Annotated in this window: 53 protein-coding genes and 1 pseudogene (1 of these 54 running past the window's edge); 18 read left to right on the plus strand and 36 right to left on the minus strand. The window is 71.2% G+C overall.

The window, feature by feature from the left end; genetic code table 11:
• The 3 genes and pseudogenes from AC1DV7_RS11290 to AC1DV7_RS11300 all read right to left on the minus strand — a co-directional run.
• Positions 1-183 (minus strand): annotated as a pseudogene (locus tag AC1DV7_RS11290) (TadA family conjugal transfer-associated ATPase); the annotation flags it as partial.
• Positions 180-884: a CpaE-like family protein gene (locus AC1DV7_RS11295; RefSeq protein WP_477597218.1), complete on the minus strand. Its 705-nt coding sequence runs from the start codon at positions 882-884 to the stop codon at positions 180-182. The pseudogene AC1DV7_RS11290 and the gene AC1DV7_RS11295, both read right to left, overlap by 4 nt.
• A gap of 749 nt (positions 885-1,633) precedes the next feature.
• Positions 1,634-2,488, minus strand: coding sequence for a Fic family protein (locus AC1DV7_RS11300; RefSeq protein WP_477597219.1), 855 nt, complete (start codon positions 2,486-2,488; stop codon positions 1,634-1,636).
• A gap of 86 nt (positions 2,489-2,574) precedes the next feature.
• Between AC1DV7_RS11300 and AC1DV7_RS11305 the strand changes: the two genes are divergently transcribed.
• From AC1DV7_RS11305 to AC1DV7_RS11335, 7 genes are all read left to right on the plus strand, one after another.
• A complete protein-coding gene (locus AC1DV7_RS11305) occupies positions 2,575-3,777 on the plus strand; it encodes a sensor histidine kinase (protein ID WP_477597220.1) in 1,203 nt (400 codons plus the stop codon).
• Between the two features lie 9 nt (positions 3,778-3,786).
• The gene (locus AC1DV7_RS11310) at positions 3,787-4,590 is read left to right on the plus strand and encodes a LytR/AlgR family response regulator transcription factor (RefSeq protein ID WP_477597221.1); all 804 of its coding nucleotides are present in this window, start codon (positions 3,787-3,789) and stop codon (positions 4,588-4,590) included.
• Between the two features lie 16 nt (positions 4,591-4,606).
• Positions 4,607-4,993, plus strand: a complete 387-nt coding sequence (locus AC1DV7_RS11315) for a hypothetical protein (RefSeq protein WP_477597222.1) — start codon at positions 4,607-4,609, stop codon at positions 4,991-4,993.
• Positions 4,994-5,000: 7 nt separating this feature from the next.
• A complete protein-coding gene (locus tag AC1DV7_RS11320; RefSeq protein ID WP_477597223.1) occupies positions 5,001-6,551 on the plus strand; it encodes a sodium/solute symporter in 1,551 nt (516 codons plus the stop codon).
• A gap of 202 nt (positions 6,552-6,753) precedes the next feature.
• Complete coding sequence (locus AC1DV7_RS11325) at positions 6,754-7,086, plus strand: DUF485 domain-containing protein (RefSeq protein WP_477597224.1); 333 nt, start codon at positions 6,754-6,756, stop codon at positions 7,084-7,086.
• Positions 7,083-8,717: a solute symporter family protein gene (locus tag AC1DV7_RS11330; RefSeq protein ID WP_477597225.1), complete on the plus strand. Its 1,635-nt coding sequence runs from the start codon at positions 7,083-7,085 to the stop codon at positions 8,715-8,717. Before AC1DV7_RS11325 ends, AC1DV7_RS11330 begins: the two co-directional genes overlap by 4 nt.
• A 126-nt stretch (positions 8,718-8,843) precedes the next feature.
• Positions 8,844-9,413, plus strand: coding sequence for an AMIN-like domain-containing (lipo)protein (locus AC1DV7_RS11335; protein ID WP_477597226.1), 570 nt, complete (start codon positions 8,844-8,846; stop codon positions 9,411-9,413).
• On the opposite strand, the gene AC1DV7_RS11340 is transcribed toward AC1DV7_RS11335, so the two are convergent.
• Positions 9,355-10,257, minus strand: a complete 903-nt coding sequence (locus tag AC1DV7_RS11340) for a hypothetical protein (RefSeq protein WP_477597227.1) — start codon at positions 10,255-10,257, stop codon at positions 9,355-9,357. The two genes, AC1DV7_RS11335 and AC1DV7_RS11340, sit on opposite strands and share 59 nt — an antisense overlap.
• A gap of 99 nt (positions 10,258-10,356) precedes the next feature.
• Here AC1DV7_RS11340 and acs point away from each other — a divergent pair, with 99 nt between their 5' ends.
• Entirely contained in the window at positions 10,357-12,405 is a 2,049-nt protein-coding gene (gene acs / locus AC1DV7_RS11345; RefSeq protein ID WP_477597228.1) for an acetate--CoA ligase, read from the plus strand.
• Between the two features lie 73 nt (positions 12,406-12,478).
• Here acs and AC1DV7_RS11350 read toward each other — a convergent pair whose 3' ends face one another.
• The 3 genes from AC1DV7_RS11350 to AC1DV7_RS11360 all read right to left on the minus strand — a co-directional run bounded on the left by AC1DV7_RS11350 (position 12,479) and on the right by AC1DV7_RS11360 (position 14,585).
• Entirely contained in the window at positions 12,479-12,835 is a 357-nt protein-coding gene (locus AC1DV7_RS11350; RefSeq protein WP_477597229.1) for a VOC family protein, read from the minus strand.
• A 37-nt stretch (positions 12,836-12,872) separates the two neighbouring features.
• The gene (locus AC1DV7_RS11355; RefSeq protein WP_477597230.1) at positions 12,873-13,661 is read right to left on the minus strand and encodes a glycerophosphodiester phosphodiesterase family protein; all 789 of its coding nucleotides are present in this window, start codon (positions 13,659-13,661) and stop codon (positions 12,873-12,875) included.
• Between the two features lie 123 nt (positions 13,662-13,784).
• Positions 13,785-14,585, minus strand: a complete 801-nt coding sequence (locus AC1DV7_RS11360; RefSeq protein ID WP_477597231.1) for an IclR family transcriptional regulator — start codon at positions 14,583-14,585, stop codon at positions 13,785-13,787.
• A 138-nt stretch (positions 14,586-14,723) separates the two neighbouring features.
• On the opposite strand from AC1DV7_RS11360, the gene aceB reads away from it, so the two are divergent.
• Complete coding sequence (gene aceB / locus AC1DV7_RS11365) at positions 14,724-16,343, plus strand: malate synthase A (RefSeq protein WP_477597274.1); 1,620 nt, start codon at positions 14,724-14,726, stop codon at positions 16,341-16,343.
• A gap of 7 nt (positions 16,344-16,350) precedes the next feature.
• Here the strand turns inward: aceB and AC1DV7_RS11370 are convergent, their stop codons facing one another.
• From AC1DV7_RS11370 to AC1DV7_RS11470, 21 genes are all read right to left on the minus strand, one after another.
• Positions 16,351-17,661 (minus strand): guanine deaminase, encoded by a 1,311-nt coding sequence (locus AC1DV7_RS11370; protein WP_477597232.1) that lies wholly within the window; start codon positions 17,659-17,661, stop codon positions 16,351-16,353.
• Positions 17,658-18,473, minus strand: a complete 816-nt coding sequence (gene xdhC, locus AC1DV7_RS11375) for a xanthine dehydrogenase accessory protein XdhC (protein ID WP_477597275.1) — start codon at positions 18,471-18,473, stop codon at positions 17,658-17,660. The genes AC1DV7_RS11370 and xdhC overlap by 4 nt, the downstream gene beginning before the upstream one ends.
• Positions 18,474-18,475: 2 nt before the next feature.
• Positions 18,476-20,932, minus strand: coding sequence for a xanthine dehydrogenase molybdopterin binding subunit (gene xdhB / locus AC1DV7_RS11380; protein WP_477597233.1), 2,457 nt, complete (start codon positions 20,930-20,932; stop codon positions 18,476-18,478).
• Positions 20,929-22,467: a xanthine dehydrogenase small subunit gene (locus AC1DV7_RS11385; RefSeq protein ID WP_477597234.1), complete on the minus strand. Its 1,539-nt coding sequence runs from the start codon at positions 22,465-22,467 to the stop codon at positions 20,929-20,931. The genes xdhB and AC1DV7_RS11385 overlap by 4 nt, the downstream gene beginning before the upstream one ends.
• A gap of 296 nt (positions 22,468-22,763) precedes the next feature.
• Positions 22,764-23,507, minus strand: coding sequence for an aspartate/glutamate racemase family protein (locus AC1DV7_RS11390; protein ID WP_477597235.1), 744 nt, complete (start codon positions 23,505-23,507; stop codon positions 22,764-22,766).
• Positions 23,495-25,045: an NCS1 family nucleobase:cation symporter-1 gene (locus AC1DV7_RS11395; protein WP_477597236.1), complete on the minus strand. Its 1,551-nt coding sequence runs from the start codon at positions 25,043-25,045 to the stop codon at positions 23,495-23,497. Before AC1DV7_RS11395 ends, AC1DV7_RS11390 begins: the two co-directional genes overlap by 13 nt.
• A gap of 162 nt (positions 25,046-25,207) precedes the next feature.
• Positions 25,208-25,894, minus strand: coding sequence for a GntR family transcriptional regulator (locus AC1DV7_RS11400; RefSeq protein ID WP_477597237.1), 687 nt, complete (start codon positions 25,892-25,894; stop codon positions 25,208-25,210).
• 52 nt (positions 25,895-25,946) lie between these two features.
• Positions 25,947-26,795 (minus strand): bifunctional allantoicase/(S)-ureidoglycine aminohydrolase, encoded by an 849-nt coding sequence (locus AC1DV7_RS11405; protein WP_477597238.1) that lies wholly within the window; start codon positions 26,793-26,795, stop codon positions 25,947-25,949.
• The gene (gene allB, locus AC1DV7_RS11410; protein WP_477597239.1) at positions 26,792-28,168 is read right to left on the minus strand and encodes an allantoinase AllB; all 1,377 of its coding nucleotides are present in this window, start codon (positions 28,166-28,168) and stop codon (positions 26,792-26,794) included. The genes AC1DV7_RS11405 and allB overlap by 4 nt, the downstream gene beginning before the upstream one ends.
• 16 nt (positions 28,169-28,184) lie before the next feature.
• Positions 28,185-29,054, minus strand: a complete 870-nt coding sequence (locus AC1DV7_RS11415) for a fumarylacetoacetate hydrolase family protein (protein WP_477597240.1) — start codon at positions 29,052-29,054, stop codon at positions 28,185-28,187.
• Positions 29,051-30,181 carry a glycerate kinase gene (locus AC1DV7_RS11420; protein ID WP_477597241.1) on the minus strand — a complete coding sequence of 377 codons (1,131 nt, stop codon included), beginning with the start codon at positions 30,179-30,181 and terminating at the stop codon, positions 29,051-29,053. Before AC1DV7_RS11420 ends, AC1DV7_RS11415 begins: the two co-directional genes overlap by 4 nt.
• 8 nt (positions 30,182-30,189) lie before the next feature.
• Positions 30,190-31,968, minus strand: coding sequence for a glyoxylate carboligase (gcl, locus tag AC1DV7_RS11425; RefSeq protein WP_477597242.1), 1,779 nt, complete (start codon positions 31,966-31,968; stop codon positions 30,190-30,192).
• Positions 31,969-32,014: 46 nt separating this feature from the next.
• Entirely contained in the window at positions 32,015-32,938 is a 924-nt protein-coding gene (locus AC1DV7_RS11430; RefSeq protein ID WP_477597276.1) for a 2-hydroxy-3-oxopropionate reductase, read from the minus strand.
• 30 nt (positions 32,939-32,968) lie between these two features.
• The gene (locus AC1DV7_RS11435; RefSeq protein WP_477597277.1) at positions 32,969-33,778 is read right to left on the minus strand and encodes a hydroxypyruvate isomerase family protein; all 810 of its coding nucleotides are present in this window, start codon (positions 33,776-33,778) and stop codon (positions 32,969-32,971) included.
• Between the two features lie 283 nt (positions 33,779-34,061).
• Positions 34,062-34,388, minus strand: a complete 327-nt coding sequence (uraH, locus tag AC1DV7_RS11440; protein ID WP_477597243.1) for a hydroxyisourate hydrolase — start codon at positions 34,386-34,388, stop codon at positions 34,062-34,064.
• Complete coding sequence (gene uraD / locus AC1DV7_RS11445) at positions 34,388-34,882, minus strand: 2-oxo-4-hydroxy-4-carboxy-5-ureidoimidazoline decarboxylase (protein WP_477597244.1); 495 nt, start codon at positions 34,880-34,882, stop codon at positions 34,388-34,390. The genes uraH and uraD (AC1DV7_RS11445) overlap by 1 nt, the downstream gene beginning before the upstream one ends.
• Positions 34,879-36,810, minus strand: a complete 1,932-nt coding sequence (gene uraD, locus AC1DV7_RS11450) for a 2-oxo-4-hydroxy-4-carboxy-5-ureidoimidazoline decarboxylase (protein WP_477597245.1) — start codon at positions 36,808-36,810, stop codon at positions 34,879-34,881. The genes uraD (AC1DV7_RS11445) and uraD (AC1DV7_RS11450) overlap by 4 nt, the downstream gene beginning before the upstream one ends.
• Before the next feature lie 164 nt (positions 36,811-36,974).
• Positions 36,975-37,883 carry a factor-independent urate hydroxylase gene (gene pucL / locus AC1DV7_RS11455; RefSeq protein WP_477597246.1) on the minus strand — a complete coding sequence of 303 codons (909 nt, stop codon included), beginning with the start codon at positions 37,881-37,883 and terminating at the stop codon, positions 36,975-36,977.
• A 214-nt stretch (positions 37,884-38,097) separates the two neighbouring features.
• Positions 38,098-38,631, minus strand: coding sequence for a helix-turn-helix domain-containing protein (locus tag AC1DV7_RS11460; protein WP_477597247.1), 534 nt, complete (start codon positions 38,629-38,631; stop codon positions 38,098-38,100).
• A gap of 50 nt (positions 38,632-38,681) precedes the next feature.
• Entirely contained in the window at positions 38,682-39,938 is a 1,257-nt protein-coding gene (locus AC1DV7_RS11465; RefSeq protein WP_477597248.1) for a DUF6986 family protein, read from the minus strand.
• Positions 39,935-41,500, minus strand: a complete 1,566-nt coding sequence (locus tag AC1DV7_RS11470; protein WP_477597249.1) for an NAD-dependent malic enzyme — start codon at positions 41,498-41,500, stop codon at positions 39,935-39,937. Before AC1DV7_RS11470 ends, AC1DV7_RS11465 begins: the two co-directional genes overlap by 4 nt.
• 160 nt (positions 41,501-41,660) lie before the next feature.
• Here AC1DV7_RS11470 and AC1DV7_RS11475 point away from each other — a divergent pair, with 160 nt between their 5' ends.
• The 4 genes from AC1DV7_RS11475 to AC1DV7_RS11490 all read left to right on the plus strand — a co-directional run bounded on the left by AC1DV7_RS11475 (position 41,661) and on the right by AC1DV7_RS11490 (position 45,000).
• Entirely contained in the window at positions 41,661-42,197 is a 537-nt protein-coding gene (locus AC1DV7_RS11475; RefSeq protein ID WP_477597250.1) for an NADPH-dependent FMN reductase, read from the plus strand.
• 82 nt (positions 42,198-42,279) lie between these two features.
• On the plus strand, positions 42,280-43,593 hold the full coding sequence (nhaA, locus tag AC1DV7_RS11480; RefSeq protein WP_477597251.1) for a Na+/H+ antiporter NhaA: 1,314 nt from the start codon (positions 42,280-42,282) through the stop codon (positions 43,591-43,593).
• Positions 43,594-43,638: 45 nt separating this feature from the next.
• Entirely contained in the window at positions 43,639-44,043 is a 405-nt protein-coding gene (locus tag AC1DV7_RS11485; RefSeq protein ID WP_477597252.1) for a phage holin family protein, read from the plus strand.
• Positions 44,044-44,088: 45 nt separating this feature from the next.
• On the plus strand, positions 44,089-45,000 hold the full coding sequence (locus AC1DV7_RS11490; protein WP_477597253.1) for an alpha/beta fold hydrolase: 912 nt from the start codon (positions 44,089-44,091) through the stop codon (positions 44,998-45,000).
• A gap of 12 nt (positions 45,001-45,012) precedes the next feature.
• Here AC1DV7_RS11490 and AC1DV7_RS11495 read toward each other — a convergent pair whose 3' ends face one another.
• The 3 genes from AC1DV7_RS11495 to nth are packed head-to-tail and all read right to left on the minus strand — an operon-like array spanning position 45,013 to position 47,620.
• Positions 45,013-46,224 carry a MarP family serine protease gene (locus AC1DV7_RS11495; protein ID WP_477597254.1) on the minus strand — a complete coding sequence of 404 codons (1,212 nt, stop codon included), beginning with the start codon at positions 46,222-46,224 and terminating at the stop codon, positions 45,013-45,015.
• Positions 46,224-46,907: an NUDIX hydrolase gene (locus AC1DV7_RS11500; protein ID WP_477597255.1), complete on the minus strand. Its 684-nt coding sequence runs from the start codon at positions 46,905-46,907 to the stop codon at positions 46,224-46,226. The genes AC1DV7_RS11495 and AC1DV7_RS11500 overlap by 1 nt, the downstream gene beginning before the upstream one ends.
• Positions 46,908-46,915: 8 nt before the next feature.
• The gene (nth, locus tag AC1DV7_RS11505; RefSeq protein ID WP_477597278.1) at positions 46,916-47,620 is read right to left on the minus strand and encodes an endonuclease III; all 705 of its coding nucleotides are present in this window, start codon (positions 47,618-47,620) and stop codon (positions 46,916-46,918) included.
• Positions 47,621-47,728: 108 nt separating this feature from the next.
• Between nth and AC1DV7_RS11510 the strand changes: the two genes are divergently transcribed.
• Positions 47,729-48,406 (plus strand): Crp/Fnr family transcriptional regulator, encoded by a 678-nt coding sequence (locus AC1DV7_RS11510; RefSeq protein ID WP_477597256.1) that lies wholly within the window; start codon positions 47,729-47,731, stop codon positions 48,404-48,406.
• Here the strand turns inward: AC1DV7_RS11510 and AC1DV7_RS11515 are convergent.
• The 4 genes from AC1DV7_RS11515 to AC1DV7_RS11530 are packed head-to-tail and all read right to left on the minus strand — an operon-like array spanning position 48,387 to position 50,744.
• Positions 48,387-49,217 carry an MBL fold metallo-hydrolase gene (locus AC1DV7_RS11515; RefSeq protein ID WP_477597257.1) on the minus strand — a complete coding sequence of 277 codons (831 nt, stop codon included), beginning with the start codon at positions 49,215-49,217 and terminating at the stop codon, positions 48,387-48,389. The two genes, AC1DV7_RS11510 and AC1DV7_RS11515, sit on opposite strands and share 20 nt — an antisense overlap.
• A 12-nt stretch (positions 49,218-49,229) precedes the next feature.
• Positions 49,230-50,066, minus strand: a complete 837-nt coding sequence (locus AC1DV7_RS11520) for an NUDIX hydrolase (protein WP_477597258.1) — start codon at positions 50,064-50,066, stop codon at positions 49,230-49,232.
• A 46-nt stretch (positions 50,067-50,112) separates the two neighbouring features.
• On the minus strand, positions 50,113-50,589 hold the full coding sequence (locus tag AC1DV7_RS11525; RefSeq protein ID WP_477597259.1) for a RidA family protein: 477 nt from the start codon (positions 50,587-50,589) through the stop codon (positions 50,113-50,115).
• Positions 50,589-50,744, minus strand: coding sequence for a DUF4177 domain-containing protein (locus AC1DV7_RS11530; RefSeq protein WP_477597260.1), 156 nt, complete (start codon positions 50,742-50,744; stop codon positions 50,589-50,591). Before AC1DV7_RS11530 ends, AC1DV7_RS11525 begins: the two co-directional genes overlap by 1 nt.
• A 35-nt stretch (positions 50,745-50,779) precedes the next feature.
• On the opposite strand from AC1DV7_RS11530, the gene AC1DV7_RS11535 reads away from it, so the two are divergent.
• The 3 genes from AC1DV7_RS11535 to bagB are packed head-to-tail and all read left to right on the plus strand — an operon-like array spanning position 50,780 to position 53,724.
• Positions 50,780-51,541 carry an alpha/beta hydrolase family protein gene (locus tag AC1DV7_RS11535; protein ID WP_477597261.1) on the plus strand — a complete coding sequence of 254 codons (762 nt, stop codon included), beginning with the start codon at positions 50,780-50,782 and terminating at the stop codon, positions 51,539-51,541.
• Between the two features lie 9 nt (positions 51,542-51,550).
• Positions 51,551-52,552 (plus strand): ATPase BagA, encoded by a 1,002-nt coding sequence (gene bagA / locus AC1DV7_RS11540; protein ID WP_477597262.1) that lies wholly within the window; start codon positions 51,551-51,553, stop codon positions 52,550-52,552.
• Positions 52,552-53,724, plus strand: a complete 1,173-nt coding sequence (gene bagB, locus AC1DV7_RS11545) for an ATPase BagB (protein WP_477597263.1) — start codon at positions 52,552-52,554, stop codon at positions 53,722-53,724. Before bagA ends, bagB begins: the two co-directional genes overlap by 1 nt.
• Positions 53,725-53,830: 106 nt before the next feature.
• Here the strand turns inward: bagB and AC1DV7_RS11550 are convergent, their stop codons facing one another.
• Entirely contained in the window at positions 53,831-54,160 is a 330-nt protein-coding gene (locus AC1DV7_RS11550) for a WhiB family transcriptional regulator (RefSeq protein ID WP_477597264.1), read from the minus strand.
• Between the two features lie 249 nt (positions 54,161-54,409).
• Here AC1DV7_RS11550 and AC1DV7_RS11555 point away from each other — a divergent pair, with 249 nt between their 5' ends.
• Positions 54,410-56,228 carry the 5' portion of a transglycosylase domain-containing protein gene (locus AC1DV7_RS11555; protein ID WP_477597265.1) on the plus strand. The gene runs 620 nt beyond the window's last position, so 1,819 of the gene's 2,439 nt are visible here — the first part of the coding sequence; its start codon is at positions 54,410-54,412; its stop codon lies off the right edge, out of view.

Raw genomic sequence — 56,228 nt, forward strand, 5'->3', positions numbered from 1 at the left:
CTCCTGCAGCGGGCCGAGCCCCAGCACCTCGCTGGTCAGCGCGGTGCGTGCTGACTCGACGCCGACGCTGCCCAGCCGCGCGGCGTCAGAGGCCACCACCTCGGCCACGAGCCCGGGATCTGGGGCCCGCCCTCGGTGGATGCTCTCGTCGATCCGCTGCTCAGCGGACCCCGGCCCCCTCACCCGGCCACCCGGATCGGCTCACCCTCGAAGGCGTCCAGGACCAGCGCCGCGACGGAGGCGAGGGCCGACCCCCGGCGGGCACCTGGCATACCGCCCCGATCGGCGTCCGAGCTGGCGCGAGGGTCGTCGCGCAGCAGTCCCAGCAGCGGCAGCTCGAGGTGACCGGCGACCTCCTCGGCCATCTCGGCATCCCGACGCCCACCCCGCAGCACCAGCTGGACTCCCCCCTCGACGGCATCGAGCACCGTGGGAACCACGACCGCCGCATCCGCGAGCTGACGAGCGGACATGCCGCTCACCACCACCACGCCGCTGCGCCGCGGAAGGCAGTCCAGCCGAGGACCCACGTCGACCACGGTGACCGGGCACACCCCTGACAGCCCGGCGACCGTCGCCATGACCACCTCGTCGGGCACCACGACCCCACGGGCTGCGAGGACCCGCAGCGCCCCCTGCGCCGGCAGCGACCTGACGAGCGCGGCCCCGTCGACGGCGCCCTGCACGGCGGCGAGGTCAGGCCACCTGAGCCCGGGCAGGTGCTCGAGGCCTGCGGTGACGTCGAGGCCTCCGCCACGCAGTTCACCGTCGGCAGCCACACACACCCCCAGGCGCCGCGAGGCCATCAGCGCGAGCGCCACCGCCAGGCTGGAGGCACCCACGCCGCCCGAGCACCCGACAACGCCGATCACACGATGGTCCATGCACCTAGCCGACCGCAGCCGGCACCCCTGGCCAACCCCCGGCAGACGACCTGTGGACAGCGCCGTCACCGCCGCGGCCACTGTGGACACGGTGGGGTTCACGAAGCCCTGCTAGCAGGGGTCGGTGAAATCCGGACAGCGTGCAACCTGTCCGGATTCACGGAAGGTCTGCTAGCAGGGCTTGGCGGACCATGGGAGAGGCCACGGGGCAGCCCACCAAACTGGTCCGAGAAAGGGGACGGCCCCGGTCGGGGGGACAACCGGGGCCGTCGACGCACCAAGCTCCGGGGGGGAGGAGCCGGTGCGCCGATCCGCTCTACCCCGAAGGGGAGCGGACCTGCTCATCGTGGACCATTTATCGTTCAATCGCAACTCTGCATGACGGAAAGTCGGCGCGCCGTCGAACATTGGGTCGTCCGCCGGGCACGAACGCGGCAATTGTGCGGTTCCGCCGGGACCGGTGAGGTCGGCCGTCCCCCGTGACCCCGCCCCGCAGGGGGATGGCACCCCGCAGGCGGGGTGCCATCAACCGTGATCCACCTCGAGTTACCAGGCGTGCATTCTGTAGTTGTCGCACCGGGACAAGCCCGTCACGATCGGTCCACCAGTGGACTGCCCGCGCGTGGGTGCCCGATGGGGTCACGGTGGTCGTCGGACTTCACAGTCGTCGACTTACCCCCATGTGTACCCCCGCCCGCCCCCAAACGGAACCCTTGACTTTTGGCCTCGCCGGGGGGTTGCGCGTGTCCTCAGGTCAGCCTGCCCGCGCGGACCGCGTCGCAGATCTGCTCGCCCTGCACGGCGCCGGCGACGACGGCGTTGGCACAGTGCTCGAGCCACAGTCCCAGCCCCTCGGGGGTGCCCGTGGCGTATGCCGCGAGCGCCCCGAGGTAGGCCGGGCCGCCTTGCGCCGCGTGGCCGGCCTCGGTCACGACGACGCCCGTGGGGTCGAGCCCCGTGGCCTGGACGAGCGCCCGCTCGACGGCCCGGGCGACGACCCCGTTGCCCCGGACGAAGGGTCGGGCAGTGGCGATCTCGGCGTGGGCGACCGACGTCACGACGAGGGCCGGCACCCCGGCCCCGACCGACATGACCGAGACCAGCGTGTCGAGCCGGGTCGTCAGCGCACGGGGATCGGGCGCCGGTCCCAGGTCGCCGAGCTCGGTGCACGCCTCGTCACCGACTCGCGGACGGCCGAGCTGCTCGTCGTCCACGAGCCCCGCCGCCGCGGCGACGTGCAGCCGGGCGAGGGCCTGCAAGGGCGCGGTCATGACGAGGGAGCGCACCCGCTCGCTCTCGGCCGTGGCCTGGACGACGCCACGTGCCACCCGCTCGACCGGGTCGGGTTCCAGCGGCCACTGGGCAGCACCGCGCATGACGTCCCGCACGAGGTCGAGCGGCACGGTTGCCCCCTCCAGGGCAGCCCCCGCCTGCGCACCGCGCACCCGGCTCTCGGCGCTCGCCTCGGGGATCCGGCGCCTCAGGGCCTCGTGCCAGCGCAGTCGCTCGCAGGCCTCGCGGGCCCGCGCGATGTGGTCGCCCACCCCGGGCAGGCCGGCGACGGCGTTGAGGGACGCGGCGATGCCGTCGGGGGATGCGGGCACGGGCGCCACTCTAGGGCGAGCCGGTCAGGTGCCTGAGAAGTGCCCATGGGCCGGTGCCCGGCACACGACCGGCCTAGAGTGCGCATGTGTCGGACAGCCTGGACCTCCCCACGGCCATCCTCGTGGCCGGTGCGATGCTGCTCCTGTTCGCACTGGTCGGGTTGCTGCGGCACGGTCGCCGGGCCTCGCGGGGCTTCGTCTCCGACGTCGACCAGGCGACCCACGCGACGCTCCACAAGGCTTCGCTGGCGTCACGCCACCTCCAGGACGGACTGACCCCGGACGGGACCGCCCGTGCTGCCAAGCACCTGCGGGGGCTGCTGGGCTCCCCCGCGGTCTCCGTCGTCGACCCGCGGGCCCTGCTGACGTGGGAGGGCACCGCCGAGCACCATGCCGGCCAGGCCCGCGACCACGCGGCCGAGGTGCTGAGGACAGGCCGCACGATCGTCCTCGGACCGCGCGACATCACCTGCAGCGACCCGGACTGCCCGATCCGCAGCGCGGTCATCGCCCCCGTCGTGACCGGCGAGCGCGTCGTGGCCGCGATCGGCGCCTATGGTCCGCATGCCTCGGCGGGTCTGGCCCGGGCCACCGAGGAGGTCGCTCGCTGGATGGCGACGCAGGCTGAGCTCGCCGACCTCGGGCACCAGCGGACCCGCACGATGGAGGCCGAGCTGCGGGCACTGCGCGCCCAGATCAGCCCGCACTTCATCTACAACGCCCTGGCGGCGATCGCCTCGTTCGTGCGCACCGACCCCGACCGGGCGCGCGAGCTGCTGCTCGAGTTCGCCGACTTCACGCGGTACGCCCTGCGCCGTGGCGGTGCCTTCACGACGCTCGCCGAGGAGCTGCGCAACGTCGAGCGCTACCTGGTCCTCGAGCAGGCTCGGTTCGGTGAGCGCCTCCAGATCTCGCTCCTGATCGCCCCCGAGGTGCTCCCGGTCGCGGTGCCCTACCTCGCGGTCCAGCCGTTGGTCGAGAACGCCGTGCGACACGGGCTGGCCGGCAAGGAGGGCGGCGGCCACGTCACGATCATCGCCACCGACGAGGGGTCCCAGGCAGCCATCACCATCGAGGACGACGGGGTGGGCTCCGACCCCGAGGAGATCCGCCGGGTGCTCGACGGCATCGCCGACAGCGACAGCGTGGGCCTGGGCAACGTCGACGCCCGCCTGCGCCAGGTCTACGGGGACGACTTCGGGCTCGTGGTCGAGACCGCCGTCGGCGCCGGGACGAAGGTGACCTTTCGGGTTCCCAAGTACGCGCCCGGGGTCCACCCCACGTCGTAGGCTCTGCCCATGGCTGGCGCCTCCTCCGGCGAGCCGGACCCCCGCCACCCGCCTCAGGTCACCGATGACGACGCGGGTCGACGCCTGCGCGCCCTCGTGGTCGACGACGAGGCCCCAGCCCGCGAGGAGCTCGGCTGGCTGCTGCGTCAGGACCCGAGGATCGGCGTCGTCCGCACCGCCGAGTCCGGCCCCGACGCCCTGCGTGCGCTGGAGGCCGGCGACATCGACGTCGTCTTCTCCGACATCTCGATGCCCGGTCTCGACGGGATGGACCTCGCCCGGGTGATCGCCAGGTTCACCCAGCGGCCCCAGGTCGTCTTCGTGACCGCGCACGACCAGCACGCGGTCGACGCGTTCGCCATCGACGCGGCCGACTACGTCATGAAGCCCGTGCGCGCCGACCGGCTGGCTGAGGCGGTCCGGCGCGTGGTCGCGGCGGTCGACCCGGGCTCCACCCCCACGCGCACCGAGCCCGAGGACGAGACCATCCCCGTGGAGCTCGGTGGGGTCACGCGGTTCATCACCCGCAGCCAGATCCGGTACGCCCAGGCGCAAGGCGACTACGCCCGGCTGCACACCGACACCGGCTCCCACCTCGTCCGGATCCCCCTGTCGACGCTCGAGGAGCGCTGGGAGGCGGCGGGGTTCATCCGGATCCACCGCAGCACCCTGGTGTCGCTGCCGCACGTCAAGGAGGTGCGCATGGAGCACGGTCGCTGCAGCGTCGTCCTCGAAGACGTCGAGCTCCAGGTGAGTCGTCGGCACACCCGTGAGCTCCGCGACCGACTGCTGCGCGCCCAGCCACGGCCGTGACAGCCCAGCCACGGCCGTGACCGAGCCGACGAGCGCACCGCCGCCCCGGGTGCGGGTCACCAGCACCCGTCGCGACGCACCCACGCGCCGTGACCTGCGGCCGCTCACCCGCGACATCGACGAGCAGAGCAACCTCGGCGAGGTCTACATGTCCGGGTTGATGTCGGCCCAGCTGCGGCTGGGCCTCAGGGTCCTCGCCTTCGGAGCGGTCGGGCTCGGCGGCCTGCCACTGCTCTTCCTGCTCGTCCCTGCCACGCGGACGATGGATGTCGCACGGATCCCGGTGCCGTGGCTGGTCCTGGCCGTCGTCGTCTACCCCGTTGCCTTCGTGGTGTCCCGGTACTACGTGCGCCAGTCCGAGCGCATCGAAGCCGACTTCTCGCACGTGGTGCACCGGACGTGAGGGACCGGTGAACACGGCATACGGCGTCGTCGCGATCGTCCTCGTCTGCGTGGTGACGTTGGGGATCGGCGCCTTCGGGCTGCGCCTGTCGCGGACGACGAGCGACTTCTACGTCGCGGGCCGCACGGTCACGCCCTATCGCAACGCGAGCGCCATCGGCGGCGAATACCTCTCTGCCGCAAGCTTTCTCGGCATCGCTGGCCTGGTCTACACCAACGGGCTGGACATGCTGTGGTTCCCGGTGGGCTACACGGTCGGCTACGTCGTCCTGCTGGTCCTGGTCGCCGCGCCGCTGCGCAGGTCCGGTGCCTACACGCTGCCCGACTTCGCCGAGGCACGTCTCGAGAGCACGGCGATCCGGCGGCTGTGCTCGGTGCTCGTCGTCGCCATCGGCTGGCTCTACCTGCTCCCCCAGCTGCAGGGCGCGGGACTCGCCCTGACCGCGGTGACCGGAGCGCCGCCCTGGCTCGGCGGGGTGATAGTGGCGGTGGTCGTCGTCGCCAACGTGGCTGCCGGTGGCATGCGGTCGATCACGCTGGTGCAGGCCGTGCAGTACTGGATCAAGCTGACCGCGATCGCCGTCCCCGCCTTCGTCCTCATGTGGGTGTGGCTCGGGGACGGCGCTCGGGGGCCTGCTGTCGCGCGCGACTCGGGCTGGGCCCAGCCGCTCAGCGGCCTTGCCGGACAAGGACATCCGGTCTACGCGACCTACAGCCTGCTCCTCGCCCTCGCCCTCGGGACGATGGGTCTGCCGCACGTGCTCGTCCGCTTCTACACCAACCCCGACGGCCGGGCCGCCCGCCGCACCACCCTCACGGTGGTGGCCCTGCTGGGTGGCTTCTACCTGTTCCCGCCGCTCTACGGGGTGCTCGGTCAGGTCTACCTCCCGGTGCTGCCCGAGGGCTCGGCAGCCGACACCCTCGTGCTGCGTCTGCCGGGCGCCGTCATGCCCGGTGGCGGGGGCGAGCTGCTGTCGGCGGTGCTGGCCGGTGGGGCCTTCGCGGCGTTCCTGTCGACCGCCTCCGGGCTCACGATGTCGGTCGCAGGGGTGATCGACCAGGACCTCCTGCGACACCGTCTGGGCCGTATGACGAGTGAGGACTTCACCGTCGTGCAGGGGTTCCGGCTCGCGACGCTGCTCGCGGTGCTGGTCCCGTATGCGGCGTCGAGACTGATCGAGCCCGTGGGCCTCGCGACCATGGTGAGCCTCGCCTTCGCGCTGGCCGCGTCGACGTTCTGCCCGTTGCTGGTCCTCGGGGCCTGGTGGCGTGGCCTGAGCACCGTGGGCGCCGCCGCGGGTCTCCTGGTCGGGGGCGGGCTGGCCGCGGTCGCGGTCTCCGTCACGGTGCTGGCCGGGCCCATCGACGGGTGGACCGGCGCCCTGTTGGCGCAGCCGGCCGCGTGGACGATCCCGCTCGCCTTCGCCGCCGCGGTCCTGGTGTCGCTGTCCACCCCATCGCGGATCCCCCGGCACACCGCCCGGACGATGGTGCGGCTGCACAGCCCCGAGGACCTCGCCCTCGACCGCAGCACGCAGGGCGACGCCGCGCGAGGCTGAGACCGGCGCCCCAACCCGCACGAACCACCCACACCGCTCGGCGCGCGAGACGCGCCGCTCGGCGCAGGGGACCCGCCCACCCACCGAACGAGCGACCCGCGCGGCGCTGGCGCACCCGGCATACCTCCCGGGAGGGCGCGGGCGCGAGCACAGTGGGCGCCGTGCGGGAGGCTCCCGCGCAGTGCCACCACTGGAGGTGTCCGTGAGCAACGACGCTCGCACCGAGAGCGACCCATTCCTCGACCTGCAGCGGTCCGAGGACTTCGCTGATCTGCGGAGCCGGTTCCGCCGGTTCGTCTTCCCGATGACCGCGCTCTTCCTGGCGTGGTACTTCCTCTACGTCCTGCTCTCGACCTACGCCCCGGCGTTCATGAGCACCAAGGTGTTCGGCAACATCAACGTCGGCCTGATCCTCGGTCTCGGGCAGTTCGTGTCGACCTTCGTCATCACGATCATCTACGTGCGCTGGGCCGACCGGGAGTTCGACCCGCGCGCCGCCGCCCTCGCCACGACCATCGGGGAGGACGACCGATGAGCGCCCCCGTCCTCGCCCCCACGGCCACGAACGTCGGCAGCCCGACGCTGAACATCACGATCTTCGGGATCTTCGTCCTCATCACGCTCGCGATCGTCATCCGCGCGTCGAAGAACAACCGCAGCGCAGCCGACTTCTACGCCGGCGGCCGCGCGTTCACCGGTCGCCAGAACGGCATCGCGATCGCGGGTGACTACCTGTCGGCGGCCAGCTTCCTCGGCATCGCCGGCGCCATCGCGATCAACGGCTACGACGGGTTCCTGTACTCGATCGGCTTCCTCGTCGCGTGGCTCGTGGCGCTGCTGCTCGTCGCCGAGCTCCTGCGCAACGCGGGCAAGTACACGATGGCCGACGTCCTGTCGTTCCGCCTCAAGCAGCGGCCGGTCCGGATGGCGGCGGCGATCTCGACCCTCGCGGTCTGCTTCTTCTACCTGCTGGCCCAGATGGCCGGCGCGGGCGGGCTGGTCGCGCTCCTGCTCGGCATCGACGACAAGGCGGGGCAGTCCCTGGTCATCGCCGTCGTCGGCGTCATCATGATCGCCTACGTCCTGATCGGCGGGATGAAGGGGACCACCTGGGTGCAGATCATCAAGGCGGTGCTGCTGATCCTCGGCGCCGGCGTGATGTTCGTCTGGGTGCTGAGCAAGTTCGGACTCAACCTCAGCTCGCTGCTCGGTGACGCCGTCGAGGCCTCCGGTGGGAAGAAGGTGCTCGACCCCGGGCTGCAGTACGGCAAGAGCGGCCTGACCAAGATCGACTTCATCTCGCTGTCGCTGGCCCTGGTGCTCGGCACCGCCGGCCTGCCACACGTGCTGATGCGGTTCTACACGGTGCCGTCGTCCAAGGAGGCCCGGAAGTCGGTCGAGTGGGCGATCTGGCTGATCGGGATCTTCTACCTGTTCACCCTGGTCCTCGGCTACGGCGCCGCCGCCCTCGTCGGTCCCAAGGTGATCGCGGCCGCCCCCGGCAAGGCCAACTCGGCCGCGCCACTGCTCGCCTTCGAGCTGGGTGGCGAGCTGCTGCTCGGGATCATCTCGGCGGTGGCGTTCGCGACGATCCTCGCGGTCGTCGCCGGCCTCACCATCACGGCGAGCGCCAGCCTGTCTCACGACATCTACAACTCCGTCATCAAGGAGGGCACGGCCACCCCCGAGCAGGAGGTCAAGGTGGCCCGGATGACCGCGGTCGTCATCGGCATCCTGGCGATCCTCGGCGGCATCCTCGCCAACGGGCAGAACATCGCGTTCCTCGTCGCCCTCGCCTTCGCCATCGCGGCGTCGGCGAACCTGCCGACGATCCTGTACTCGCTGTTCTGGCGCCGGTTCAACACCCGTGGCGCGCTCTGGTCGATCTACGGCGGGCTCGTCACCGCGATCACGCTCATCGTGTTCAGCCCGGTCGTGTCCGGCAAGCCGGTCGACCCGGTGACGGGCAAGTCGCTGTCGATGTTGCAGGGCACCGACTTCCACTGGTTCCCGCTCGACAACCCCGGGATCATCTCGATCCCGGTGGCCTTCGTGCTGGGTTGGCTGGGAACGGTCACCAGCAAGGAGCACAACGCCGCCAAGTACGCCGAGATGGAGGTGCGTTCGCTGACCGGCCACGGGGCCGAGAAGGCGGTGTCGCACTGACCCGCTCCACCCGACCACGGTGCCGCGTCCCCGCAGCAGGGGGCGCGGCACCGTGCTGTCCCCGTATGCCGGTGTCAACCGGCGGGTGGTCACGCGCGTCAGTGGGGTGTCCGGAAGGAGGACGCCATGAACATCACTCGTACCGCGGTCACCCGATCGCTCCTCGTCGCCGCACTCGCCGGGGCCGTCCCGGCCGCCACGGCCGCCACGGCCACCACCTCGGCACAGGCCGCTCCGTACTGCGGCATCACCTGGGGTTCGCTCGCCAAGTCGAAGGCCACGGCTCCCACAGGGCTCGTCACCGGCGTCCGCTCCGGCCGCCACACCTGCTTCGACCGTCTGGTCGTCGACCTCAAGGGCAAGGCGCCCGGCTACACCGTCAAGTACGTGAACACCTTCACCGGACAGGCCTCGGGGCTCCCGATCGCCCTCCGCGGCGGCGCCAAGCTGCAGGTGACCGTCAACGCTTCCGCCTACAACCCGGCCACCGGAGCTCCCACCTACACCCCGCGGAACGAGGCCGAGGTCGTCAACGTCACCGGTTACACCACCTTCCGCCAGGTCAAGTGGGACAGCAGCTTCGAGGGCTACACCTCGATGGGTCTGGGCGTCCGCGCACGGCTGCCGTTCCGGGTCTTCACGATCCAGGACGCGACGACGAGTCGCCTCGTGATCGACGTCGCACACCGCTGGTGACGGCACGGGTCGCGGCGACCAGCAGGGCCAGGATCGCCGCGACCAGCAACCAGCCCGCCGTGTGGGCCACCAGCTGGGAGGGGTAGTCCCACCAGTGGCGGCGGACGTAGTCCCACGACGCCTCGGCGACGAGCCGGAGCTCCGCCCGCTTGGACCCTGCCTGCAGGCGCGGGTGGAGGACGTTCCAGCCCTCGCTCAGGGCCCGGGCCCCGAGGGCGAACACCAGCCAGGTCAGCAGGATCCGCACCACCGACAGCACGGTGGGTGCCACCCGCTGCCATGAGGCCACCACGAACGGCAGGGCCAGGGCGACGGCCAGGGGTAGACCGTGCGGCCATGTCGCCGGCGACAGACCAGCCACGACCGCCAGCACGGTGGCGGCGCCGAGCACCCCCTTCGAGCCGCGCGCGCCCAGGACGATGCCGGCGAGCGCGGCACCCACGAGCAGGATCACCAGCGCCTCGCGCTCGTCCGGGAACGCATCGGCCTCGGGCGCCGAGAGCACCCAGCCGATCAGGCTGAACACGACGACGACGGCGAACCGCGGCCACGGCGAGCGCACGAGCAGGGACACCGAGGCAGCCGCAGCGGTCGCGCCGAGCAGGACGAGGTCGCCGTCCAGTGCCCGGAGCGGGAGGTGCAGCCAGGAGTCGAGGCCCCAGAAGCCGACCGGCCACCACAGAGCCGCCGCCAGCAGCACCGAGAGCGGCAGCCACGCCCGGCGCAGAACGGCTGTCGGAGACGCCTGCGCCCGGCGTGCAGCAGCGTCGGCCCGCGAGGTGGGCTCCCCTGCGGGGTCACCGGCTCCGGCACCGTCCCTCGTCCCGCTGCTGGTCGACGTCACACCGCGAAGGCTAGCCGTTGACCGTGCGCAGCGGCCGTCGATCGATCACGGCGACCGCTCCCCGGTCTGCCACGGGCTGGGCCTTGATGCGCAGCCCGGATGCGGGTTGGCTTAGGACCTGTCCCCCGCTCAGCGCTGACTGAGTCGACTGCCAACGCCGCCAGGAGGCACCCCGTGTCCGAAGCCACGTCCCCGAGCCAGGGCCACACCTCGACCGAGGACCGGGACTTCTCCCCCACACCCGATTTCGCCGCGCGAGCCAACGGCACGGCGGACCTCTACGACGCTGCCGCCGCGGACTTCGAGGGGTTCTGGGCCGACCAGGCGCGCCAGCGGGTCACCTGGTCCAAGGACTTCGACCAGACGCTCGACTGGAGTGGGGCACCGTTCGCGAAGTGGTTCGTCGGCGGTGAGCTCAACGCGTCCTGGAACTGCGTGGACCGGCACGTGGAGGGCGGCAACGGCGACCGCGTGGCGATCCACTTCGAGGGTGAGGGTGGCGACACCCGCACCATCACCTACGCCGAGCTCCAGAAGGACGTGGCCAAGGCCGCCAACGCCCTGGAGTCGCTCGGCGTGGCCAAGGGTGACCGCGTGGCGATCTACCTGCCGATGATCCCCGAGGCCGTCGCAGCGATGCTCGCCTGCGCGCGGATCGGCGCCCCTCACTCGGTGGTGTTCGGCGGGTTCTCGGCCGACGCCCTGCGCACCCGCATCGCCGACGCCGAGGCCAAGCTCGTCATCACGGCCGACGGGCAGTTCCGCCGCGGCAAGACCGCGCCACTCAAGGCCGCGGTCGACGCCGCAGTCACCGGCGAGAGCACCGTCGAGAAGGTCCTCGTCGTCCAGCGCACCAAGGACGAGGTCGACTGGGACGCCAACCGCGACGTCTGGTGGCACGACGTCGTCGACTCCGCCAGCGACGAGCACGAGGCGGTCGCCCACGACAGCGAGCACCCGCTCTTCATCCTCTACACGTCGGGCACCACCGGGAAGCCCAAGGGCATCTTCCACACGACGGGCGGCTACCTCACGCAGGCGGCATACACGAACTCGGTCGTCCACGACGTCCACCCGGAGAGCGACGTCTACTGGTGCACCGCCGACATCGGCTGGGTGACCGGCCACTCCTACATCGTCTACGGCCCGCTGGCCAACGGCGCGACCCAGGTGATCTACGAGGGCACTCCCGACACCCCGCACCAGGGTCGCTGGTGGGAGATCGTCCAGAAGTACGGCGTGACGATCCTCTACACCGCGCCCACCGCGATCCGGACGTTCATGAAGTGGGGCGACGACATCCCGGCGAAGTTCGACCTGTCGTCGCTGCGGCTGCTCGGCTCCGTCGGCGAGCCGATCAACCCTGAGGCGTGGCTCTGGTACCGCAAGAACATCGGTGGCGGCAGCGCCCCCATCGTCGACACGTGGTGGCAGACCGAGACCGGCGGCATCATGATCAGCCCCCTGCCGGGCGTGACCACCCTCGAGCCAGGTTCGGCGCAGCGCCCGATCCCCGGGATCAGCGCGGAGATCCTCGACGACGAGGGCCAGCCGCTGCACGACCCCGAGGCCGTCGGCTACCTCGTCCTCACCAAGCCGTGGCCGGGGATGCTCCGCGGCATCTGGGGTGACCCGGAGCGCTACAAGGAGACCTACTGGTCGCGGTTCGGCCCCAAGTACTACTTCGCCGGTGACGGCGCGAAGTACGACGCCGACAACAACATCTGGCTGCTCGGGCGCGTCGACGACGTCATGAACGTCTCGGGCCACCGGCTCTCGACGGCCGAGATCGAGTCGGCGCTGGTGTCGCACCCCACCGTGGCCGAGGCGGCCGTCGTCGGCGCGACCGACGAGACGACCGGCCAGGCCGTGGTCGCGTTCGTCATCCTGCGCGGCGGCGCGGAGGACCACGGCGACGAGACCGTCCAGGAGCTGCGCAACCACGTGGCCAAGGAGATCGGGCCGATCGCCAAGCCGCGTTCCATCATGGTCGTCTCGGAGCTGCCCAAGACCCGCTCCGGCAAGATCATGCGCCGCCTGCTGCGCGACGTGGCCGAGAACCGTGAGGTCGGCGACGTCACCACGCTCGCCGACTCCTCGGTCATGAACCTCATCAAGGAGGGCATGAGCTCCGGCAAGGAGGACTGACCACCGCCGACCAGGTATGCCGCGGACACACCTTGCGCCCGCGGCACACCTGTGTCTGGTGGTCGCCGACCGCTCAGCTGGTGCAGAGGCAGAAGGGGTGGCCGGCCGGGTCGAGGAACACCCTGAACGTCGTCCCCGGCTGGTGCTCGTGCTTCGTGGCGCCGAGCGCGACCACCTCGGCTTCGGCGGTGTCGAGGTCGTCGACGACCACATCGAGGTGCATCTGCTGGGGCACGTCCTGGCTCGGCCAGGCGGGGGCCCGGTAGCCGTCGACGTGCTGGAAGGCGATGCACTGCCCGGACTCGGCGCGGATCTCGACCCAGCCGTCCTCGGGGGTGACCTCCCAGTCGAGCATCGTGCCGTAGAAGCGCGCGAGGGCATCGGGGTCGGGGCAGTCGAGGACGACGGTGGGGAAGCGTGCGATTGCCATGTCGGCACGCTACGCGGCATCGCGCCCGCCCCACGACCTACGTCAGGTTCAGCGCTCCTGCGCGGGCTCCCGGCATGGGGAGCCACTGGTTCCGTGCCACGAGCACTTCCCTGAGCAGGTCCGGGCGGTCGGTGATGATCCCGTCGACCCCGGCGTCGAGCAGCCAGGCCATCTCGCGCGGGTCGTCGACGGTCCACACGACCACCCGCACCCCGATCCGGCGGGCCCCCTCGACGAGGCGCTCGACGAAGATCGGCACCCGTCCCAGGCGCAGTGGGACGTGCGCGAACCCTGCCGTGGCGAACCGGCGGGCGCAGGGCTGCCCGGTCCGCGACGCGACAACCAGGGCCGCCAGCGAACGCCACCCCAGGGCCGTGTGCGCCCCAGGCGCCTGCGCCCGGAGCTGGTCGAGCCAGCCGTCCCACGCGCCGGCGACGCACACGCGGTCACGGAAGTCCTTGTGCTGCAGCACCTTCGCCAAGGGAGCGATGGCCGCACGGTCCTTGAGGTCAACGGTGAACTTCGCCTGCGGCAGTGCCTCGAGTGCCTCCACGAGGGTCGGGATCGGCTCTCCCCCGACGCGCACCCCCCGCAGGGCGGAGAGGGTGTGCCGTCGCACCGGCCCGCGCGCGTCGGTCACGCGATCGAGGGTCGCGTCGTGGAAGCAGACGAGCTGGCCGTCGGCGGTCAGGCGGACGTCGGTCTCGAGGTAGCGGACGCCCAGGTCCGTGGCGACCGTGAAAGCCGCCAGGGTGTTCTCGGGCGCGAGGGCAGCGCCTCCGCGATGGGCGAGGGCGAGCGGCTGGGACTCGGCACCGTAGGCCATGCCCCAGAGCCTGCCTCCCCCGGACGGCTGCGGGGACCGGAAACGGCCGGCCAGCCCACTGTTCACCCCATGGGGTGCAACCGTTCGCCCGATGCTGGCGTCCGGTCACCAGACCAGCGCACGTCAGGCGGAGGCGCCGCGCATCTCGGCCGAGATCGCCTCGGCAACAGCGCGCATCGGCGTCGTCGCGCCCTCGATGAACGCGTCGGTCATGCGCGGCAACGGACCCGACACCGACAGCGCGAGCGGCTGAGGGGATCCCGGAATCGCGACCGCGACGCAGCGCACCCCGACCTCCTGCTCCCCCTCGTCGAGGGCATAGCCGCGTGCGCGCGTCCGACCCAGCTCGGCGGCGAACGCCTCGGGGTCGGTGATGGTGTGCTCGGTGCGGGCCGGCATGCCGGTGCGGGCGAGGATGGCCTTGACCTGCTCAGGGTCCATGTCGGCCATGATCGCCTTGCCGACACCGGTGGAGTGGGGCAGCACCCGACGGCCCACCTCGGTGAACATCCGCATCGAGTTGCGGCTGGCCATGACCTGGCCGATGTAGACCACCTGGTCGCCGTCGAGCATGGCGAGGTTGACCGACTCCCCCAGATCGTGGGCCAGTCGCTCCATGTGGGGTCGGGCCCACCGGCTGACCATGCGGGACGTCGTCTCACCGAGCCGGATGAGGCGCGGGCCGAGCGAGTACTGGCGGGAGGCCTCCTGGCGCACGTAGCCGAGGTCGACCAGCGTCCGCACGAGCCGGTGGATCGTCGGCAGGGGCAGCTGGGCGTCGGTCGCGAGCTGCGACAGGCTGATCACCCCGCCGGCGTCGGCCATCGTCTCGAGGATCGCGAAGGCTCGCTCGAGGGACTGGACGCCACCACCGGTCTTGGGGGTCGGCGTCGACGCGTCCTCGACGGTCGGTTCGGTGCTCATATATCTCTCCCCAGTCCTTCCCGAATGAGAAGAAGATTTCGTATCATGGAACAATCCTAGTCCGAGAGCCGCCACCGCGGCACGTGACACCACCGACTTCTCCCGAGGATGCGCATGTCCCAGCCCACCACGCCCACCATGCAGCCCGCGCCCACCGTCGTCGTCAACGCCCCCCATGACGTCGACCGGAGCACGGAGATCCTGAGCCCCGAGGCCCTGGCCTTCCTCGCGGAGCTGCAGACGAGGTTCGGTGGTCGGCGCGACGAGCTGCTCGAGGCTCGTCGGTCCCGCCGTGCAGAGGTCTCCCGGACCGGCAGGCTGGACTTCCTCGACGAGACCCGTGACGTGCGTGAGGGCGACTGGACTGTCGCTCCGGCGCCCGCCGACTTCGCGGACCGGCGCGTCGAGATCACCGGACCCACCGAGCGCAAGATGGCCATCAACGCCCTCAACTCGGGCGCCAAGGTCTGGCTCGCCGACCTCGAGGACGCCAACACGCCCCACTGGGACAACGTCATCGGCGGGCAGGTCAGCCTGTTCGACGCGGTCCGCCGCACCATCGAGCTCACGACCCCGCAAGGCAAGCACTACGAGCTCAAGGACCCGAACGGTATACCCGTGATCGTGCCGCGGCCCCGCGGGTGGCACTTCGACGAGGAGCACCTCACGCTCGACGGACGACCGCTCGTCGGCGCCCTCGTCGACTTCGGCCTGTACTTCTTCCACAACGCCGCCGAGCTCCTCTCGCGCGGCAGCGGCCCCTACTTCTACCTCCCGAAGACGGAGTCCCACCTCGAGGCGAGGCTGTGGAACGACGTCTTCACGTTCGCGCAGGAGTCCCTCGGCATCCCGCACGGCACGATCCGCGCGACGGTGCTCATCGAGACGATCCCGGCCGCCTTCGAGATGGACGAGATCCTCTACGAGCTGCGCGACCACGCCGCCGGGCTCAACGCGGGCCGGTGGGACTACCTCTTCTCGATCATCAAGTACTTCAGGGACTCCGGACCGTCGTTCACCCTCCCTGACCGCAACGCCGTGACGATGAACGCGCCGATGATGAGGGCCTACAGCGACCTGCTCGTCCAGACCTGCCACAAGCGCGGCGCCTTCGCCATCGGAGGCATGGCGGCGTTCATCCCCAGCAAGGACCCGTCGGTCAACGAGGCCGCCTTCGCCAAGGTGCGCGCCGACAAGGAGCGCGAGGTGGGCGCCGGCTTCGACGGGTCGTGGGTGGCGCACCCCGGCATGGTGGAGCTGTGCAAGGAGATCTTCACCGGCGTCCTGGGCGACTCCCCGAACCAGCTCGGCAAGCGGCGCGACGAGGTCTCGGTCACCGGCGAGGACCTGCTCGACGCCGCGTCGACTCCAGGTGACCGCACGCTGGATGGCTTGCGGGGCAACGTCTCCGTCGGCATCCAGTACCTCCAGGCGTGGCTGCTCGGCAACGGCGCCGTCGCCATCCACAACCTCATGGAGGACGCCGCCACGGCCGAGATCTCGCGCAGCCAGATCTGGCAGTGGCTCAACTCCGGCGCCACCCTCGCCTCGGGCGAGACCGTCACCCGCGAGCTCGTCGACGAGGTGGTGGAGAGCGAGTATGCCGCGCTGGTCGAGTCCGTCGGCGACGACGAGACCGCGCGGGGAGCGTTGGAGACGGCGCGCAGGCTGTTCGTCGAGTGCGCGCTCGACCCGGACTTCCCGGACTTCCTGACCCTGCCGGCCTACGCCGAGGTCCTGAAGGCCGAGCGCGCCTGAGTCAGCGTCAGGTGCGGCGGGGCATGCGCCAGCGACCGGCTGCGATCTGGTCCCCGCCGACCCAGACCCCGCCGATGTCGGAGGTCGTGCCGAGCGCGAACACCTTGGAGAGCGCGTCGTCTGCCGACTTGGCGTTACCCAGCCCCACGGCCAGCGGGTCGCCGGCCTCGGGCAGCAGCCAGATCGCGTCGAACTGCTTGCCCACCGAGAGGTCGCCCACCTCGTGGTCGAGCCCGAGGGCGCGGGCCCCGGCCGAGGTGCACAGCCAGAGCAGGTGGGCCGATGTCAGGGGCAGTCCCTGGTCACCCAGCAGGCGCTGCATGAAGTAGGCCTGCAGACCCTCCTTGAGCATCGAGAAGCCCGTGCCTGCTCCGACGTCCGAGCCCATCGCGACCTGAACCCCCGCCTTGACGTGGCGCCGCAGGGGGAACAGTCCGCTGCCGAGCGCAGAGTTGCTGGTCGGGCAGTGCGCGACGGACGCACCCCGCGCGGCGAGGGTCGCCAGCTCGGGGTCGGTGGGGTGGACGTTGTGCGCCAGCACCGAGCGCGGAGACAGGAGCCCGTGCCGGTCATAGGTGTCGACGTAGGCCGCCCCGCCGAACAGCCCGGCGACCTCCTTGACCTCGGCGGTGTTCTCGTTGACGTGCGACGTGAACCAGGAGCCGTCGACCTCGCCGAACGTCGCGGCGCACGACTCGAGGATCGCGTCGCTGGCCGAGAGCGAGAAGCGAGGTGTCACGGCATACCGGAGGCGGCCCTTGCCGTGCCAGCGCGAGGCGAGGTCGCGCGACTCCTGGTAGGCCCGCTCGGGGGTGGTGAGCAGTGGCTCGGGCAGGATCCGGTCGGAGGTGACGAGGCCGGTGGTGACGCGCAGGCCCCACAGATCGGCGGCCTCGAACATCACGTCGACGGCCGAGGCGAAGTGCGACCCGAACACCAGGGCCGTGGTGGTGCCGGCGTCGACGAGTCCGGTGACGAAGTCGCGCGCCACTCCCCGAGCCATGTCGACATCGGCCAGGCGCATCTCCTCGGGGAGGGCGCACTGGTCGAGCCAGTCGAGCAGCGGCATGCCGAGGCCGCCGATCACCCGCACCTGGGGGAAGTGCACGTGGGTGTCGACGAGCCCGGGCAGGACCATGCCCTCGCGGAGGTCGAGGACGTCCTCGTCGGGGTGCTCGGCACGCAGCGTCGCGTAGTCACCACGCGCGACGACCACCCCACCCTCGACCAGCAGCCCGCAGTCGTCCTGGGCACGCAGAACGCCACCTGCAAAAGGGTCGTCGGGGGTGTCGAGCACGGTGGCCCGGAAGATCGTCATCCCGCGACCTGCGACGTCTCGCGCTCGAACACGCGCACGAGGTCGGCGGCCACGCTCAGGGCGATGGTCGCAGGATCCTTGCCGACGAGGTCGGGCATGCCGATCGGGGTCTGGATGCGGGCCAGGTCGGTGTCCGAGTGTCCTTCTGCCGCAAGGCGTTGCCGGAACCTCGACCACTTGGCCGACGAGCCGATGAGCCCGATCGAGCCGAGGTGCTCACAGCGCAGTGCACCGTCGCACAAAGCGGCGTCCTCGGCGTGGTCGTGGGTCATGACGAGTACGTGAGTGCCGTGCGGGACCTGGCCGAGCACCAGCTCGGGGACGGGCGCGTGGTGGACGTGCAGCCTGGCCGTCGCGTCGTCGAGGATCCCCAGGCGGTCGTGGCCGAGCTGGTCGGCCCGCGAGTCGACCAGGTGGAGCTCCACGTCGTGCCGGGCGAGGATGCGGGCGAGCTCGAGACCGACGTGGCCCATCCCGAAGATCGCGACCGCGGGCACCACCGCGAGCGGCTCGAGGAGCACCTGCACCTCGCCACCGCAGCACTGCTGGCCGTGCTGGGCCGGCGCCTTGTCGTTGAGGGACAAGGAGATCTGCTCGGGGATCGCCACGGACTCGTCGATCATCGCGCGGGCCCGGGTGACAGCCGTCGCCTCCAGGTTTCCGCCGCCTATGGTGCCCCACGTCGCACCCATGGCCACGACCATCTTGGCCCCGGCCTCGCGCGGCGAGTGGCCCCGCACGGCCGTCAGCGTGACCAGGACGCCGGGACGGCGCTCACGGCGCAACCGCTCGACGGCTGACAGCCACTCCACTGTCACGTCCCCGCCCTGGCCGGCTGGGCGGCCTGCTCGGAGCGCGGCCGCAGGGGTGCGGCGTCGGCGTCGGGCTGGTCGGGCACGACACCCGGTGCACCCTCGACCATCGCGGTCATGTGCGGCGGCTCGGCACCGCCCTTGGCCTCCTGCACCGCCCAGAAGACGGCCTCGGGAGTCGCCGGGGAGGCCAGGTCGACCGACGTCCCCGCCGGGCCGAAGGCCGCGGCGGCCTCGCGCAGGGCCTCCCGCACCGAGAACGCGAGCATCAGGGGCGGCTCACCGACGGCCTTGGAGCCGTAGACCGCCCCGTCCTCGTGGGCGCGCTCGAGCAGCGCGACGTTGAAGACCTCGGGCATCTCGGAGAAGCTCGGCAGCTTGTAGGTGCTCGCCGCCTGGGTGGCCAGCCGTCCCCGGGTCGGCCGGTCGGACTCGTCCCAGCGCAGGTCCTCGAGCGTCAGCCAGCCGGCGCCCTGGACGAAGGCCCCCTCGACCTGGCCGATGTCGACCAGCGGCGAGAGCGAGTCGCCCACGTCGTGCACGATGTCGACGCGCCGCAGCCGGTAGGCACCGGTGAACTCGTCGACCTCGACCTCGCTGGCTGCCACGCCGTAGGAGAAGTACTTGAACGGCGAGCCGTGCATTGCCGAGGAGTCCCAGTGCAGTCCCTCGGTGCGGTAGAAGCCGGCCGCCCAGAGCTGGATGCGTTGGAAGTAGGCCTGGTTGACCAGGTCGGCCCACGGCACGGTGGCGCCACCGCCAACCTTGCCCACGTGGCCGTCGCTGAACCGCACGTCGGCCGGGTGCACCCCGAGCCGTCCGGCGGCCACCGCCCGCAGTCGCTCGATGATCTGCTCGCAGGCGTCCTTGACCGCGCCACCGTTGAGGTCGGCCCCCGAGCTCGCAGCCGTGGCCGAGGTGTTCGGCACCTTGTCGGTGCGCGTCGGTGCGAGCCGCACGGTCGACAGCGGCACCCCGAGGGTGGTGGCCGCGACCTGGAGCATCTTGGTGTGCAGGCCCTGGCCCATCTCGGTGCCACCGTGGGTGATCAGCACCGACCCGTCCTTGTAGACGTGGACGAGCGCGCCGGCCTGGTTGAAGGACGTGAAGTTGAAGGAGATCCCGAACTTCACGGGCGTCATCGCCAGGGCGCGCTTGGAGTGCTCGTGGGAGGCGTTGTATGCCGCGATTTCGGCCTTGCGCGACGCGACGTCACCCGTCGTGAGCACCTGGTCCCAGCAGGTCGCGACCCGCTCGGGGTGGCGGACCGGCTGGCCGTAGGGGGTGGACTGCCCGTCGACGTAGAAGTTGCGCGACCGCAGCTCGATCGGGTCGATGCCCAGCTGGGGCGCGCACCGGCCGAGGATGTCCTCGATGACGAGCATGCCCTGCGGGCCGCCGAACCCGCGGAACGCCGTCTGGCTGGTCTTGTGGGTCTTGGCGATCCGGCCGTTGACCCGCACGTTGGGAATCCAGTAGGCGTTGTCGATGTGGCACAGCGCCCGAGCCAGCACCGGCTCGGAGAGGTCGAGGCTCCACCCACCGTCAGAGGTCAGAGTCGCGTCGAGCGCCTGCAGCAGACCGTTGGAGTCGAAGGCGACCCGCCACTGCGCGTGGAACCCGTGCCGCTTCCCCGACATGGTCATGTCCTGGGTGCGGTTGAGCCGCAGGCGCACCGGACGACCGGTGAGCGTCGCACCGAGGGCTGCGATCGCGGCATACCCGTGGGGTTGCATCTCCTTGCCCCCGAAACCGCCGCCCATCCGCAGGCACTGGACCGTGACGGCGTGGCTCGGCAGGCCGAGGACGTGCGCGACGATGTCCTGCGTCTCGGTCGGGTGCTGCGTCGAGCTCTGGACGAAGATCTGCCCGTTCTCGTCGACCAGCGCGATCGAGCAGTGCGTCTCGAGGTAGAAGTGCTCCTGCCCGGCGAACTCGAACTCGCCGCTGTAGACATGGGCAGCTCCGGCGAACCCGGCCTCGATGTCACCTCGCTCCATGTGCGGCTGGCCACCCTGGAAGCTGCCCGCCTCGATCGCCTCGTGCACCGTCACCAGGGACGGCAGTGGCTCGTAGTCGACCTCGACCGCGAGCGACCCCAGCCGGGCAGCCTCCAGCGTCTCGCCGAGCACCCAGCACACGGCATGACCGAAGAACATGACCTCGGACGGAAAGAGCGGCTCGTCGTGCTTGACCCCTGCGTCGTTGACCCCCGGCACGTCCTCGGCGGTGAGGACCCGCACGACGCCGGGCACCTCGAGCGCGGGAGCCGTGTCGAGCCTGGTGATGCGGGCATGGGCGTGCGGCGCCTGCACCGGGTGGGCGTGGAGGATGCCGTGCGTGCGGACCGCGAGGTCGTCGGTGTAGAGCGCCTCACCGGTCACGTGCAGCGACGCCGCCTCGTGTGGGATCTCTTGCCCGACAACGGGATTGGCTGGGCGTTCGGACAGGGCGCTCATGCTCCGACCTCCTGCTGCGTCGCGGTCTCGGCATGCAGCTTGAGCAGCGCGGTGCCGAGCGTCGCCGTGCGGTATGCCGCGCTGGCGCGGTGGTCATCCATCGGCGTGCCTTCGGCGCGCATCACCGCAGCAGCCTCGCGGACGACGTCGGCGCTCCAGGCCCGGCCCTCGAGTGCCGCCTCCGTGGCCAGCGCGCGGATAGGGGTGGCGGCCACACCACCGAGGCCGATGCGTGCCTTGGTGACGACTCCGTCGCGCAGGTCGAGCGCGAAGCCGACTGCCACGCTGGAGATGTCGTCGAACCGGCGCTTGGCGATCTTGTGGAACGCCGTGACCTCGCTGAGCGGCAACGGGATCCGCACCGCGCGGATGAGCTCACCCTCGCGCTTGACGGTCTGGCGGTAGCCGGTGAAGTAGTCGGCCAGGGGCACCTCACGTTCCCCATCGGCCGAGGCGAGGACCACGACCGCCTCGAGGGCGAGCAGCGCGGGAGGAGTGTCGCCGATGGGCGACCCCGTGCCGAGGTTGCCGCCGATCGTCGCGCCGTTGCGGATCAGGCGGGAGGCGAACTGGGGGAACATCTGGTCGAGCAGAGGAACTCGTCCGGCGAGACCTCGCTCGACCTCGCTGAGGCTGAGCGCGGCGCCGACCTCGACCGTGTCCTCACCGACCTCGAGGGTCCTGAGCTCGGGCAGTCGGTCGATGCCGATCGCGAACGGCGTCCGCGACCCACGGAGGTTGACCTCGACCCCCCAGTCGGTGGAGCCGGCCACCAGGACGGCGTCGGGGTGCTCGGCCAGCAGGGCCAGGGCCTCGGCCAGGTCGCCGGGGCGCGCGTAGGTGCCCGTGGGGCCGTCGAGCCGCGTGGCGCGGGCGGCGGGGGGCGCGGCAGCCAGCCGCACGGCATACGGGTCGTCATCGGCAGGCTCGCCAAGGGCGTAGGCCGCGTCGCGGATGGGCCGATAGCCGGTGCAGCGGCAGAGGTTTCCCGACAGGGCGTGCAGGTCGAAACCGTTGGGCCCGTGCTCGTGGTCGGGCGCGACTCCCGGGTCGTTCGCGGTGGTCGCCGGCTCGGTCCGCTCGTGGCCGTTCTGCGAGGGGTCCGGGGTGGCGGCCCGGGTGGCACACCGGCCCTCGCGGTAGTACTCGGCGGCCATGCTGCAGACGAACCCCGGCGTGCAGTAGCCGCACTGGGACCCACCGCGGACCGCCATCTCGCGCTGGACGGGGTGCAGGGCGTCGGGGCGGCCGAGGCCCTCGGAGGTGACGACCTCCTGCCCGTCGAGCGCCGCCACCGGCACGAGGCACGCGTTGATGGCGGTCCACTGGGTGCCGGACCCCTCGGTGGGACGAGCGACCATGATCGAGCAGGCGCCGCACTCCCCCTCGGCGCAGCCCTCCTTGGCGCCCGTCAGGCCCTGGGCCCTGAGCCAGTCGAGGGCCGTGGTGCTCGGGTCGGTGCCGTCGAGCGCACGGGGCGCGCCGTTGACCGTGACCCTGTGCTCGTCGACAGCGTGAGTGGTGGTTGACGCCATGGTGACTCCCGTCGCCCCGTCGTTGGGGACCATCATCCCCCAAGCGTCACCGCCAAGGGGCATGGTTGCTGACAGGAGTGGGTCCGCCGGTTATCCATGCCGAACGACGGCCCTGTCGTGGGTTCCCGAGCACGATACTTCTCAACAAACTGTTGAATCAAGGGTTTCGGCCGACCATTCCGCGCGCTGGACGGCCCCTCCCAACGGCGACTTCGTCTACGGGATGCCGACTAGAGGCCAGTTGACGAGGGGATGATCCGGCGATCCGTAGACGAAGTCGCAGGCAGGGACGAGGCTCAGGTGCGGCCGAAGCTGCTGAGCACGCCGGTGTAGGTCTTCGGGGGCGGCGGGGCGAGCTCGCCGTGGGTCGACGGCCGCAACCCCAGCCGCACCACGCTCTCGGCGAGCAGAGTCCCCGCCGCCACGCCGTCGACGACCGGCACCCCGAGCTGCTGGGTGAGCAGCTCGGGAAGTCCCGCCATCCCGGCGCACCCGAGCACGATCGCGTCGGAGCCGTCGGCCGCGAGGGCGTTCTTCGCGAAGGCGAGGATCACGGCATACGTCCGGTCGCGGTCCTCCTCCAGCTCGAGCACCGGGATGTCGCAGGCGTGCACCCCGGCGCACTGCCGCTCCAGGCCGTAGGTGCGGGTGAGGTCCCAGGCACGACCCACCGTGCGGCTCATGGTCGTGACGACCGAGAAGCTGCGACCCAGCAGCGAGGCCGTCTTCATGGCCGCCTCGGCGATGCCGATGACCGGTCTGGACGCCGCCTCCCGGGCAGCGTCCAGACCGGGGTCCCCGAAGCACGCCAGGACGAAGGCGTCCGCAGTCCGGTCCTCACGGATGATCTCGAGCAGCCCCGGCACCGCGAGCGCCTCGTCGTAGTGGCTCTCGATCGACGCCGGACCCATCGACGGGGTGCGGGCGGTGATGACCGTGTCGGCCCCGGCCACGCGTCGCGCCTCGGCCTCGATCAGCGCCGTCATCGACTCCGTGGTGTTGGGGTTGACGACCGTGAGGTTGACGGTCACTTCACGCACGTCTTCGCGTCGAGTGGGCTGTCGCTGACACCCATCCGCGGCGCGAGGAGGGCGTATGCCGCGAAGCCCAGACCGCAGCCGATGAACCAGGAGTAGTCGTCGAACCGGTTGACCCCGGGGACGAACACGGCGGCGAGTGCGCCGGCGGCAGCGATCGCGGTGGCCCAGATCGCGGGCGGGTTGTAGCCACGCTTGTAGTGGTAGGCGCCGCCCTCGTCGAGGGTGAACAGGTCGTCGACGCAGACCCGCTGCTTGTGCACGACGTAGTAGTGCGCGATGAGGACGCCGAACAACGGGCCGATGAAGGCACCCAGGGTGTCGAGCGTGTAGTGGATCGTCTCGGGGCTGTTGTAGAGGTTCCACGGCGTGAGCAGGACCGAGCCGACGGCCGCGATCATCCCGCCCATGCGCCAGCTGATCTTCTGCGGGCTGACGTTGGAGAAGTCGAACGCTGGCGAGACGAAGTTGGCGACGATGTTGATGCCGATCGTGGCCGTGGTGAAGGTCAGCGCCGCGAGGACCAGGGCGAAGGTGTTGTCGATGTGGCCGACGGTCTGCACGGGGTCGGTGATCAGCTTGCCGTAGACCGGCAGGGTGGCCGCCGCGGTGAGGACGGTCAGCAGCGAGAAGAAGACGAAGTTGACGGGCAGGCCCCAGAAGTTGCCCTTCTTCACGGCCTCGAAGGTGCGGCCGTACCGGGAGAAGTCACCGAAGTTGAGCATCGGCCCGGAGAAGTAGGACACCACCAGCGCAGTCGCCGCAAGCATCGTGGTGAAGACCTTGCCGCCCGACAGCTCGTGGTCGGACAGGTTGAGGTTGACGCTCCAGCCGGCCTTGGCGAGCAGGTAGACACAGAGCGCGATCATGACGACGTAGACGGCCGGTCCGGCGAAGTCGATGAACCTGCGGATCGTGTTCATGCCGGTCCAGAAGACCGCAGCCTGGGCCACCCACAGCAGCGCGAACGTCCCGTAGCCGAGGGTCGAGAGACCGAGGAACCCGTGCTGGCTCACGTCGGCGTACGGTTCGAGGCCCGGCCACATGCGGACCAGCAGGATGTCGAGCGAGGCCGAGGCGAGGTAGGTCTGGATGCCGTACCAGGCCACCGCGATCAGCCCGCGGATGATGGCGGGGATGTTGGCGCCCAGCACCCCGAACACCGACCGGCAGATGACCGGGTAGGGGACACCGGTGCGCTGGCTAGGCTTGGCGACGAGGTTGCAGAAGAAGAGCACGATCGTGATGCCGACGATGAGGCACACGAACACCTGCCAGCTGGTGAGGCCCAGTGCGAAGAGGCTGCCGGCGGTGATGTACCCGCCGACGCTGTGCACGTCGGACATCCAGAACGCGAAGATGTTGTACCAGGACCAGGTCTGCTCCTTGAGCGGAGCGAGGTCCTCGTTGGTGAGGCGCTCGTCGTAGGACGGCTTGATCAGACCAGCGCCGGCGCCGTGGTCGTGCTCCCCGTGGTGGGTCGCGAACCCGGCCGCTGCGGCCGCTTCCTCGGTCTCGAAGGGCTTTTCGGTGGTGCTCATCCGGACTCCTTTGTCCACCGCGTCACCGCGGATGCTTGGGGAGAACGCTAGGAGCGGATCCGTTGGGGCAGAAGGCTTTGAACCGTATATCTGGGTATATCCGGCGGCTCGTCGAGGAGCGCGAGCGCGTGCGTGAGCCACTCGATCCGATATGTGGGCAGGTCAGCTGCCGAGGCGGGAGATGCATGCGGTGAGCCGGTCGTGGTGGGCCTCGGCGACCGCCTTGAGCGTCTCGGCGTCGCGCGCGACGAAGGCGTCGAGCATCTGCTGGTGGTCCTCGCGCATGCCGGCGCGGTCCTGCTCGGTGGTGCGCATCATGGTCTGGACGGGCTCGGTGAGGTTCCAGGCGATGTCCAGCATGTGCAGCAGCCGTGGCATGCGGCACGGCGCCAAGAGTGCCTCGTGGAACTCGCGACTGGCCCGCTGGAAGGCTGCCGCGTCGTCGGCAGCCACGGCGCGGTCCAAGGCCTCGTGGATCGCGGTCGCCCGCTCGTGGTCGGCCGTACCCGACTGCCGCACCGCGACCTCGAGAGCAGCAGCCTCGAGGGCCCCTCGCACGACGTAGAGCTCGTCGAGCTCGGTCTGCGAGAGGGCCGTCACCGTGTAGCCGAGCCGCGGCTGGTGCTCCAGCAACCCCTCGCCGAGCAACGTCTTGAGCGCCTCGCGGACCGGGATAAGGCTGACGCCAAAGAATGCGGCGACGTCGTCGAGCGGGATCGGACTGCCCGGCGGGACCGCCCCGGAGGCGATCACGCGGCGCAGCTCCGAGAGCACCTGCGGCCCGGAGACGTAGGCGTCCTCGCGGGTCAGCAGGCTGACGATGCCCGACTGCCGCCGCGGCTGCGTCATGCCCCACCTCCTCGACCGGTCACCGCACCATCATGCTCCCGGATCCCGGCACCTACAGGAGCTGACGGCTGAGGACGGCGTGCCGGTTGACGTCCTTGTAGAGCAGGTAGCGGAACCGGCCCGGCCCACCGGCGTAGCAGGCCTGGGGACAGAAGGCGCGCAGCCACATGAAGTCGCCCTCCTGGACCTCGACCCAGTCGTTGTTGAGCAGGTAAACGGCCTTGCCCTCCAGCACATACAGCCCGTGCTCCATGACGTGCGTCTCGGGGAACGGGATCGCCCCGCCGGGCTCGAAGTTCACGATGTTGACGTGCATGTCGTGCCGCACGTCGGCCGGGTCGACGAACCGCTGCGTGGTCCAGACCCCGTTGGTGCCGGGCATCTCTCCTGCCTGCACGTCGGCCTCGTTCGTGACGAACGCCTCGGGCACCTCGACGCCCTCGACGACCTGGTAGGCCTTGCGGATCCAGTGGAACGTCGCGGTCGCGTCGCCATGGTTGTACAGAGTCCACGTCTGTCCCGGCGGGATGAACGCGTAGCCGCCGGTGGCGAGCTCGTGCGTCTGGTCGCCCAGGGTCAGCGTCAACCCACCCGCCACGACGAAGAGAACCCCCTCGGCGCCCGGGTCGGCCTCGGGCTTGTCCGAGCCGCCGCCCGGCGAGACCTCGACGATGTACTGCGAGAACGTCTCGGCGAAACCCGACAGCGGTCGCGCGATGACCCAGAGTCGCGTGGCGTCCCAGAACGGCAGGTTGCTCGTGACGATGTCGGTCATCGTCCCCCGCGGCAGGACGGCGTACGCCTCGGTGAACACCGCACGGTCCGTGGTGAGCTGGGTCTGCGGCGGCAGACCCCCGGGTGGGGCGGCGTAGTAAGGGGTCACGGTGCGGGGGGTGGTCATCGCTGTCCTCTCGTCAGGAGCCGACCGCGCGGGTCGGCCTCGATGTCGACCGGTATGCCGCGCAGCCAGGTCTGGCGCACCGCCCCGGTGAGCGTGCGGCCGGCATACGCCGACACGGGGTTCTTGTGGCGCAGGGAGGCGACGTCGACAGTGAACGACTCGTCGGGCGCGAAGACGACGAGGTCGGCCGTCGCGCCCACGACGATCCGGCCGCGGTCGGTGAGGCCCACCTGGTCGGCTGGACCCTCCCCCATCCAGCGCACGACATCGACGAGCGAGTGCCCGCGCTCGCGGGCCTCGGTCCAGACGGCGGGGAGCCCGAGCTGCAGGCCGGCGATGCCGCCCCAGGCCTCGCCGAAGTCGCCCGAGTCGAACCGCTTGAGGTCCTCCGTGCACGGCGAGTGGTCGGAGACGACGGTGCGGATCACGCCGTCCTCGAGCCCGGCCCAGAGGCGGTCGCGGTTGTCGTGCTCCCGGATGGGCGGGCAGCACTTGAACTGCGTCGCCCCGTCGGGGATCTCCTCGGCGTCGAGCGTGAGGTAGTGCGGGCAGGTCTCGACGGACAGCCGCAGGCCCTCCGCCTGGGCCTTGGCGATCAACGGGATCGCGTCGGCGTCGGACAGGTGCAGGACGTGCGCCCGGCCGCCGGTCTCACGCGTCGCGTCGATGACCTCGGCGATGGCCCGCTCCTCGGCCTCCTTGGGACGCGAACCCAGGAACCCGGCATACCCCTGGCCGTGCGGGTGGGGCGCGGACTCGATGGTCTGCTCGTCCTCGGCGTGCACGATCACGAGACCGTCGAAGGTCGCGGTCTCCGCGAGGGCCTCGCGCAGCTCGGACGCCGACAGGTGCGGGAACTCGTCGACGCCGGAGTGGAGCAGGAAGCACTTGAAGCCGAAGACGCCGGCCTCGTGGAGCGGTCGCAGGTCGGCCAGGTTGCCGGGCACGGCCCCGCCCCAGAAGCCCACGTCCACGTAGGACTGGTCTCTGGCGACCGCGCGCTTCTCATCCAGGGCGGCGACGGTGACGGTCGGCGGGATGGAGTTGAGGGGCATGTCGATGATCGTCGTGACGCCACCAGCCGCAGCCGCCCGCGTCGCGCTGGCGAAGCCCTCCCAATCGGTGCGACCTGGCTCGTTGACGTGCACGTGGGCGTCGACGAGCCCGGGGAGCAGCACCTCGTCCTCGGCCAGCTCGACCACCCGCGCGCCGGGCACGTCGGTGTCGTAGGGGTCGACAGCGCGGATGCGTCCGTCCGCGACGGAGACCGCGACGGAGACCTCTGCGCCGTCGACCACGGCACGCCTCGCGCGCAGGACCACCTCTGCCGTCACGTCCGACCTCCTCCCGGCACCGTCCACCGAACCTGCCATGACCGTAATCCCTGCCTCAGCTCGCCGCTGCCGGTGCGGCGGAACGCGCGTGGTCCACGACCCGGCTCCGGTGGCTGCCGAGCACCCCGCCGTCGGCGCACACGATGTCGCCGTGCCGCAGGTAGGGCCGAGGCTCGGGCTGGCCCATGGCCACTCCTGCCGGCGTACCCGTGATGACGAGGTCACCGGGCTCGAGCGTCATCAGGCCACTGACGTAGCAGAGCAGCTCGGCCACCGAGAAGAGCATGTCGCGGGGCGAGCCGTCCTGCCTGAGGTCGCCGTTGACCGAGAGCCGCAGCCTGACGTCGGCGGGGTCACCCAGCTCGTCCGGCGTGACCAGCCATGGCCCGACCGGGCAGAAGGTGTCGGCAGACTTGCCCTTGGTCCAGGTGCCGCCTCGCTCGAGCTGGAGCGCGCGGTCGGAGACGTCGTGGGCCAGCACGTAGCCGGCGACGGCTTCGAGTGCGCGGTCGTGGTCGCGCTCATGCGTCAGCGGGGCACCCAGGGCGACGCCGAGCTCCACCTCGTAGTCGGTCGTGACCGACTGCGGCAGCAGCCGGATGTCGTCGGCGGGCCCGCACACCGAGGTCGGCGCCTTGAGGAACACGACAGGCTCGGAGGGCAGCGGCACCCTCGCCTCGGCGGCGTGGTCGCGGTAGTTGAGTCCGATGCCGATGACCTTGCCGGGCCTCACGAAGGGCGCACCGAAGCGGACGCCGTCCTCTCTCGGAAGGCGTTGCAGCGCAGCGGTGTCGACCGTGTCGAGCCTGCCCAGGAAGGTGGCATCGAGGTCGCTAGTCACGGTCGAGAGGTCGAGGAGCGAGCCGTCGTCGGCGACCACCACGGGGCGCTCGGCCCCCGGCAGCCCGACCCTGGCGAACCTCACCGCACACCGCCGAGGTGCTCGCGCGCGATGCGCGCACCGATCCGCTCCAGCAGTGGTCCAGGCGCGTCCAGCGCCTCCTGACGCGTGGCCCCCTCGTCCACGAGCGCGTATGCCGCGTGCAGGCCTGCCGCTCCCAGCTCGGCAGGCGTGAGCGTGACCTGGCCGGCCACCGCCACGGCGGGCACCCCCTTGTCGCGGGCCAGTGCTGCCACGGCGGCTGGGGCCTTGCCGTGCAGGGTCTGGGCATCCAGCGATCCCTCGCCGGTCACGACGAGGTCGGCCCCGGCGACGGCATCGGGCAGGCCGGTCAGCTCGAAGACGAGCTCGGCCCCCGGTCGGGTCGTCGCACCGAGGACGGCCACCAGCCCGAAGCCGACCCCTCCCGCTGCCCCTGCTCCAGGTGCGTTGCGCTGGTCACGACCGGTGGCCCGCGCCACGAGGTCGGCCCAGCGGGTGAGGGCGGAGTCGAGCAGCTCGACGTCCTCAGGACCCGCGCCCTTCTGCGGGCCGTAGACCGCTGCTGCGCCACGGCTCCCCGTGAGCGGGTTGTCGACGTCGCAGGCCACGACCAGCTCGGCCCCGGCCAGGCCGGGGTGCAGCCCACGGAGATCGAGTCGGGTCGCATCGTGCAGCCCAGCTCCCCCGGGCTGCACGTGGCTGCCACTCGAGGTGCCGATGGTGGCGCCGAGCGCCTCGAGCAGCCCGGCCCCGCCGTCGGTGCAGGCACTTCCGCCGATGGCCACGACCACGCGCCGCGCGCCCGCGTCCAGGGCAGCGGCGATCAGCTCACCGGTTCCGCGACTCGAGGCGGTCAGCGGAGCGGTCCGACCACCGGGCAGCTGGGCCAGCCCCGAGACCTCCGCCAGCTCGACCACGGCCTCCGCGCCGCGGACCCCGTAGGCAGACTCGCACGGCACACCCGTCGGGCCGGTGGCCCGCACGGGCACCCGGGTGAACCCCGCGGCCACCGCCGCGGCGAGGGTGCCGTCACCCCCGTCGGCGACGGGGACGACGGTCACCTCGACGTCGGGCAGCACCGAGCGAAGGCCGTCCGACAGGTGCCCCGCGACCTCGGCGGCCGTCAGGGTGCCCTTGAACTTGTCGGGGGCGAGCAGGACGCGGGGCATCGACGGCCCTAGTCCAGGTTGGCGAACAGCGCGGTCGGGGCGTCGGCGCCGCCGGCAGCCAGCTCCTCGAACTCGGTGACGCCATCGATGCTCAGGCCCATCGAGACGTTGGTGACGCGCTCGAGGATGACCTCGACGACGACCGGCACGCGGTACTCCTGCGCCATGGCCTTCGCCTTCTCGAGGGCGGGGTGGATCTCCTCGGGGTCGAAGACGCGGATCGCCTTGCAGCCCAAGCCCTCGACGACCTTGACGTGGTCGACGCCGTAGCCGCCGACCTCAGGGCTGTTGATGTTGTCGAACGACAGCTGGACGCAGTAGTCCATGTCGAACCCGCGCTGCGACTGCCGGATCAGGCCGAGGTAGGCGTTGTTCACCAGGACGTGGATGTAGGGGATGTTGAACTGCGCCCCGACGGCCAGCTCCTCGATCATGAACTGGAAGTCGTAGTCACCGGACAGGGCGACCACGGTCTCGTCGGGGGCCGCCGTGGCGACCCCGAGTGCGGCAGGGACGGTCCAGCCGAGCGGGCCGGCCTGGCCGGCGTTGATCCAGTGCCGGTCCTTGTAGACGTGCAGCAGCTGGGCCGCCTGGATCTGGGAGAGGCCGATCGTGGAGACGTACCGGACGTCCTTGCCGAAGGCGCGGTTCATCTCCTGGTAGACGCGCTGCGGCTTGACCGGCGTGACATCGAAGTTGGTCTTGCGCCACATGGTCGCCTTGCGGTCACGGCAGGACTGGGCCCACTCGCTGCGGTCGGCCAGGCGCCCGGCATCGCGCCGCTCACGGGCCACCTCGGCGAAGAGCGACAACGCGGCCTTCGCGTCGGAGACGATGCCGTAGTCAGGCGCGAAGACCCGGCCGATCTGGGTCGGCTCGATGTCGACGTGCACGAACTTCCGACCCTGCGTGTAGGTCTCGACGTCACCGGTGTGGCGGTTGGCCCAGCGGTTGCCGATGCCGAGGACGAAGTCCGACTCGAGCATCGTGGCGTTGCCGTAGCGGTGGCTGGTCTGCAGACCGACCATGCCGGCGTTGAGCTCGTGGTCGTCAGGGATGGTGCCCCAGCCCATGAGCGTCGGGATGACGGGCACGCCGGTCAGCTCGGCGAGCTCGACCAGCAGGTCTGCGGCGTCGGCGTTGATGATCCCGCCGCCCGCGACGATCAGCGGTCGCTCGCTGGCGGCCAACAGGTCGAGCGCCTTCTCGACCTGGGGGCGGGTGGCGGCCGGCTTGTAGGTCGGCAGCGGCTCGTAGGTCTCGACATCGAACTCGATCTCGGCCAGCTGGACGTCGATCGGCAGGTCGATGAGCACGGGGCCCGGGCGTCCCGAGCGCATCAGGTGGAACGCCTGCTGGAACGTGCCGGGGACCTGGGCCGGCTCGAGGACCGTGACGGCCATCTTGGTCAGCGGCTTGGCAATCGACGCGATGTCGACGGCCTGGAAGTCCTCCTTGTGCAGCTTGGCGACCGGCGCCTGGCCGGTGATGCACAGGATCGGGATCGAGTCGGCGCTGGCCGAGTAGAGGCCGGTGATCATGTCCGTGCCCGCAGGACCGCTGGTGCCGACGCAGACGCCGATGTTGCCGGCCCTGGCCCGGGTGTAACCCTCGGCCATGTGGGAGGCGCCCTCGACGTGGCGGGCCAGCGTGTGGTGCAGGCCGCCATTGGTCTTCATCGCCTTGTAGAAGGGGTTGATCGCCGCGCCGGGCAGGCCGAAGACGTGGGTCACCCCTTCCTTCTTGAGAATCTCGACGGCCGCTTGGGCCGCAGTCATGCGTGCCATGGTGGTGCTCCTGGTTCGGGAGGTTCAGGGATGTTCGAGGGAGGGGTCAGGGGGTCTGACCGGAGAGGCGCTGGACGCCGCGCAGCAGGGCCGAGTGGTCGAGGCCGCCGTCGCCGTTCGCGCGGGCGGAGGCCATCAGCTGGGCGACGAGCCCGCCGAGGGGTACGACCACCCCGGCCTCGCGCGCGGCACTCGTCACGATGCCGAGGTCCTTGTGGTGCAGGTCGATCCGGAACCCGGGCTCGAAGGACTTCTTCGCCATGTTGTCGCGCTTCTGGTCGAGCACCTTGGAGCCGGCGAGTCCGCCACCGAGGACGTCGAGCGCCGGGCCGAGGTCGACACCGTAGGCCTCGAGGAACACGACCGCCTCGGCCAGCGCCTGGATGTTGGCGGCCACGATGAGCTGGTTGGCGGCCTTGACCGTCTGCCCTGCGCCGTTGCCGCCGACGTGGACGACGGTCTTGCCGACGACGTCGAACAGCGGCTTCGCCTCGGCGAAGTCCTCGGCCGAACCGCCGACCATGATCGACAGGGCGGCGTTCTTGGCACCTGCCTCGCCACCGGAAACCGGGGCGTCGAGGAGCCGGAACCCCTTGTCCTGCGCGGCCTTGGCCAGCTCCACCGTGACGTCGGGGCGGATGCTGGAGAAGTCGATGACCAGCGTGCCCTCCTTGGCGCCCGCGAAGACGCCGTCCTCGCCGAGGAGGACGTCCTGCACGTCGGGGCTGTCGGGCACCATGACCGCGACCACCTGGGCGTCACGCACCGCATCCGCGACCGACGTCGCCGCGGTGCCGCCGGCGTCCACGAGGGGCTGGGTCTTGTCGGGGTGCAGGTTGTAGCCGACGACGTCGTGCCCGGCCTCCTGGAGGTGGACGGCCATGGGGCTGCCCATGATGCCGAGTCCGATGAAGGCGATGGTGGTCATGTCGTGCTCCTTGGTGGTGGTGCGGCAGCGGTCGTGCGGCAGCAGTCGTGCGGCAGTCGGTCAGATCAGGGTTCAGGCGCCGCGACGTTCGCGCGGCAGCCAGCCGAAGCTCTCGGGGGTGGTCGCGGTGGTGGGCTTGTACTCGAGCCCGACCCACCCGGCATACCCGCTCGCGGCGAGGGCGCCGAGGTGGCGCTGGAGGTCGAGGTCACCCGAGCCCGGCTCACCGCGTCCGGGCGCGTCGGCGACCTGCACGTGGGCGGTGCGGTCGGCGTAGGCCGCGATCGCGGCGTCGAGGTCGTCGCCGTTGGCGGCGAGGTGGTAGAGGTCGAGCAGGAACCCGACGTTCCTCGCGCCGGTCGCACGCACGTCGTCGACGACCGCCACGGCGTCGGCCGCGGTGCGCAGCGGGTAGGGCTTGGGACCGCTGACCGACTCGACGAGGACGGTCGCCCCGATCCGGTCGGCGGCCTTGGCCGCAAAGGCGATCGACTCACGACCGAGCGCGTCCTGCTCCTGCGCCGACACCCCCTCGACCCGGTTGCCGAAGAGGGCGTTGAAGGCCGAGACGCCCAGGCGCTCGCCGATGTCGACCGTGACGTCCACGTTGTCGCGGAACTGCTGCACACGGTCGGGGATCGAGAGCACACCGCAGTCGGGGCCGGCCAGGTCGCCGGCGAACAAGTTGAGGCCGACCAGCTGCACCCCCGCGTCCTGGACGGCGCCGACGAAGGCGTCGACCTCTCCGTCGCCGGGCACCGGCTGGTCGGGCCACGGCCACCAGAACTCGACGGCGTCGAAGCCCGCGGCCTTCGCGGCGGCGGGCCGCTCGAGGAGCGGCAGCTCGGTGAACAGGATCGAGCAGTTCACCTCGTAGCGCAGTCCGTGGTCCGTCACGACGATCTCCTTGTTTCCGTATTGTGGAAGTTTTTTTCCAACTAGTGAGAGAGTAGGCGGCATTTCGTTGCAGCGTCAAGAGCGCCGGGGCGGTCGTCTCAGCGGGCGGCGGAGATATATCCGGCCGAGGCCCGGTGCCGCGCGAGCAGCCGCTCCCCTGCCCAGACCGCTTGTGCGGCAAGGGATTGCTCGTCGGCCGTGACGAGGCGGTCGCCGTCGACGACGGGGCGACGTCGGCCGGCTTGCCCACCTCCAGAAGCCGATCCGGTCACGACCCCCGGTAGGTGGCGTAGCCGAACGGGTTGAGCAGCACGGGTACGTGGTAGTGCTGCGCGGCATCGGCGATGGTGAACACCACGACCACCTCGGGGTAGAACGCCTCGACCCCCTGCGCCGCGAAGTAGCCACCCGAGGCGAAGCGGAGCCGGTAGTCGCCGGTCTCCAGGCGCTCCGGCCCGATGCTGCCGACCCGTCCGTCGCCGTCGGTGATGCCGTCGCCGAGCGCCTCTCCCGCAACGGATTCCAGCACGACCGTCACGCCGGCTGCCGGCTTGCCGAGGCTGGTGTCAAGGACGTGCGTGCTGAGCGTGCCCATCAGGAGGCCACCTCTCGTAGTCGGAGCAGCGCGATCTCGCGCAGCTGGGTCACGGTCTCCTCGCGCTCGGCGTCGTCGTCGTTGTCGAGCCTCCGGTCGAGCTCGGCGAGGATCTCGGGCGCCGAGCGACCTGCGGCCCGGATGAGGAACACCCGGTCGAACCGCGCCTCGTATGCCGCGTTGCCGGCAGCGAGCGCGCGTGCCACCTCCGCGTCGGCCGGGTCCACCCCGGCCTGCTCCCGCGCGCTCGCGGCTGCGTTGTGGTGCGGGCTCCCCGCCCGTTCGCCGATGCGTGGGTGGCCGGCCAGCGCCGCCTCCAGCTCCTCGTCGTCGAGGTGCTGGGCGGCGGCGCCGGCGGTTTCTTCGAGCTCCGGCCACCCGGCATACGGTCGGCCGTCGCGGACGGCGGCCACCCACCTGGGCACCGGGAGGCACGCAGTCAGCTGCTCGTCCAGCTCGGGCGCAGGCAGCGCGTTGAGGCGCTCGAGGGTCATCGGCCCTCCACGAACCGGGTGCGGGCGGAGTGGATCGGGTTGGCGTCGGCCACAAGGTCATCAAACCGGTAGCCGGCGATCTTGGCGATCTCCACGAGCGCCGAGGCGTGTTCCTGCGCCGGGGAGTTGTTCAGGCGCTCCCAGCCGGTACGCACGACCTGGTCGAAGGAGTCGCGGTCGCGCACACACGTCACGAGCGGGAAGCCGAACCTGTCGCGGTACTGCGAGGTCAGCTCGGCCAGCTCACCGTGGCCCTTCTCGTCGAGCCGGGTGAGGCCGAGGACGGACTGGTCGCGGTAGGACTCGGAGTCCTCGTCACCCTCGGCCACGCTGTCGGCGCCGAGGTCGGGGTAGGAGTCGATCAGCTGGCGCTGCTCGTCCCCGGCGGCCGAGAACAGCGCCTCCTGGAAGGCACGACGCAGGTCGCTCGTGTCGCTGAACGGCCGCGAGTCGAAGGCCCTCTCGACCACCCAGCGCGGCCCCTGGAAGAGGCTGCCGAAGGTGTCGGCGAAGTCGTCGCGGGACATCTGGTTGACCTCGCTGAGCCGCACGAGCGACCCCGGAGCGCCCGCCACCGCCGGACCACGGCCGGACCCGATGTGGTGGAAGAGGAAGTTCAGCACGATGGCGGTGATCGAGCCGAGCGTGATGCCCGAGCCCAGGATGATCTGGGCCCAGTCGGGGACGGCCTTGGCGACGTCGGGCTGTGCGGTGACGTACATCGCGAGGCCGACCGCGGTGGCGACGATGACGACGTTGCGGTGGTCGTGGAAGTCGACCCGCGACAGGGTCTGGAAGCCGACGACCGCGACGGTGGCGAACATCGCCAGCGCAGCACCACCGAGCACCGGGTGCGGGATGCCCGCGACGACAGCGCCGGCCTTCGGGATCAGGCCGATGACGACCATGATCAACCCCGCGGTCGCGACCACGTAGCGGCTCTTGACGCGGGTCAGTCGGACGAGGCCGACGTTCTCGGCGAAGCACGTGTAGGGGAAGGAGTTGAAGACGCCGCCGATCGTGGTGGCTAGGCCGTCGGCGCGCAGGGCGCGAGCGATGTCCTCCTTGCCGATCCGCTTCTCGACGATCTCACCGGTGGCGAACACGTCACCGGTGGTCTCGACCGCGGTGATGAGCATGACGACGATCATCGAGATGATCGCGGCGACCGAGAACCTGGGCCAGCCGAAGTGGAACGGCGTGGTCACCCCGATCCAGCCCGAGCCCGACACCGAGTCGAAGTGCGCGTCTCCGAGGATCCACGCGATGACGGTGCCGACCACGAGTCCGACGAGGACGGCCACGGTGGCCATGAAGCCCTTGAAGATCCGCTGGATCGCGACGATGAGGGCGAGGGTCCCGAGCGCGTAGGCCAGGTTGCGTCCGCTCGAGGGGTCGAGGGTCGGGCCGGCGCCGCCGGCAGCATCCGCTGCGGCGACCGGCAGCAGGGCGAGGCCGATGATCGTGATCACCGACCCGGTCACGACCGGCGGGAAGTAGCGGATCAGCTGGCTGAAGTACGGAGCGACGAGGAAGGTGACGAGGCCGGCAACGATGACCGCGCCGTAGATCACGAGGAGGCCGTCGGTGCCACCGCCCGCGGCCATGCCGATGGCGATCATCGGCGAGACGGCCGTGAACGTGACCCCTTGCAGGAGAGGCAGCTTCACACCGACCTTCCAGAACCCGATGGACTGGATGATCGACGCGATGCCGCACGTGAACAGGTCGGCGTTGATGAGGTGGATGAGCTCCTGGGTCGACAGCCCGATGGCGCTGGCCAGGAGGATCGGCACGATGACCGCGCCGGCGTAGAACGCGAGCACGTGCTGGAAGCCGTAGATCGCCAGCTTCGGGATGGGCAGGACCTCGTCGACCGGGTGGCGGGAGGCGCGCTGGGACTGGGGTGTTGCGGTGGCTGCGCTCATGACAGGCACCTTTCGGGAGGCTCCGGGGAGGAGGGGGTGCAGGAGGGAGGCGTGCTCGAGGGTGTGCCCGAGGAGGGCAGGCTCGACGTCGTGACCGGCCGATCGGGGTCCCTGCGAGGTGGTGCGAAGCGGCGCGGGCTGTCAGGCGGTGGTGCGGTGGTGCGTCAGCAGAAGCCGGGCACGGTGAGCCAGGCGTCGCCGGCATCAGAGCCGTTCTCGCGCTGGACGGTGGCCTCGATCAGTCCGTAGGGACGGTCGGCGGCGATGAACACCTCGCCCGGGTTGTCCAGCCCGAACGGGGCGAGGTCGACCAGGAAGTGGTGCTTGTTGGGGGCGGAGAACTTGATCTCGGCGACGTCCGGGTGGGCGGCCAGCACGGCCGAGCCCATCGCGTAGAGGCTCTCCTGCAGGGCGCGGCTGTAGGTGGTCGCGAACGTCTCGAGGAGCACCGAGCGGATGTCGTCGAACGACTTGTTCCAGTCCACTCCCTCGGTGGTCTCGTAGCGCCAGCGCGCCACGAGCGAGGTCGCGAGGATCCGGTCGTCGGTCTCCTTCAGGGTCGTGTACTCGTCCTTGAGGTAGCCCTTGAACTCCGAGCCGGTGGACTTGAGGACGACGAGGTCCTTGACGCCGGAGACCACCCAGGCGCGCGGCTCGGCACCGCTGCGGTCGCGGGTGACGACAGCGGTGCGTACCTCGCCGCCCCGCTTCACGAACGCGTGGTCGTGACCGGTGCCGCCCACCTCGATGCGGTCCCAGGCGTACTCCTCCACCTCGATCCGGCTGGCGGTCGCGGCGGGCGTGACGTCGAGGAAGCGCTGGCCGAGGGTGAGGGCGTAGTCCTCCGGGGAGGTGACGCCGTGCTCCTTGGCGAACGCGAACGCGGTGTTCTTCTGGGTGTCGGTGGGCAGGACGTTGGCCTGGTCACCGGTGGTGTGCGCCTCGGTGAAGTCGCCGCGCAGGGCGGTCGACACGTTGAGGTCGCGGATCTCGTGGCGGGCGGTGTCGCGGTAGACGCGGACGACTCGGTTCTCCGCCTTGCCGTACTGGTTGGGTCCGAGGACGAAGCTCATGGTGCTCCTTGCGGTGCCCGTCGACCCTGGGCGGGTCAGGCGTGGGGGCGCGGATGGCTTCCCGAGCGATTCGGAGGTCTTCCGAATGGTGGAAACCTGTTTACGAATGATGGAACGATAAGCGCGCTGGCGTGACCCAGTCAACAGTTTGTTGAAAAATTCGTGGCCGCGAGGTGAGCCGGGCGCAGAGACGCGTGCGTCCGGGTATGCCGGGTCAGCCGGTGGTTTCGGCGGCGGACTCGCGGATCCGGTTGAGGTAGTTGTAGACCGTGAACCGGGTCAGGCCCATCGCCTCGGCGACCGTCTCCGCGCTGCGGCGCATCTCGAAGGCCCCACGCTCCTCCAACAGCCGGACCGCGTGCTGCTTCTCGGCCCGCGGCAACGCCGACAGCTGACCACCGAGCTCGCGCTCGACGTCGGCGATGAGCCGAGAGAGCCCGTCGGTGAGGTCGGTCGCGCCGGCCGTGCCGTCCGCCGCACCGGCCACCGGCGCGGCGGCGGTCACCGCGTCGACGTCACCCAGCGTGAGGGTCACGCGGGTCGCGCCGTGGGACAGAGCCTCCTTGAGGGCGCCCGCGACCGCGTCGACCACGACGTCGACCTCACCCTCCACGGACGTGCCGAGCGGGCCTAGGTCGGGTGACAACCCGGCATACCGGAGCGCGTCGGCAGACGCGGTCACGTGGGCGGGCAGCTGGTCGTCCTCACCGTGGAACGGCTCGGTCGTGAACTCCACCCGCACGCGCATGCGGACAACCTACTCGGGGCAGGCGCCTGCGCCCCTGGCTCCCCGGTGGGTCAGCCCGACGTGCGCCTCGCGAGGCGGTCGATCGCACGGCGGTCCAAGCCGGTCAGGCGGTGGACCTCCTGCTCGTCCGTGGCACCGCAGTCCAGCGCGCGGACCACGAAGTCGGACAGGGCCCTGGCAGTGGCGGGTTCGTCCATCACTCCCGAGGCGACCTGACCGACGTAGTTCTCGAGCCGCACGCAGGCGGCCTCGAGGCCCTCGCGGTAGAACGCGTAGGTGGCGAGGAACCTGCTCGGCAGCTGGGCGGGGTGCAGGTCCCAGCCCTGGTAGTAGCCGCGCTCGAGCGAGCGTCGCACCAGGCGGCTGTGGAGTCGCCAGGCGGCGCGGACCTGTTCGCTCGAACCGACCGGGAGGATGTTGGTGGACCCGTCGGACAGGTGCACGCCGGTGCCGGCCGCCGCGACCTGCATGACGGCCTTGGCGTGGTCGGCCGCCGGGTGCTCCATCGACTGGTACGCAGCGGCGATGCCGCACGAGGCGGAGTAGTCGTAGGTGCCGTAGTGCAGTGCGGTGCAACGGTTTCCGGAGGCATGGACCATCCGCGCCACGAGGGCACTGCCGTCGGGGCCGCAGATGGCCTGCGGTGTCTCGATCTGGATCTCGAACCTGATCGCGCCCGGTGTGAGACCGACGCCCTGCTCGATCTGCTCACAGGCCACCACCATCGCCTCCACCTGCTCCACCGACGTCACCTTCGGGAAGGTCACGACGAAGCCGTCGGGCAGCCGGCCGTCGCGGGTGACGGCCTCGACGAAGCGCGCGAACGTCCGCACGCCGCGGGCTCGCGTCGGCGCCTCGAAGCTCTTGAACCGGATGCCGCTGAAGGCGGTGGCCCGGCCGGTGTCGATGGCCTGCAGGAGCGACTGCGCTGCCGCGTCGACGGCGGCGTCCTCCTCCTCGTCAGCGCGGGTGCCGTAGCCGTCCTCGAAGTCGATCCGGAGGTCCTCGATGGCCTCGCGCTCGAGCTTGTCGCGCAGGCGGCCGTGGAGGTCCTCGGCGAGGTCGGGTCGCAGCCCGAACGCCTCGCCGAGGTCGGTCGCCCCGGGGCCGTGCTGGGCGAGGACGCCGAGGGCCTCCGACCGCCAGCGCGGCACGAGGTCGGAGTCGTAGCGGTCGGCGGGCACGTAGACGGTGTGGACGGGTTGGCGCACCGGCCGCTCGCCCGGAAAGCGTGCGGCGAGCTGTGCGTCCGCGTCACGGAGCTGCTCGTCGAGGGTGGCGCCGAGGGCGTTGAGGTCGACAGTCATCGGGTGGGAGCCTCCGGGCTCGTCTCGGTGGGAGGTGGGTCGGTGGGGAGCGCGTCGGTGGGGAGCGCGTCGGTGGGGAGCGCGTCGGTGGGGAGCGCGTCGGTGGGGGACGCGGCGGTGGGCACCAGGATCGCCTCGCGCGCGGTGGAGCCGGTATGCCGCCTGGCCTGCTCGGCATGGCGGCCGCCGGCCGCCTCGCGCACCGCCGCAGCCACCGCCGGGGCGACGTCGGCATCGAAGACGCTCGGCACGATGTAGCTGGCATTGAGCTCGTCGGGGTGGACGCAGTCGGCGATGGCGGACGCTGCCGCGATCATCATCTCGTTGGTGATGTCACGGGCGCCGGCGTCGAGCAGCCCACGGAAGAATCCGGGGAAGGCCAGCACGTTGTTGATCTGGTTGGCGTAGTCGGACCGGCCGGTCGCCACGACGGCCGCGTGGTGGCTGGCCGCGACGGGGTCGACCTCGGGGTCGGGGTTGGCCATCGCGAAGACGATGGCCCCTGCCGCCATCGACGCGATGTCGTCCCCGTCGAGGAGATTCGGGGCGGAGACACCGATGAACACGTCCGCCCCACGCAGCACCTCCTTGAGGGTGCCGGTGGTGCGGGAAGGGTTGGTGTGGCGGGCGATCCACCCCCGGAACTCGTCGACGTGGTCCGCCTCGGGGTCCAGGGCGCCGCGGCGGTCGCAGCCGATGATGTCGGTGGCGCCCTGGGCGTCGAGCAGCCGGACGATGGCGTGGCCCGCCGCACCCACCCCGGAGACCACGATCCGCACGTCCTCCAGCTTCTTGCCCACGACGCGGAGGGCGTTGCGCAGGGCCGCGAGGGTCACGATGGCGGTGCCGTGCTGGTCGTCGTGGAAGACCGGGATGTCCAGCTCGTCGCGCAGCCGCGCCTCGATCTCGAAGCAGCGGGGGGCGGAGATGTCCTCGAGGTTCACGCCCCCGTAGACCGGGGCGATGGCCTTGACGATGCTGATGATCTGCTCGGTGTCCTGGGTGTCGAGGCACACCGGCCAGGCGTCGACGCCCGCGAACTGCTTGAACAGCGCGGCCTTGCCCTCCATCACCGGCAACGCGGCAGCCGGCCCGATGTTGCCGAGGCCGAGGACCGCCGAACCGTCGGTCACGACGGCGACGGTGTTGCGCTTGATGGTGAGGCGGCGGGCGTCCTCGGGGTTCGCGGCGATCGCGAGGCAGACGCGCGCCACGCCGGGGGTGTACGCCCGAGACAGGTCGTCGCGGTGTTTCAGCGGCACCTTGGGCACGACCTCGATCTTGCCGCCGAGGTGCAGCAGGAACGTGCGGTCGCTGACCTTGCGCACCGTCACGCCGGGGACAGCGGCGATCTGGGCGGTGATCTGCTCCGCATGGTCGGCGTCCGAGGCGTTGCAGGTCACGTCCACGACGAGCGTCTCGCCCCGCGACTCGACGACGTCGAGCGCCGTGAGCGCGCCACCCGCTGACGCGACGGCGGCCGCGATGACACCGGTGGTGTCGATCGCTGCCGGCGCGGCAGCCCGCACCGTGATGGAGTAGCCGGGACTGGGAGCGGTCATGGCGCTACCTCGCTTTTCCACAATGCGGATACCAACTTCTGTTCAACGGAACTGTAGGCCCGATCCGGTCCCGGCGACAACCCTCGTCCCATCCGATGCTTCACGCATCTCGTCGCAGGCGCAGTGAAGCCGGCGGGACGCCCGGACCTAGGCTGCCGCCATGGCTCCCGTGCGTCTGTCCGTCGTGATCGCCAGCACCCGACCGAACCGCATCGGTCCCAGCATCGCCGAGTGGGTCCTCGCCGCCGTGCCCCCGGAGTTCGACGTCACCGTGCACGACCTGCGCCAGCTGGCACTGCCGTTCCTCGACGAGCCGGGGCAGCCCGCCGACGGCAACTATGCGCACGAGCACACCCGCCGCTGGTCGGCGGCGATGCAGGCGACCGACGCGCTCGTCCTGGTCATGCCCGAGTACAACCGGGGCTACAACGCGGCGCTCAAGAACGCGATCGACTTCCTCTACGCCGAGTGGGAGGGCCTGCCCGTCGGGTGCGTCGGCTACGGCTGGCACGGGGCCGAGTACGCCAAGTCGGCCCTGCGGCAGACGCTCGAGCGGGTCAAGATGACGGTCGTCGACGGTCCGGGGCTCTCGTTCGGCAAGACCCTCACGCAGGAGGGCCAGGTGCTCGCGGGCGACGCCGAGAACCAAGGGCTCGCGGCGATGTTCGCCGAGCTGCGCGCCACCGCCCGCCCCTAGACTGGGGGCCTGGTGTGCCGGGAAGTCTGGTCGGCGGCGTCTGCGGACGTCTGACCCGACGTCGACCCCGAAAGGCCCCCGCGTGAGCCAGAGCCCCCTGCGCACCCGCCTCTTCGCGCGGACCAGCTGGCCCGAGGCGCAACACGTCGCGGCAGCCCTGCGCACCGAGACCGTCGGCGGTGCCTTGCTGCTCACCGCGGCTGTGGCAGCCCTCGTCTGGGCGAACTCACCCGGGCACGAGGCGTACGCGTCACTGCGCGACCTGCGGGTCGGGCCGGCCGCGCTGCACCTCGACCTCAGTCTCGGGCAGTGGGCGGCCGACGGCCTGCTCGCGCTGTTCTTCTTCGTGGCCGGGCTCGAGCTCAAGCGCGAGTTCCTCGTCGGCGAGCTCCGGACTCCCGCACGGGCCGCACTGCCCGTGGCCGCCGCCCTCTGCGGCGTGGCCCTGCCCGCCCTGCTGTATGCCGCGACCGTCACCACCCTGGGCGCCGACGGGGAGGCGTTGCGAGGCTGGGCGATCCCGACAGCCACCGACATCGCGTTCGCCCTCGCGGTGCTGGCCGTCATCGGTACCCACCTGCCGTCGGCCCTGCGGAGCTTCCTGCTGACCCTGGCCGTCGTGGACGACTTGGTGGCCATCACGATCATCGCGACCTTCTACACCCGGAGCCTCGACGTCGCGCTGTTGGGCCTGGCCCTGCTGCCCCTGGGTGCGTTCGCCTGGCTGGTGCAGCGCCGCATCGCCCACACCTGGCTCCTGCTGCCGCTGGCTGCCCTCACGTGGGGGCTCGTGCACGCCTCGGGAGTCCACGCGACGGTGGCGGGGGTGCTCCTCGGTCTCGTGGTCCCCGTCAGGGCCCGGGGACGCGTGTCCCGGGTGAGCACGCTGCACGCCGACACCGATGTGGCGCAACGGTTCGAGCACCGGCTGCGCCCGCTGTCGGCCGGGGTCGCGGTCCCGGTGTTCGCCTTCTTCGCCGCGGGGGTCCGCGTGGTGGGTGGCGGCTTCGGCGAGACCGTGCGGGACGAGGCGGCGGTCGCCGTCGTCCTCGGTCTGGTCCTCGGCAAGCTGGTCGGGGTGCTCGGAGGCACCTGGCTGTTCGCGCGCTTCACCCGGGCCGAGCTGGACGAGGACCTGGCCTGGTGGGACATCGTCGGCCTGTCGCTGCTGGCCGGCGTCGGCTTCACCGTGTCGCTGCTCGTGGGCGAGCTGGCGTTCGGCGCCGGCAGCGCGCGCGACGAGCACGTCAAGCTGGCGGTGCTGATGGGCTCGCTGCTGGCCGCGGTGCTGGCGGCCGTGGTCCTCCGCACACGCAACCGCGTCTACCGGCGCCTCGAGGCTCTCGAGAGCCGCGACGAGGGCGACGGCGTGCCCGACCCCGCACCACGCGGTTAGGGTGGGGAGCCGGTCTTGAGACACGAAAGCGAAGGTGAGCGGCCCATGGCCTCCAACCGCACGAGCACGCAGGGCACCGAACGCACCATCGGCCAGCTCGTCGCCGACGCCACCCACGACGTGTCGACCATCGTCCGCAACGAGATCGCGCTGGCGAAGGCCGAGATCACCAGCGACGTGAAGAAGGCCGGCACCGGGGCAGGCATGTTCGCCGCTGCGGGCTTCGTCGCCCTGCTCGGGCTGATCTTCCTGTTCCACACCATCGTCGCGGTGATCGACATCTGGCTGCCCGAGTGGGCCGGCTACCTCATCACCACGGGCCTGCTGTTCCTCGTGGCCGCCGTCCTCGCGCTGCTCGGGCGGGCGAGCATGAAGAAGATGCAGGGCAAGCCCGAGCGCACCATCAAGAACGCGCAGGACACGATCGAGACCCTCAAGTCCGGATCCTGACCTGCGCACCCACCGGGCCGACACCGCCGACCTCCCGCCATCCCGATGAGCGGTGACGCGTCGATGGCCCTCATCGAGGGTCCGTGGGAGCACCGCTTCGTCGCCGCCAACGGCGCCCGCTTCCACGTCGCCGAGATGGGCGAGGGCCCGGTCGTGCTGCTGCTGCACGGGTTCCCCCAGTTCTGGTGGGCCTGGCGGCACCAGCTCGAGGCGCTGGCCGAGGCGGGCTACCGCGCCTGCGCGCTCGACCTGCGCGGCTACGGCGCCTCCGACAAGCCGCCTCGTGGCTACGACACCCGCACCTCGGCCACCGACGTCGCCTCGGTTCTGCGCTCGCTGGGCAGCTCACGCGCCGCGATCGTCGGACACGGCTGGGGCGGCTGGATCGCCTGGAGCATGCCGACCCTGCAGCCCACCGTAACCCGTGCCATCGCCTCGCTGTCGATGCCGCACCCGCTGGCCTTCCGCAAGGCGTCGTTCTCGGACCCCCGTCAGCTCAAGGCCAACGCCTACCTCGGCGGGCTGCAACGACCGTTCGTGCCCGAGCGGCAGATGACGGTGCACGGAGGCTACGTCCAGCGCCTGCTGCGCGAGTGGGCGTCGCCCGAAGGCATCTGGCCCTCCCCGGAGGAGGCGAGCCTGTATGCCGACGCGATGGCCCTGCCGTTCGTCGCCCACAGCGCGGCCGAGTACTACCGGTGGGTGGTCCGCAGCCAGGTCCGCCCCGACGGGTGGCGGTTCGCCCAGCGCATGCGGTCCCCGATCACCGTCCCGGTGCTCCAGCTGCACGGTGAGCACGACGGCGCGGTGCTACCGAGCACGGCAGCCGGCTCGGCGGCATACGTCTCCGGGCGGTTCGAGCGGCACCTGGTGCCACGGGCGGGGCACTTCCTGCCCGAGGAGGCGCCGGACGTCGTCACCCGGCACCTCGTGGACTGGCTCGCCACGCTGCCCTGACCGTCGCGGACGTCAGCCGGCGACGCAGGGACCGGTGTCGACCGGCGAGCTCGCCGACGTGGCCGCGTCGAGAACGGGACGGGCCTCGTCGAGCGTGAGCGCGTAGCCCGTCCTCGTGTCGTCGAGCGACTTGGCGAAGATGACGCCGACGACGCGGCCCTCGGGGCTCAGCAGCGGACCCCCGGAGTTGCCGGGCTGCACCTGTGCGAACAGGGAGTAGACCTCACGGCTGGTGCCCGGCTGGCCGTAGATGTCCGAGCCCTTGGCCTGGACGACCTCGCGCACGCGGGCGGGGTCGAGTCGGTAGGGCCCGTCGAGGGGGAAGCCGGCCACCACGCCGCTGTCGCCGCGCTTGAGCTCAGGCCCCTGACGCAGGGCCTCGGCCGGCAGCCCCGGGACGTCGAGGACGGCCAGGTCGCGCCGGGGGTCGAAGATGACGACCCGGCCCGTGTAGGAGCGGCCGGTGCCGTGGATGCGCACGGTGGCGGACCTGAGGCCCGCCACGACGTGGGCGTTGGTGACGACCTTGTCGGGGGCGACGACCCAGCCGCTGCCCTCCTGGCCACGGTTGCAGGACTCGGCGACGCCGGTGATCTTGATGACGGAGCCCGCGGCCCGGAGCACCCCGGGGCCCTGTCCGACGCTCTGGTCCGGCGGCGCCACCGGGGCGATCCGCTCGGCCTCGAGGCCTTCGAACACGCGAGGGAAGCCCTCACGGTCGAGCACCTCACGGAAGCCCGCGAACAGCTTGGACGTCTCGGGCGGGACGACGGTGTCGATGGTGCGCAGGACCCGGGACTCACCGATGGCCTTGGCGATCGGGGCGGGGGCACCGCCGCGCAGGGCCCCGGCGATGAACCACACGAGCACCGACGCGGAGATGACGACGGCGATCGCGCCGAGCACGGAGTCGAACGCCTGGGCCGGCTTGATCCGCAGCTGCGAGCGCAACCTGCCACCGAGCGTCACGGCGATGGCCTGACCCACCGAGGCCAGGATGAACACGCCCGCGATCAACACGACCGACCGCAGCAGCGGCGACGACTCGAACTCGGTCCACTGGTGGATCGCCTGCGGCAGCAACCACATCGCGATGGCGCCACCGGTGAGGAACCCTGCGAGCGACAGGGCGCTGACGACGAGCCCCTGGCGGTAGCCGGTCACGCCATAGCTGAGCAGCAGCAGCAACAGCAGGTAGTCGAGGACGGTGAGTCCGAGGAACATCAGGCTCGGCCTTCCGTCGCAGTCCGGGTCAGGGCGTCTCGTCGACCGGGCTGGTAGCGCTCGGGCAACGGACGTTCGACTCCACGGTCCCACGGGATGGTCATCCCGCCGAAATCGAGCACCGCCGACAGCAGGGAGGCGGTGAAGCCCCACACGAAGAGGCCGTCGACCTCGAACCCCGGGCCGCGGTAGCCGCTGGGGTGCGTCACCGTGAAACGCCCGGCCGGGTCGAGCAGGTGGGCCACGGGCGCCCGGACGGCCCGGTGCACCTCGCGCGGGTCGATGTCGTCGACGGTGCCGGGTTCGCGCCACCAGCCGAGGACCGGCGTCACGACGAACTTGCGGGGGCTGAGGTAGATCTCGGGCAGCTGGGCCACGACGTCGACGGACGCCGGGTCGATGCCCACCTCCTCCTGCGCCTCACGCAACGCCGCCGCCGCGTCGGAGTCGTCGAAGGGCTCGCGCTTGCCACCCGGGAAGGAGATGTCGCCCGGCTGCGAACGCAGCGAGTGCGCGCGCTCGGTCAGGACGACGTCCTCGCCGCCGCCCTCGTGCGGACCGACGAGGATCAGCACGCTCGAGCGCTGGCCGCCCTCGGGGGGCGGCGCGAACTGGGCGAAGTAGCCCTCGTCGGTCGCCTCGATCTCCGCGCGGGCGCGGTCGAGCCAGGCGGGACGAGCCACGGGTGAGGTCACAGCGGTCCGGGCCCCACGGCATACGGCCAGGGTGCGTCGGCCGCGCTGGGAGCGAGCTCGAACTTGAGCAGCTTCGCGGCCTTGGCCGGGTCGGTCTCGCCGATGCCGTATGACGGGCAGAGCCGCGCGACGGGGCACGCGCCGCAGGCGGGCTTCTTGGCGTGGCAGGTGCGCCGGCCGTGGAAGATGAGGACGTGGCTGAGCATGGTCCAGTCCTTGCGGGGGATCAGCGTGCCGACGACCTGCTCGACCTTGACCGGGTCCTCCTCGGCGGTCCAGCCGAACCGTCGCACGAGCCGGCCGAAGTGCGTGTCGACCGTGATGCCGGGGATGTCGAAGGCGTTGCCGAGGACGACGTTGGCCGTCTTGCGGCCCACGCCCGGCAGGGTCACCAGGTCCTTCATGCGCGGGGGCACCTCGCCGCCGTAGCGCTCGACCAGGGCGGCGCCGAGGTTGATCACCGAGCTGGTCTTGGCGCGGAAGAAGCCGGTGGGCTTGAGGACGGCCTCCATCTCCTCGCGGTCGGCGCCGGCGAGGGCCGCAGCGTCCGGCCAGCGCGCGAACAGCTCGGGGGTGACCTTGTTGACCATCACGTCGGTGGTCTGGGCTGACAGCACCGTCGCGACGAGCAGCTGCAGCGGGCTCTGGAAGTCGAGCTCGGCGTGGGCGTAGGGGTAGCGCTCGTGGAGCAGGCGGTACATGCGGCGCGCCCGTCGGGTGAGCGCGACCGGGGACTCCTCACGGATGGCTGCCGACACCGAACCAGACTACGGGGCGCCCGTGACATCGCACGTGGCACACTGTCGCCCGTGGATCACGACGTGGTGAAGAAGGCCCCGCTGTTCGCTGCCCTCGACGACGAGGCCTCCGCGACGCTGTTGGCCACGATGACCCAGACGCGGCTCGAGCGTGGCGACGTGCTGTTCCACGAGGGCGACCAGGGCGACCGGCTGTACGTCATCCGTGAGGGCAAGGTGAAGCTCGGGCGCCGCAGCAGCGACGGCCGCGAGAACCTCGTCGCCATCCTCGGACCGGGCGAGATGTTCGGCGAGCTGAGCCTCTTCGACCCGGGTCCGCGCACCATGACCGCCACGGCGGTCGCCGAGACCCAGCTGCTCGGCGTCGGCAACGACGACCTGAACTCCCTGCTCGAGGGCCGGCCCGGCGTCGCGAAGGTCCTGCTGTCGGCCCTCGCCCAGCGCCTGCGCCGCACCAACGAGAACCTCGCCGACCTCGTCTTCACGGACGTCCCCGGCCGCGTCGCCAAGGCCCTGCTCGACCTGTCGGCACGGTTCGGGCGCCCGGTCGAGGAGGGCGTGATGGTCGCCCACGACCTCACCCAGGAGGAGCTGGCCCAGCTCGTCGGCGCCTCGCGCGAGACGGTCAACAAGGCGCTAGCCGACTTCGCCACCCGTGGCTGGCTGCGCCTCGAGGCCCGCGCGGTGCTGCTGCTGGACGTCGAGCGCCTCAAGCGCCGCGCGCGCTGAGGTAGTCGAGCTGGGCCGCCACGCTCTGGGCGGCTGCTGGCCACACCTCGCGCGGCACGTCGGCATACACCCGCTCGACGACCGCCTGCACCACGTCAGGCGCCTCTGACGCCCCGTCCGCCAGGGCCTGCCGCACCTGCTCGAGCCGTTCGGCGCGGTGCAGGCGGTAGAACGCGACCATCGCGGCCGCGTCCGGCACCACGGGCCCATGGCCGGGCAGGATCGAGGACACCGTCCCACCGCCCGTGAGCGCGGCGATGCGCTCCAACGAGTCGAGGTATGCCGCGAGCTCGCCATCGGGGTGCGCCACCACCGTGGTGCCGCGGCCGAGGATCGTGTCTCCCGTGAGCAGGGCGTGGTCGGCGGGCAGGGCGAACGACAGCGAGTCGCTGGTGTGGCCGGGGGTGGCGACCACTCGCAGCTCGAGCCCGCCGACGCGCACCTCGTCGCCGTCGCCCAGGTCGTCGTGCCCGCGCCCGACGGCCCGGGTCGGGGCGCCGGTGAGCTCCGCGAACCGCTCGGCTCCCTCGGCGTGGTCGGCGTGGCCGTGCGTGAGGATCGTCTGGGCGACCCGCGCTCCACGCTGGGCGACAGCTGCGACGACGGCCCGCAGGTGGCCCTCGTCGAGCGGCCCGGGGTCGATCACGACGGCCTCGGTGGAGCCGGGCTCGAGCAGGACCCAGGTGTTGGTGCCGTCCAGCGTTATCGGACTGGGGTTCGGGCACAGGACGCACAGGGCGCGGGCGCTGGCCTGACCACCGTGCCAGTCGCCGAAGGCGGCGGACGGGGTGGGAGGGACGGCGGGGGTCATGGCGTCAGCGTGTCACCGGGGCAGCTCGGCCCGCATGACCAGGCCGTCCTCGGTGCGCACGAGCCGAGGCTGCACCGGCGACACCGGCGGCTGCTCGGCGATGAACGCGCGGGCGGACGACGCGGCGGCGACCTCCTCGACGCAGACGACCGTGGGCGGCAGCATCAGCGCAGTGCCGTCGGCCCACGCCTGCAGCAGCGCGTCCGGCCGCATCCAGTCAGCCAGGTCGGCCTCGGTGGTCTGGTCGTCAGCGCGCTGGCCCTCGGGCACCGCGGCGCAGAAGAACCTCGTGTCGTAGCGGCGGACCTCGAACTCCGGGGTGATCCAGTGGGCGCGGTAGCCGAGGAGGTCCGACCGGAGCAGCAGGCCGTGCTCCTGGAGCACCTCGGACAGCGAGACCTCCCGCGCCAGCAGCCGCCGTCGCTGCTCGCGCCAGTGCTCGCCGCTCACGTCGTCGATCACCGAGTCGGGCGTGGCCCCCGCCAGCAGGACCCCACTCTCCTCGAACACCTCGCGGACGGCGGCAGCGACGAGCTCGCGGGCCGTGGACTGGTCGACCTCGAGCCGCAGGGCCCACTCGTCGGGGGTCGGCCCGGCCCAGGGCAGGTCACCGTCGGCGTCCCGCGGGTCGACGCCACCGCCGGGGAACACCATCATCGACGGGGCGAACTCCATCGTCGACACGCGGCGCAGCATGAACACCTCGACGGCGGACGACCCGTCGCGGACGAACATGACCGTGGCCGCGAGCCGCGGCTCGGGCGCCGGCGACCGGCCGGGGTCGGCGAGCCAGCCGTCAGCGCGGTCGCGCAGCTGCGGCGAGTCCGCCACGGGGAAGTCGCGGATCACGCCGGGGACCTCCCGGTGGCGGCTGACGGCTGGCTCGGCGACAGGGTCACTCGTCGGCGAGCGCCACGACGATCTCGACCTCGACCGGGGCGTCGAGCGGCAGGACCGCGACCCCGACGGCAGACCGGGCGTGGATGCCGGCGTCGCCGAAGGCCTTGCCGAGCAGCTCGCTCGCACCGTTGATGACGCCCGGCTGCCCGGTGAAGGACGGGTCGGAGGCCACGAAGCCGACGACCTTGACGACCTGGGTCACCTTGTCGAGGTCACCGATGAGGCCCTTGACCGCGGCGATGGCGTTGAGGGCGCAGAGCTCGGCGAGCTTCTTGGCGTCCTCGGCCGGCACCAGCCCGTGGCCGTCGCCGACCTTGCCGGTCTGGACGAGCGCACCGGACTGCATCGGCAGCTGGCCCGAGGTGTAGATCCGGCGACCGTCCTGCACGGCGGGCACGTAGGCCGCCACGGGCGGGGTGACCTCGGGGACGGTGAGGCCGAGCTCGGCGAGGCGGTCTTCGACTGCGGACATCAGGCCTTCTCTCGTTTCAGGTAGGCGACCAGGCCGTTGCCGTCGGGGCCGGTCAGGACTTGCACGAGCTCCCAGCCGTCCTCACCCCACTGGTCGAGGATCTGCTTGGTGGCGTGGACGATGAGCGGCACCGTCGCGTACTCGAACTTGCGCATGCCGGCAGCCTATCGACCGCTGGCAGGATGACCACATGGCCCGTGACCCGATCCAGGTGCTCGACGAGCGGGCTCCGGCCCCGACGCGCACGACCCCGTACGGCGAGGACCCCGACCAGGTGTACGACGTCCGGCTCCCGGACCGGGTGACCCGTGAGCTCGCGGTGGTCATCGTCCACGGGGGCTTCTGGCGCCGCGACTACGACCGCGGCCACGCCTCACGCCAGGCACACGCCTTCGCGGACGCCGGTTTCGCCACCGCCGCGGTCGAGTACCGGCGTCCCGGCATGCCCGGCGGCGGCTGGCCCGGGACCGCCGAGGACATCCATGACGCCGTCACCGCGATCCGCCGCGACCCGGCGTTCGCGCTCCCCCTCGTCCTCGTCGGCCACTCTGCCGGCGGTCAGCTCGTGGGCTGGGCCGCGGCCCAGCCATGGGCCCATGGCCTGCGAGGTGCCGTCAGCCTCGCCGGGGTCCTGGATCTCACCCACGGTGCGGCGGCAGGGGTCGGCGGCACCGCCATCCGCGACTTCCTGGGCGGCACGCCCGAGCAGGTCCCCGAGGCGTACGCCGCGGCCGACCCCGCGCGGCTGCCACCCGGCATACCGGTGCTCCTCGTGCACGCCCGCGGCGACGAGGACGTGCCCTTCGACCAGAGCGAGCGGTATGCCGCGGCTCACCACGGTCCGAACGTGCGCCTGCGCGCGGTGGTCGAGGGCGGTCACTACGGCCTCATCGACCCCGAGCACCCGGCCTTCGCCGAGGTCCTCGCTGCGGTGGACCTGCTCGCCTCCTAGGCTGGCCGCATGTCCGAGTCACCGCCCGACCTGTCGCACGTGCGCCTGCACGTCGTGACCGGCAAGGGCGGCACCGGCAAGACCACCGTCGCGGCTGCGCTCGCGCTGGCGCTGACCCGTCAGGGCAAGCGGGTCCTGCTCGCCGAGGTCGAGGGACGCCAAGGGATCTCGCAGACGTTCGACGTGCCGCCGCTCGGTCACGCCGAGACGCGCATCGTGCACGACCGCACGGGTGGCGAGCTGTGGGCCATCTCGGTCGACGCGAAGGAGTCGCTGCGCGAGTACCTCCAGAAGTTCTACAAGGTCGGCAAGGCCATGACGGTCCTCGACCGGTTCGGCGCGGTCGACTTCGCGACGACGATCGCCCCCGGTGTCCGCGACGTCCTGCTCATCGGCAAGGTCTACGAGGCGGCCGGGCGGCGCACCGGCAAGGCCGGCCTGCCCGCCTACGACGCCGTGGTCCTCGATGCGCCACCCACGGGCCGGGTGGTGCGCTTCCTCAACGTCAACGCCGAGGTGGCCGACGTGGCCAAGGTCGGGCCGATCCGCAGCCAGGCCGACTCGATCACGCGCATGCTGCGCAGCCGCACCACGGCCGTGCACGTGGTCACGCTGCTCGAGGAGATGCCCGTCCAGGAGACCCTCGACGCCGTGGCCGACCTGCGGGCCACCTCGCTGCCGGTGGGCGCGGTCGTCGTCAACCAGGTCCGCGAGCCGATGCTCGACGCGGCGGCGGTCAAGGCGCTCCGGGCCCGGGCGACGGTCAAGCTCCGCCAGGGCGTGTCGGCCGACCTGGCGGCGGCCGGGGTCACCGTGACCGACACCGTCGTCAAGGGGCTGGTCGCCGACGGGCGCGAGCACGCCGACCGGATCGCCCTGGAGCGCGAGCAGGATGCCGTCCTCGAGCAGGAGGGGCGGCGGATGGTGCGCCTGCCCTACCTGCCCGACGGGACCGAGTCCGGGGGCATCACGGTGCTCTCCCAGGCAGTTGCCGACCAGGGGATGGTCTGATGGCCGGCACGGCGAACCGGCCCGCCCCCGCGCTCGACCTGGCGTCGCTGCTCACCGACGACGCCACCCGGATCGTCGTCTGCTGCGGCGCCGGTGGCGTCGGCAAGACCACGACAGCCGCGGCGCTGGGCGTCTGGGCGGCCGAGCAGGGTCGCCGCGTGGTCGTCCTGACCATCGACCCCGCCCGCCGGCTGGCCCAGTCGCTCGGCCTCACCGAGCTCGACAACACCCCGCGTCCCGTCGCAGGGATCGACACCACGGCGGGGGGCTCGCTCGACGCCATGATGCTCGACATGAAGCGGACGTTCGACGAGGTGGTCGAGCAGCACGCGGCTCCCGACAAGGCGGCCCAGATCCTCGCGAACCCCTTCTACCAGGCCGTGTCGAGCTCGTTCGCCGGCACGCAGGAGTACATGGCGATGGAGAAGCTCGGCCAGCTGCGGGCCGAGGCCGACCGCGACGACCGCTGGGACCTCGTCGTGGTCGACACCCCGCCCTCGCGCTCGGCGCTGGACTTCCTCGACGCACCCAAGCGGCTCGGGTCGTTCCTCGACGGCCGGTTCATCCGGCTGCTGGCCGCCCCCGCCAAGGCCGGCGGCCGGGCCAGCCTCAAGGTCTTCAGCGTCGGGGTCAACGTCGTCACCGGGACGCTCACCAAGGTGCTCGGCGGTGAGGTGCTTCGCGACGTGCAGACCTTCGTGGCCGCCCTCGACACGATGTTCGGTGGGTTCCGCGAGCGGGCCGACCAGACCTACGCCCTGCTCAAGGACGCCGAGACCGCGTTCGTCGTCGTCGCTGCGCCCGAGCGGGACGCCCTGCGTGAGGCGTCCTTCTTCGCCGGTCGCCTCGACGAGGAGGACATGCCGCTGGCCGGCCTGGTCGTCAACCGCATCCAGCGCGTCGCCGCGCCGTCACTCAGCGCGCCCAGGGCGGTGGCCGCAGCCGAGGCGCTCGCCGACGGCGCGTCGACCTCGCCCACCGCCTCCACCTCCCAGGGCCTGCTGCGGCTGCACGCCACCCTCGCGGACACCGCCGCGCGGCAGGAGTCCCTGGTGCGCCGGTTCACGGCCGGCCACCCCGGCATACCGCTGGTGGAGGTGCCGGCGGCCGCGGAGGACATCCACGACCTCGCCGGGCTCCGCTCGGTCGGTGCCGCGCTCGCGGGCGGCTGAACCCCGGAGCACCACAAAGCCCTTGGCCCGAGTGGTCTCGGGCCAAGGGCCGGGGGGTGGGGGTGGTGCTCGGGGGTATGCGGTGTGGTGCTGCTGCGGGGGCGGGTCAGGCGGTCTCGGCGCCCTGGCCGCCACGGGCGTGGGCGAACAAGGCTGCCCAGCTGGGGATGTTCGGGCGGCGCTTGAGCAGCGCACGGCGCTCGCGCTCGGTCATGCCACCCCAGACACCGAACTCGGTGCGGTTGTCGAGGGCGTCGGCGAGGCACTCCGCGATGACGGGGCAGCGCTGGCAGACGACCTTGGCGGTCTGCTGGGCGGCGCCCTGGACGAACAGCGCGTCCGGGTCGGCCTTGGCACACGAGCCCAACGGCGCCCAGTCCTCAACCCAGGTGGCCGGAGTCCCCACACCGGTGGGACGAGCTGGCGCGATGGTCATGGTGCCTCCAGTGACTGCTGATTCAGACGCTCAACCCCGCGTCTTATGTCCGTATCGACGTGTGGAAACGATAGGAAACCGAGGCACCAGCGCACATGGCCCATTCGTGTAGTTCTGGCGTGTCCAAAGGGACTAGTCACGGTGAGCCATCCCTGACTAGCCCGTTTCCCGGACCCCCTCCGATGACCCGGGTGAGCACGCCGAGCGCGACAATCCGGGCATCACACCTTCGGCAGTTACCCTGTGGGCATGCATGGACGCGTCAGTAACGTCGGGAACGTCGTCAGCCTGCTCGGGGCCTTCGTCGCCACAGCGATGGTCATCGGCCTGCTGGCGGCCGGCCTGCTGATCCCCGCAGTGGGTGCCACGGGCACCGCGGCCAACTCCGGGGTCCAGGCCTTCGACAACCTGCCGAGCGAGTTCACGAGCACACCGCTGTCGCAGCAGTCGAGGATCCTCGACGCAGAGGGCAACGTCATCGCGACCCCCCAGGACGAGAACCGCATCATCGTCGACCTCAAGGACATCGCGCCGATCATGCAGAAGGCGCAGATCGCGATCGAGGACAGCCGGTTCTACGAGCACGGCGGCGTCGACCCGCGAGGCATCAGCCGGGCGCTCATCTCCAACCTCAAGGGCAACGACACCCAGGGCGCGTCCACGCTCACCCAGCAGTACGTCAAGCTCACCCTGCAGGAGACCGCGCTGCGCAACAACGACGAGGAGGCCGCCCGGGCCGCCGTCGAGGTCAGCCCGGCCCGCAAGCTGCGTGAGCTCAAGTACGCGGTCACCCTCGAGAAGGAGATGACCAAGGACCAGATCCTGCGTGGCTACCTCAACCTCGCCTACTACGGCGACCTCGCGTACGGCGTCGAGGCTGCCGCGCAGCACTACTTCAGCGTCTCGGCCAAGAAGCTCAACATCGGCCAGGCCGCCCTGCTCGCCGGGCTCGTCCAGAACCCGAGCAAGACCGACCCGATCCACAACCCGGAGCGCTCGCAGGCCAGGCGCGATGTCGTCCTCGACCGCATGCACTCGCTCGGCATCATCACCGACAAGGACCTCGCCGCCTGGAAGAAGGTCCCCGTCAAGAAGATGCTCAAGGTCAAGCAGCCGCTCAGCAACTGCGCCGCGTCCAACGAGCCATACTTCTGCAACTACGTGATGGCCTACCTCAAGGACACCGGCAACCACGGGCTCGACGCCCTCGGCAAGAGCGTCCCGGAGCGCGTCAAGAACATCACCCAGGGCGGGCTGACGATCCAGACGACCCTGAGCCCCAAGCTGCAGAAGCAGGCCCGCAAGGACCTCACCAAGCGGGTGCCCAGCAACAACAAGGCTCTCCCCAAGGACACCAGGAACGACAAGACCAAGGCCGGCATCTCGCGGATGGTCGGCGCGGCGGCCACGGTCATCGAGCCGAGCACCGGTCGCGTCGTCTCGATGGTCCAGAACTCGCAGTACCCCAGGAGCCAGAAGGACCAGACCGCCTACGGCTTCACCCAGGTCAACTGGAACGTCGACACCAGGTTCGGCGGCACCAACGGCTTCCAGTTCGGCTCGACGGCCAAGATGTTCGCCATCGTCCGGGCCCTCGAGACCGGGACCCCGGTCGAGGGCACCGTGCCGTCGAAGTTCGCCAGCACCAAGCGGGCCGCGACCTACAGCCTCGAGGAGCAGGGGCCCAGCTGCCGAGGGTCGGCCCCGTGGGAGGTCCGCAACGACTTCCCCATCGGTGGCAAGCCGATCCCCTTCCGCAAGGCGACGGCCCAGTCGATCAACACGGCGTTCGCGTCGCTGACCTTCAAGGTCGGCACCAAGAACGTCTGGAACACCATGAACAAGATGAAGGTCCACGGCGGCGACGGCAAGAAGCTCCCCTGCCTGCCGAGTGCGGTGCTGGGTACCGGTGACGTCACCCCCATGACGCTGGCCAGCTCGTACGCGGTCCTCGCCAACAACGGCAAGTACTGCGCCCCCAACCCGATCCTGTCGATCACCAACGACAAGAACAAGCCGGTCAAGCTGCGACCGGCCGCCTGCGAGCAGGTCATCGACGCCGACGTCG

This window comes from Pedococcus sp. P2_E4, assembly GCF_056403935.1.

Excerpts from the sequence above, each read along its gene's own strand:
- bagA (WP_477597262.1), top strand. The coding sequence starts at position 51,551 with ATGTCCGAGTCACCGCCCGACCTGTCGCACGTGCGCCTGCACGTCGTG.
- AC1DV7_RS11310 (WP_477597221.1), top strand. The coding sequence starts at position 3,787 with ATGGCTGGCGCCTCCTCCGGCGAGCCGGACCCCCGCCACCCGCCTCAG.
- AC1DV7_RS11525 (WP_477597259.1), bottom strand. The coding sequence starts at position 50,589 with ATGTCCGCAGTCGAAGACCGCCTCGCCGAGCTCGGCCTCACCGTCCCC.
- allB (WP_477597239.1), bottom strand. The coding sequence starts at position 28,168 with ATGGCAGGTTCGGTGGACGGTGCCGGGAGGAGGTCGGACGTGACGGCA.
- AC1DV7_RS11405 (WP_477597238.1), bottom strand. The coding sequence starts at position 26,795 with ATGACCACCCCCCGCACCGTGACCCCTTACTACGCCGCCCCACCCGGG.
- AC1DV7_RS11460 (WP_477597247.1), bottom strand. The coding sequence starts at position 38,631 with ATGCGCGTGCGGGTGGAGTTCACGACCGAGCCGTTCCACGGTGAGGAC.
- AC1DV7_RS11370 (WP_477597232.1), bottom strand. The coding sequence starts at position 17,661 with ATGACGATCTTCCGGGCCACCGTGCTCGACACCCCCGACGACCCTTTT.
- AC1DV7_RS11475 (WP_477597250.1), top strand. The coding sequence starts at position 41,661 with ATGGCTCCCGTGCGTCTGTCCGTCGTGATCGCCAGCACCCGACCGAAC.
- AC1DV7_RS11400 (WP_477597237.1), bottom strand. The coding sequence starts at position 25,894 with ATGACGCAGCCGCGGCGGCAGTCGGGCATCGTCAGCCTGCTGACCCGC.
- AC1DV7_RS11335 (WP_477597226.1), top strand. The coding sequence starts at position 8,844 with ATGAACATCACTCGTACCGCGGTCACCCGATCGCTCCTCGTCGCCGCA.
- AC1DV7_RS11495 (WP_477597254.1), bottom strand. The coding sequence starts at position 46,224 with ATGTTCCTCGGACTCACCGTCCTCGACTACCTGCTGTTGCTGCTGCTG.
- AC1DV7_RS11420 (WP_477597241.1), bottom strand. The coding sequence starts at position 30,181 with ATGCCCCGCGTCCTGCTCGCCCCCGACAAGTTCAAGGGCACCCTGACG.
- AC1DV7_RS11490 (WP_477597253.1), top strand. The coding sequence starts at position 44,089 with ATGAGCGGTGACGCGTCGATGGCCCTCATCGAGGGTCCGTGGGAGCAC.
- uraD (WP_477597244.1), bottom strand. The coding sequence starts at position 34,882 with ATGACCCTCGAGCGCCTCAACGCGCTGCCTGCGCCCGAGCTGGACGAG.
- uraH (WP_477597243.1), bottom strand. The coding sequence starts at position 34,388 with ATGGGCACGCTCAGCACGCACGTCCTTGACACCAGCCTCGGCAAGCCG.
- acs (WP_477597228.1), top strand. The coding sequence starts at position 10,357 with ATGCGGGTTGGCTTAGGACCTGTCCCCCGCTCAGCGCTGACTGAGTCG.
- pucL (WP_477597246.1), bottom strand. The coding sequence starts at position 37,883 with ATGAGCTTCGTCCTCGGACCCAACCAGTACGGCAAGGCGGAGAACCGA.
- gcl (WP_477597242.1), bottom strand. The coding sequence starts at position 31,968 with ATGGCACGCATGACTGCGGCCCAAGCGGCCGTCGAGATTCTCAAGAAG.
- AC1DV7_RS11530 (WP_477597260.1), bottom strand. The coding sequence starts at position 50,744 with ATGCGCAAGTTCGAGTACGCGACGGTGCCGCTCATCGTCCACGCCACC.
- AC1DV7_RS11470 (WP_477597249.1), bottom strand. The coding sequence starts at position 41,500 with ATGACCGCTCCCAGTCCCGGCTACTCCATCACGGTGCGGGCTGCCGCG.
- AC1DV7_RS11330 (WP_477597225.1), top strand. The coding sequence starts at position 7,083 with ATGAGCGCCCCCGTCCTCGCCCCCACGGCCACGAACGTCGGCAGCCCG.
- AC1DV7_RS11485 (WP_477597252.1), top strand. The coding sequence starts at position 43,639 with ATGGCCTCCAACCGCACGAGCACGCAGGGCACCGAACGCACCATCGGC.
- AC1DV7_RS11295 (WP_477597218.1), bottom strand. The coding sequence starts at position 884 with ATGGACCATCGTGTGATCGGCGTTGTCGGGTGCTCGGGCGGCGTGGGT.
- AC1DV7_RS11515 (WP_477597257.1), bottom strand. The coding sequence starts at position 49,217 with ATGACCCCCGCCGTCCCTCCCACCCCGTCCGCCGCCTTCGGCGACTGG.
- aceB (WP_477597274.1), top strand. The coding sequence starts at position 14,724 with ATGCAGCCCGCGCCCACCGTCGTCGTCAACGCCCCCCATGACGTCGAC.
- AC1DV7_RS11465 (WP_477597248.1), bottom strand. The coding sequence starts at position 39,938 with ATGACTGTCGACCTCAACGCCCTCGGCGCCACCCTCGACGAGCAGCTC.
- AC1DV7_RS11355 (WP_477597230.1), bottom strand. The coding sequence starts at position 13,661 with ATGGCCTACGGTGCCGAGTCCCAGCCGCTCGCCCTCGCCCATCGCGGA.
- AC1DV7_RS11350 (WP_477597229.1), bottom strand. The coding sequence starts at position 12,835 with ATGGCAATCGCACGCTTCCCCACCGTCGTCCTCGACTGCCCCGACCCC.
- AC1DV7_RS11535 (WP_477597261.1), top strand. The coding sequence starts at position 50,780 with ATGGCCCGTGACCCGATCCAGGTGCTCGACGAGCGGGCTCCGGCCCCG.
- bagB (WP_477597263.1), top strand. The coding sequence starts at position 52,552 with ATGGCCGGCACGGCGAACCGGCCCGCCCCCGCGCTCGACCTGGCGTCG.
- AC1DV7_RS11360 (WP_477597231.1), bottom strand. The coding sequence starts at position 14,585 with ATGAGCACCGAACCGACCGTCGAGGACGCGTCGACGCCGACCCCCAAG.
- AC1DV7_RS11385 (WP_477597234.1), bottom strand. The coding sequence starts at position 22,467 with ATGGCGTCAACCACCACTCACGCTGTCGACGAGCACAGGGTCACGGTC.
- AC1DV7_RS11550 (WP_477597264.1), bottom strand. The coding sequence starts at position 54,160 with ATGACCATCGCGCCAGCTCGTCCCACCGGTGTGGGGACTCCGGCCACC.
- xdhB (WP_477597233.1), bottom strand. The coding sequence starts at position 20,932 with ATGAGCGCCCTGTCCGAACGCCCAGCCAATCCCGTTGTCGGGCAAGAG.
- uraD (WP_477597245.1), bottom strand. The coding sequence starts at position 36,810 with ATGAGCGCAGCCACCGCAACACCCCAGTCCCAGCGCGCCTCCCGCCAC.
- nth (WP_477597278.1), bottom strand. The coding sequence starts at position 47,620 with ATGTACCGCCTGCTCCACGAGCGCTACCCCTACGCCCACGCCGAGCTC.
- AC1DV7_RS11395 (WP_477597236.1), bottom strand. The coding sequence starts at position 25,045 with ATGAGCACCACCGAAAAGCCCTTCGAGACCGAGGAAGCGGCCGCAGCG.